55 protein-coding genes (1 of these 55 running past the window's edge) are annotated in these 57671 nt (G+C 49.1%); 42 read left to right on the plus strand and 13 right to left on the minus strand.

The window, feature by feature from the left end; all coding sequences use genetic code 11:
* Positions 1-39: 39 nt before the first annotated feature.
* On the minus strand, positions 40-1176 hold the full coding sequence (gene argE, locus F0316_RS01075; protein ID WP_001130857.1) for an acetylornithine deacetylase: 1137 nt from the start codon (positions 1174-1176) through the stop codon (positions 40-42).
* Positions 1177-1331: 155 nt separating this feature from the next.
* Here argE and argC point away from each other — a divergent pair, with 155 nt between their 5' ends.
* The 4 genes from argC (at position 1332) to argH (ending at position 6031) form a co-directional block, all read left to right on the plus strand.
* Positions 1332-2333 (plus strand): N-acetyl-gamma-glutamyl-phosphate reductase, encoded by a 1002-nt coding sequence (gene argC, locus F0316_RS01080; RefSeq protein WP_000921329.1) that lies wholly within the window; start codon positions 1332-1334, stop codon positions 2331-2333.
* Positions 2334-2342: 9 nt separating this feature from the next.
* Positions 2343-3131 carry an acetylglutamate kinase gene (gene argB / locus F0316_RS01085; RefSeq protein ID WP_001281565.1) on the plus strand — a complete coding sequence of 263 codons (789 nt, stop codon included), beginning with the start codon at positions 2343-2345 and terminating at the stop codon, positions 3129-3131.
* 75 nt (positions 3132-3206) lie between these two features.
* Positions 3207-4421, plus strand: coding sequence for an argininosuccinate synthase (locus F0316_RS01090; RefSeq protein ID WP_000049171.1), 1215 nt, complete (start codon positions 3207-3209; stop codon positions 4419-4421).
* Between the two features lie 233 nt (positions 4422-4654).
* Positions 4655-6031: an argininosuccinate lyase gene (gene argH / locus F0316_RS01095; protein ID WP_149560150.1), complete on the plus strand. Its 1377-nt coding sequence runs from the start codon at positions 4655-4657 to the stop codon at positions 6029-6031.
* Between the two features lie 250 nt (positions 6032-6281).
* Here argH and F0316_RS01100 read toward each other — a convergent pair whose 3' ends face one another.
* The 3 genes from F0316_RS01100 to F0316_RS01110 all read right to left on the minus strand — a co-directional run bounded on the left by F0316_RS01100 (position 6282) and on the right by F0316_RS01110 (position 9025).
* Positions 6282-6536: a DUF3624 domain-containing protein gene (locus F0316_RS01100; protein WP_000742075.1), complete on the minus strand. Its 255-nt coding sequence runs from the start codon at positions 6534-6536 to the stop codon at positions 6282-6284.
* 231 nt (positions 6537-6767) lie between these two features.
* On the minus strand, positions 6768-8222 hold the full coding sequence (locus F0316_RS01105) for a dihydrolipoyl dehydrogenase (protein WP_149560151.1): 1455 nt from the start codon (positions 8220-8222) through the stop codon (positions 6768-6770).
* A gap of 71 nt (positions 8223-8293) precedes the next feature.
* Positions 8294-9025, minus strand: coding sequence for a glutathione peroxidase (locus F0316_RS01110; protein ID WP_000495223.1), 732 nt, complete (start codon positions 9023-9025; stop codon positions 8294-8296).
* 139 nt (positions 9026-9164) lie between these two features.
* On the opposite strand from F0316_RS01110, the gene oxyR reads away from it, so the two are divergent.
* The gene (oxyR, locus tag F0316_RS01115) at positions 9165-10058 is read left to right on the plus strand and encodes a DNA-binding transcriptional regulator OxyR (protein WP_149560152.1); all 894 of its coding nucleotides are present in this window, start codon (positions 9165-9167) and stop codon (positions 10056-10058) included.
* Between the two features lie 74 nt (positions 10059-10132).
* Here oxyR and F0316_RS01120 read toward each other — a convergent pair whose 3' ends face one another.
* Positions 10133-12610, minus strand: coding sequence for a penicillin-binding protein 1A (locus tag F0316_RS01120; protein WP_162808121.1), 2478 nt, complete (start codon positions 12608-12610; stop codon positions 10133-10135).
* 142 nt (positions 12611-12752) lie between these two features.
* Between F0316_RS01120 and pilM the strand changes: the two genes are divergently transcribed.
* The 14 genes from pilM to xds all read left to right on the plus strand — a co-directional run bounded on the left by pilM (position 12753) and on the right by xds (position 27886).
* Positions 12753-13769 carry a type IV pilus assembly protein PilM gene (gene pilM, locus F0316_RS01125; protein ID WP_000520443.1) on the plus strand — a complete coding sequence of 339 codons (1017 nt, stop codon included), beginning with the start codon at positions 12753-12755 and terminating at the stop codon, positions 13767-13769.
* A complete protein-coding gene (locus F0316_RS01130; RefSeq protein WP_000902746.1) occupies positions 13759-14343 on the plus strand; it encodes a PilN domain-containing protein in 585 nt (194 codons plus the stop codon). Before pilM ends, F0316_RS01130 begins: the two co-directional genes overlap by 11 nt.
* Positions 14336-14926, plus strand: a complete 591-nt coding sequence (locus F0316_RS01135) for a type IV pilus inner membrane component PilO (RefSeq protein WP_000157690.1) — start codon at positions 14336-14338, stop codon at positions 14924-14926. The genes F0316_RS01130 and F0316_RS01135 overlap by 8 nt, the downstream gene beginning before the upstream one ends.
* Positions 14916-15434 carry a pilus assembly protein PilP gene (locus F0316_RS01140; protein WP_000792032.1) on the plus strand — a complete coding sequence of 173 codons (519 nt, stop codon included), beginning with the start codon at positions 14916-14918 and terminating at the stop codon, positions 15432-15434. Before F0316_RS01135 ends, F0316_RS01140 begins: the two co-directional genes overlap by 11 nt.
* Positions 15435-15459: 25 nt before the next feature.
* Positions 15460-17175: a type IV pilus secretin PilQ gene (locus F0316_RS01145; protein ID WP_000788423.1), complete on the plus strand. Its 1716-nt coding sequence runs from the start codon at positions 15460-15462 to the stop codon at positions 17173-17175.
* Positions 17176-17361: 186 nt separating this feature from the next.
* On the plus strand, positions 17362-17886 hold the full coding sequence (gene aroK, locus F0316_RS01150; RefSeq protein WP_000818616.1) for a shikimate kinase AroK: 525 nt from the start codon (positions 17362-17364) through the stop codon (positions 17884-17886).
* Positions 17887-17913: 27 nt separating this feature from the next.
* Positions 17914-18999, plus strand: a complete 1086-nt coding sequence (gene aroB, locus F0316_RS01155) for a 3-dehydroquinate synthase (RefSeq protein ID WP_053055863.1) — start codon at positions 17914-17916, stop codon at positions 18997-18999.
* 54 nt (positions 19000-19053) lie between these two features.
* The gene (locus F0316_RS01160) at positions 19054-20529 is read left to right on the plus strand and encodes an AAA family ATPase (protein ID WP_000050190.1); all 1476 of its coding nucleotides are present in this window, start codon (positions 19054-19056) and stop codon (positions 20527-20529) included.
* A 69-nt stretch (positions 20530-20598) separates the two neighbouring features.
* Positions 20599-21432 carry a Dam family site-specific DNA-(adenine-N6)-methyltransferase gene (locus F0316_RS01165; RefSeq protein WP_000744680.1) on the plus strand — a complete coding sequence of 278 codons (834 nt, stop codon included), beginning with the start codon at positions 20599-20601 and terminating at the stop codon, positions 21430-21432.
* Between the two features lie 126 nt (positions 21433-21558).
* Positions 21559-22233, plus strand: a complete 675-nt coding sequence (rpe, locus tag F0316_RS01170; RefSeq protein WP_000651337.1) for a ribulose-phosphate 3-epimerase — start codon at positions 21559-21561, stop codon at positions 22231-22233.
* Positions 22234-22252: 19 nt separating this feature from the next.
* Positions 22253-22933 carry a phosphoglycolate phosphatase gene (locus F0316_RS01175; protein ID WP_000835873.1) on the plus strand — a complete coding sequence of 227 codons (681 nt, stop codon included), beginning with the start codon at positions 22253-22255 and terminating at the stop codon, positions 22931-22933.
* A 127-nt stretch (positions 22934-23060) separates the two neighbouring features.
* Positions 23061-24077, plus strand: coding sequence for a tryptophan--tRNA ligase (trpS, locus tag F0316_RS01180; protein ID WP_000042615.1), 1017 nt, complete (start codon positions 23061-23063; stop codon positions 24075-24077).
* Positions 24078-24251: 174 nt separating this feature from the next.
* Entirely contained in the window at positions 24252-25007 is a 756-nt protein-coding gene (locus tag F0316_RS01185) for a substrate-binding periplasmic protein (protein ID WP_000925517.1), read from the plus strand.
* A gap of 269 nt (positions 25008-25276) precedes the next feature.
* Positions 25277-27886, plus strand: a complete 2610-nt coding sequence (xds, locus tag F0316_RS01190) for a GlyGly-anchored extracellular endonuclease Xds (protein WP_000426008.1) — start codon at positions 25277-25279, stop codon at positions 27884-27886.
* A 73-nt stretch (positions 27887-27959) separates the two neighbouring features.
* On the opposite strand, the gene rimO is transcribed toward xds, so the two are convergent.
* Positions 27960-29372, minus strand: coding sequence for a 30S ribosomal protein S12 methylthiotransferase RimO (gene rimO, locus F0316_RS01195; RefSeq protein WP_000218159.1), 1413 nt, complete (start codon positions 29370-29372; stop codon positions 27960-27962).
* Between the two features lie 253 nt (positions 29373-29625).
* Here rimO and F0316_RS01200 point away from each other — a divergent pair, with 253 nt between their 5' ends.
* From F0316_RS01200 to F0316_RS01220, 5 genes are all read left to right on the plus strand, one after another.
* Entirely contained in the window at positions 29626-30207 is a 582-nt protein-coding gene (locus tag F0316_RS01200) for an aminodeoxychorismate/anthranilate synthase component II (protein WP_000925696.1), read from the plus strand.
* A gap of 397 nt (positions 30208-30604) precedes the next feature.
* On the plus strand, positions 30605-31816 hold the full coding sequence (locus tag F0316_RS01205) for an aspartate aminotransferase family protein (protein WP_000215477.1): 1212 nt from the start codon (positions 30605-30607) through the stop codon (positions 31814-31816).
* 139 nt (positions 31817-31955) lie between these two features.
* Positions 31956-32975: an arginine N-succinyltransferase gene (gene astA / locus F0316_RS01210; protein ID WP_000962042.1), complete on the plus strand. Its 1020-nt coding sequence runs from the start codon at positions 31956-31958 to the stop codon at positions 32973-32975.
* A 9-nt stretch (positions 32976-32984) separates the two neighbouring features.
* Positions 32985-34442, plus strand: coding sequence for a succinylglutamate-semialdehyde dehydrogenase (astD, locus tag F0316_RS01215; protein ID WP_149560153.1), 1458 nt, complete (start codon positions 32985-32987; stop codon positions 34440-34442).
* A 142-nt stretch (positions 34443-34584) separates the two neighbouring features.
* Positions 34585-35376, plus strand: a complete 792-nt coding sequence (locus F0316_RS01220) for a DUF1338 domain-containing protein (protein WP_069213162.1) — start codon at positions 34585-34587, stop codon at positions 35374-35376.
* A gap of 78 nt (positions 35377-35454) precedes the next feature.
* Here F0316_RS01220 and crp read toward each other — a convergent pair whose 3' ends face one another.
* The 6 genes from crp to F0316_RS01250 form a co-directional block, all read right to left on the minus strand.
* The gene (crp, locus tag F0316_RS01225) at positions 35455-36087 is read right to left on the minus strand and encodes a cAMP-activated global transcriptional regulator CRP (RefSeq protein WP_000242749.1); all 633 of its coding nucleotides are present in this window, start codon (positions 36085-36087) and stop codon (positions 35455-35457) included.
* A 242-nt stretch (positions 36088-36329) separates the two neighbouring features.
* Entirely contained in the window at positions 36330-37199 is an 870-nt protein-coding gene (locus F0316_RS01230; protein ID WP_001274667.1) for a phosphoribulokinase, read from the minus strand.
* Positions 37200-37295: 96 nt separating this feature from the next.
* Positions 37296-37505: a YheU family protein gene (locus F0316_RS01235; protein ID WP_000586561.1), complete on the minus strand. Its 210-nt coding sequence runs from the start codon at positions 37503-37505 to the stop codon at positions 37296-37298.
* Positions 37506-37633: 128 nt separating this feature from the next.
* Entirely contained in the window at positions 37634-38623 is a 990-nt protein-coding gene (locus tag F0316_RS01240; RefSeq protein ID WP_000627575.1) for a hydrolase, read from the minus strand.
* Complete coding sequence (locus F0316_RS01245) at positions 38620-39105, minus strand: TIGR02444 family protein (protein WP_001278734.1); 486 nt, start codon at positions 39103-39105, stop codon at positions 38620-38622. Before F0316_RS01245 ends, F0316_RS01240 begins: the two co-directional genes overlap by 4 nt.
* A complete protein-coding gene (locus tag F0316_RS01250; protein ID WP_069213161.1) occupies positions 39106-41022 on the minus strand; it encodes an ABC transporter ATP-binding protein in 1917 nt (638 codons plus the stop codon). It abuts the gene before it with no gap.
* A 122-nt stretch (positions 41023-41144) separates the two neighbouring features.
* Here F0316_RS01250 and kefG point away from each other — a divergent pair, with 122 nt between their 5' ends.
* The 7 genes from kefG to motX all read left to right on the plus strand — a co-directional run bounded on the left by kefG (position 41145) and on the right by motX (position 47837).
* Entirely contained in the window at positions 41145-41735 is a 591-nt protein-coding gene (gene kefG, locus F0316_RS01255) for a glutathione-regulated potassium-efflux system ancillary protein KefG (protein ID WP_001245308.1), read from the plus strand.
* On the plus strand, positions 41716-43518 hold the full coding sequence (kefB, locus tag F0316_RS01260; RefSeq protein WP_000188336.1) for a glutathione-regulated potassium-efflux system protein KefB: 1803 nt from the start codon (positions 41716-41718) through the stop codon (positions 43516-43518). The genes kefG and kefB overlap by 20 nt, the downstream gene beginning before the upstream one ends.
* Before the next feature lie 9 nt (positions 43519-43527).
* Positions 43528-43728, plus strand: coding sequence for a YheV family putative zinc ribbon protein (locus F0316_RS01265; protein WP_000810607.1), 201 nt, complete (start codon positions 43528-43530; stop codon positions 43726-43728).
* A gap of 91 nt (positions 43729-43819) precedes the next feature.
* Positions 43820-44425: a peptidylprolyl isomerase gene (gene slyD, locus F0316_RS01270; protein ID WP_000687664.1), complete on the plus strand. Its 606-nt coding sequence runs from the start codon at positions 43820-43822 to the stop codon at positions 44423-44425.
* Between the two features lie 162 nt (positions 44426-44587).
* Positions 44588-45568 (plus strand): isoaspartyl peptidase/L-asparaginase family protein, encoded by a 981-nt coding sequence (locus tag F0316_RS01275; protein ID WP_032474786.1) that lies wholly within the window; start codon positions 44588-44590, stop codon positions 45566-45568.
* 127 nt (positions 45569-45695) lie between these two features.
* Positions 45696-46994, plus strand: coding sequence for an adenylosuccinate synthase (locus tag F0316_RS01280; protein ID WP_000527934.1), 1299 nt, complete (start codon positions 45696-45698; stop codon positions 46992-46994).
* Between the two features lie 207 nt (positions 46995-47201).
* Positions 47202-47837 carry a flagellar protein MotX gene (gene motX / locus F0316_RS01290; protein WP_001883957.1) on the plus strand — a complete coding sequence of 212 codons (636 nt, stop codon included), beginning with the start codon at positions 47202-47204 and terminating at the stop codon, positions 47835-47837.
* 26 nt (positions 47838-47863) lie between these two features.
* Here motX and F0316_RS01295 read toward each other — a convergent pair whose 3' ends face one another.
* Entirely contained in the window at positions 47864-49693 is a 1830-nt protein-coding gene (locus F0316_RS01295) for a DUF3413 domain-containing protein (RefSeq protein ID WP_000925712.1), read from the minus strand.
* Between the two features lie 182 nt (positions 49694-49875).
* Here F0316_RS01295 and rnr point away from each other — a divergent pair, with 182 nt between their 5' ends.
* The 11 genes from rnr to rplP form a co-directional block, all read left to right on the plus strand.
* A complete protein-coding gene (rnr, locus tag F0316_RS01300) occupies positions 49876-52341 on the plus strand; it encodes a ribonuclease R (RefSeq protein ID WP_001285864.1) in 2466 nt (821 codons plus the stop codon).
* A 7-nt stretch (positions 52342-52348) separates the two neighbouring features.
* The gene (gene rlmB, locus F0316_RS01305) at positions 52349-53092 is read left to right on the plus strand and encodes a 23S rRNA (guanosine(2251)-2'-O)-methyltransferase RlmB (protein WP_000064142.1); all 744 of its coding nucleotides are present in this window, start codon (positions 52349-52351) and stop codon (positions 53090-53092) included.
* A gap of 469 nt (positions 53093-53561) precedes the next feature.
* Complete coding sequence (rpsJ, locus tag F0316_RS01310; protein WP_001181007.1) at positions 53562-53873, plus strand: 30S ribosomal protein S10; 312 nt, start codon at positions 53562-53564, stop codon at positions 53871-53873.
* A gap of 14 nt (positions 53874-53887) precedes the next feature.
* A complete protein-coding gene (gene rplC / locus F0316_RS01315) occupies positions 53888-54517 on the plus strand; it encodes a 50S ribosomal protein L3 (RefSeq protein WP_000579663.1) in 630 nt (209 codons plus the stop codon).
* Between the two features lie 16 nt (positions 54518-54533).
* Positions 54534-55136, plus strand: coding sequence for a 50S ribosomal protein L4 (gene rplD, locus F0316_RS01320; RefSeq protein WP_000422344.1), 603 nt, complete (start codon positions 54534-54536; stop codon positions 55134-55136).
* On the plus strand, positions 55133-55435 hold the full coding sequence (gene rplW, locus F0316_RS01325) for a 50S ribosomal protein L23 (RefSeq protein WP_000617542.1): 303 nt from the start codon (positions 55133-55135) through the stop codon (positions 55433-55435). The genes rplD and rplW overlap by 4 nt, the downstream gene beginning before the upstream one ends.
* Before the next feature lie 16 nt (positions 55436-55451).
* Positions 55452-56276 (plus strand): 50S ribosomal protein L2, encoded by an 825-nt coding sequence (rplB, locus tag F0316_RS01330; protein ID WP_001018908.1) that lies wholly within the window; start codon positions 55452-55454, stop codon positions 56274-56276.
* A gap of 20 nt (positions 56277-56296) precedes the next feature.
* A complete protein-coding gene (gene rpsS, locus F0316_RS01335) occupies positions 56297-56575 on the plus strand; it encodes a 30S ribosomal protein S19 (RefSeq protein ID WP_001138114.1) in 279 nt (92 codons plus the stop codon).
* 10 nt (positions 56576-56585) lie between these two features.
* Positions 56586-56918: a 50S ribosomal protein L22 gene (rplV, locus tag F0316_RS01340; RefSeq protein WP_000387269.1), complete on the plus strand. Its 333-nt coding sequence runs from the start codon at positions 56586-56588 to the stop codon at positions 56916-56918.
* 19 nt (positions 56919-56937) lie between these two features.
* Positions 56938-57639 carry a 30S ribosomal protein S3 gene (rpsC, locus tag F0316_RS01345; protein WP_000529940.1) on the plus strand — a complete coding sequence of 234 codons (702 nt, stop codon included), beginning with the start codon at positions 56938-56940 and terminating at the stop codon, positions 57637-57639.
* Positions 57640-57650: 11 nt separating this feature from the next.
* Positions 57651-57671: the 5' portion of a 50S ribosomal protein L16 gene (gene rplP / locus F0316_RS01350; RefSeq protein ID WP_000941219.1), read on the plus strand. 390 nt of this gene lie beyond the right edge of the window; the window shows 21 of its 411 coding nt (coding positions 1-21); the start codon lies at positions 57651-57653; its stop codon lies beyond the right edge, outside the window.

Genomic DNA, 57671 nt, shown 5'->3' on the forward strand with positions numbered 1-57671 from the left:
TTACAAAAAAGCCCTGAGGTTGAACTCAGGGCGATCAATTTAGAAACAATATTTCTGCATGGCTCGTGATAGCACGCGTACCGTTGGGTCAATAAATTCAAACGCCAAAAACTCATCCGGTTGATGAGCTTGATCGATCGAGCCTGGGCCTAGTACTAAGGTCGGGCAGATTTGCTGCAAGAAGGGCGCTTCGGTGCAGTAGTTTACGGTCTGTGCTTCTTGCTCACAGATTTCGCTAATGCCATGAATAAACGGGTGATCATGAGCGCACTCATAACCGGGGATCGGGTCATGCAGCGGGACGAGTTCAATGCGCCCCGGCCACTTTTGCTGTACCTCACGTAGAGCGTCACGCATCAGGTTATCTAAACCATCTAAGCTAATGCCTGGCAGAGGGCGAACGTCATAATGCAGTTCGCAGCAACCACAAATTCGGTTTGGGCTATCGCCACCATGAATGTGACCAAGGTTCAGCGTTGGAGTCGGAATTTCAAATCCCGGATGGTGATATTCTTTAATTAAGCGATCGCGCAGCTGCATGAGAGCAAACAGCACTTCGTGCATGATCTCAATCGCATTGACCCCCAGCGCTGGATTGGATGAATGGCCAGATTTACCGGTCACGCGAATGGCATTCGCCACATGGCCTTTGTGCGCCCGGATCGGCACCAAGCTGGTGGGTTCACCGATGATGCAGTAATCCGGTTTAAATGGGGCGTTTTCGGTAAAGTGGCGTGCACCGAGCATGGTGGTTTCTTCATCGCACGTTGCGAGTACATACAACGGCTTGGTTTGTTTGCTCCAATCGACATTTTTCACCGCTTCATAAATAAAGGCGAAGAAACCTTTCATATCCGCGGTTCCTAATCCATAGAAGCGATTATTGGCTTGCGTGAGCGCATGCGGGTTGTAATTCCAACGGCCCTCATCAAACGGCACAGTATCACTGTGTCCTGCTAATAATAAGCCGCCTTCACCGCTACCGAGCTTGGCAATCAAGTTCTGCTTATTCGGTGCGACTTGCTCAATTTGAATCGAAAAACCGAGCGCGCTGAGCCAATCGGCTAATTTTGCGATCACCTGCTCATTACCTTCATCCCAGCGCGCATCAGTCGAACTGATTGAAGAGGTTGAAATCAGGCCTTCATAGACCTCAAGGAAACTGGGTAACGGCATTTTATCTTTGCTCCTGCTATTGACAGAGTGTCGGCGAAACTGTAAAACACATATTAAATCACTTTAAGTGAATAAAAAACCAATTAATCGCAATTTTGAAAGATGAATAATCAGCGTTATCCGCTCTCTTTCACCACTTAATACGGATGTTTTTGATGTTAAAAACCACCATCATCGGCGCAAGCGGTTACACCGGAGCAGAACTGGCTCTTATGGTGCACAAACACCCACAACTCACGCTATCAGGTTTATACGTTTCCGCCAACAGTGTGGATGCGGGCAAATCGCTGGCGCAGTTGCATGGTCGAGTGGCAGGGCTGATGGATATGCCAGTGCAAGCCTTGACTGATGTGGATGCTGTTGCGGCCGAGTGTGATGTGGTCTTTCTGGCCACCGCGCATGAAGTGAGTCATGACCTCGCGCCGCAATTTCTCGCTCAAGGCTGTCAGGTCTTTGATCTGTCTGGTGCATTTCGGGTGCAGAGCGAGTCGTTTTATCCAACCTTCTATGGCTTTGCGCATCAGCATTCTGAATGGTTGGAAAAAGCGGTGTATGGTCTTGCTGAGTGGAATGCGGAAGCAATCAAAACCAGCCCAATGATTGCCGTTGCGGGTTGCTACCCCACCGCATCGCAACTGGCGATTAAGCCTCTGTTGGTGGATGGGTTAATCGACACCACCCAATGGCCAGTGATTAACGCGGTGAGTGGTGTCTCTGGTGCGGGACGTAAAGCCACCATGACCAACAGCTTCTGCGAAGTGAGCTTGCAGCCCTACGGTGTGTTTAATCACCGTCATCAACCAGAAATTGCGACTCACCTAGGCTGTGAAGTGATCTTCACTCCGCATCTTGGCAACTTTAAGCGCGGCATTCTGGCCACCATCACCATGAAATTGGCGGATGGTGTCACCGAGCAGCAAGTCGCAGAAGCTTTTAGCAAGGCGTATCAAGATAAGCCGTTGGTGCGTTTCAGCAATGGTTTACCACGGATTCAAGATGTCGAGTTTACCCCATTTTGTGACCTCGGCTGGAAGGTACAAGGACGTCACATCATAGTGGTGTCTGCTATCGACAATTTATTGAAAGGCGCATCGAGTCAAGCGATGCAGTGTTTAAATATTCACTACGGTTTCGATGAATTAACCGCGTTGGTGTAAGGGTTCAACATGTCAGATCTTAAGCTCAGTCCTTTAGTGATTAAGTTAGGCGGTGCGGCGCTCGATTGCGCAGAGACACTTAGCAAACTGTTTGGTGCGATTGCCCAATACCAGAACCAAGCCCAACGACGCATCGTGATCGTGCATGGTGGTGGTTATCTGGTCGATGAGTTGATGGCGAAGCTGCAACTGAAATCGGTCAAGAAAGATGGTTTGCGCGTCACTCCGTATGATCAAATTCCGATCATTGCCGGCGCTCTGGCTGGTACAGCGAACAAGATGCTACAAGGCCAAGCGATCAAAGATGGCATCAATGCCGTGGGTTTGTCACTGGCGGATGGCGGTTTGTGCCATGTCGAGGAGTTAGATCCTGAACTGGGCGCGGTCGGCAAAGCCACGCCGGGCGATTCCACTTTGCTGCAAGCGATTTTGGCAACCGGTGCGATGCCCATCATTAGCTCGATAGGCCTAACTGCGCAGGGGCAGATGATGAACGTCAACGCTGACCAAGCAGCGGTGGCTGTGGCGGGTGCTCTGGATGCGGAATTGGTCCTGCTCTCGGATGTCAGTGGTGTACTGGATGGCAAAGGCCACCTCATTGCCACTTTGGATGTTAAACAAGCGGATGCACTGATTGCCGGCAAAGTGATTACCGACGGCATGATCGTCAAAGTGAAAGCAGCCTTGGAAGCGGCGCAAGATTTAGGACGTCCGATTGAAGTGGCTACCTGGCGTTACCCAGAGAAGCTCGCCAAGTTATTTGGCGGCGAAAGCATCGGCACCCGTTTTCTACCTTAAGATTTTAAGTCACTAATTTGATTAAACCTGAGCACTGACCGCCAAGCGCAGAGCCAGGAATATGGAGATACATCAATGAGTAAAGTACAAGTTAAAAAAGTAGTTGTGGCATATTCTGGCGGTCTGGACACGTCGGTGATCATTCCATGGTTAAAAGAAAATTATGACTGTGAAGTGGTGGCGTTTGTGGCTGACGTTGGTCAAGGTGATGAAGAGCTGAAAGGCGTAGAAGCCAAAGCACTCTCATCGGGTGCCTCTGAATGTTACATCGTTGACCTGAAAGAAGAATTCGTAAAAGAGTACATCTACCCAACGCTGAAAACTGGCGCTTACTATGAAGGTAAATACTTGCTTGGTACTTCCATGGCGCGTCCGGTGATTGCTAAAGCGCAAGTTGAGATCGCGCGTAAAGTGGGAGCGGATGCACTGGCGCACGGTTGTACTGGCAAAGGTAACGACCAAGTGCGTTTTGAAGGGGCTTTTGCGGCACTGGCTCCAGATCTGCATGTGATTGCGCCTTGGCGTGAGTGGGATCTGCGTAGCCGTGAAGCGTGTTTGGATTACCTTGCCGAGCGCAACATTCCTTGTGCGGCGTCATTGACCAAGATCTACTCGCGTGATGCCAACGCATGGCACGTTTCTACCGAAGGTGGCGTTTTGGAAAGCACATGGAATGCGCCAAACGAAGATTGCTGGGTGTGGACCGTCGATCCTGAGCAAGCGCCTAACGAAGCGGAATATGTCACGCTGCAAGTGGCTCATGGCGAAGTGGTCGCTGTTGATGGTGAAGCCATGACCCCTTACAACGCTTTGCTGTACCTCAACCAAAAAGGTGCGAAGCATGGTGTAGGTCGTATCGACATCGTCGAAAACCGTTTGGTGGGTATGAAATCTCGCGGCTGTTACGAAACTCCGGGAGGCACCATCATCATGGAAGCGCTGCGCGCGGTTGAGCAACTGGTGCTGGATAAAACCTCATTCGAATTTCGTGAAGAGCTGGGTATTAAAGCATCACACCTTGTTTATGATGGTCGTTGGTTCACGCCACTACGTCAGGCGGTATTTGCGGCAGCCGATGAGCTAGCGAAAGATGTCAACGGTGAAGTGGTGATTAAACTGTATAAAGGCCAAGCCGTTGCAACGCAAAAACGTTCGGCTAACAGCCTCTACTCAGAAGATTTCGCGACCTTTGGTGCCGATGAAGTGTATGACCACAGCCACGCAGGCGGCTTCATCCGTCTCTATTCGCTGTCAAGCCGCATCCGCGCTCTGAGCCAAAACAAGCAGTAATCAGCGCAGTCATCGGTTTATATAATAAGGATCGCACTGCGATCCTTATCCCCTTCCTAATTGAAGTTGCAGCGGTGTTGGCTACGTTCATTCACCCCAATCACATAGTTTATCTATGCTCATGGGGATTCACTCACTTGCCGCCTACCTGCCACTCCAATGAGTTTGGGGGACATTTTCAGTTATCACATCCTCGACGGCGGTTGCGGTGAGAGGAAAGCAGGAGATTAAGCATGGCATTATGGGGCGGAAGATTTACCCAAGCGGCAGACAGTCGGTTCAAATCATTCAACGATTCCTTACGTTTTGATTATCGATTGGCTGAGCAAGATATTGTTGGATCAATCGCTTGGTCAAAAGCCTTGGTCTCCGTCAATGTCTTGAGCGTGCAGGAGCAACAACAGTTAGAGCAGGCGTTAAATCACCTATTGCAATCGGTTCAGCAAGATCCGGAGCAAATCTTAGCCTCTGATGCAGAAGATATTCACTCTTGGGTCGAGCAGAAGCTGATTGAGCAAGTCGGTGATCTCGGTAAAAAACTGCACACAGGGCGTTCACGTAATGATCAGGTCGCAACCGATCTTAAGCTCTGGTGTCGCGATCAGGGCGTTCATCTGCTCCTTGCTCTGAAAACGCTACAACAACAGTTGGTGGCAGTGGCGGCTGAACATCAAGCGACAGTTTTGCCGGGCTACACTCATTTGCAACGTGCGCAACCGGTGACGTTTGCCCATTGGTGTTTGGCTTATTTGGAGATGTTTGAGCGTGATGAGTCCCGTTTGACTGATGCTCTAGCGCGTTTAAACACCTCACCACTGGGTTCAGGTGCATTAGCGGGAACCGCTTACACGATTGATCGTGAGGTGTTAGCGGCAGATCTTGGTTTTACTCGCGCGACACGTAACTCGCTGGATGCGGTCTCCGATCGCGATCACGTGATGGAGCTGATGTCAGTCGCATCGATCTCTATGCTGCATTTGTCGCGTTTGGCGGAAGATATGATCTTCTACACCACAGGTGAAGCGGGCTTTATTGAATTGGCTGATACGGTGACTTCTGGCTCTTCACTGATGCCACAAAAGAAAAACCCCGATGCACTTGAGTTGATCCGCGGCAAAACCGGACGCGTCTATGGTGCATTGGCGGGGATGATGATGACAGTCAAAGCTCTGCCTCTCGCGTACAACAAAGACATGCAAGAAGATAAAGAAGGGCTGTTTGATGCGCTCGACACTTGGTTTGATTGTTTGCAAATGGCGGGACTTTGCTTTGATGGCATTAAAGTCAATGCGGCGCGTACGTTAGAAGCGGCCAAGCAAGGCTACTCGAACGCGACTGAATTGGCGGATTATCTGGTTGCGAAAGGCATTCCATTTCGCGAGGCGCACCATATTGTCGGGGTAGCGGTAGTCGCAGCTATTGGCAAGGGTGTAGCGTTGGAAGAGCTTTCTTTGGCCGAACTGCAACAGTTTTCGCCTTTGATTGAGCAGGATGTCTATCCGATCCTGACTATTCAGTCTTGTTTAGAGAAACGCTGCGCACTGGGTGGCGTATCACCCAAACAAGTGGCGCATGCTCTTCAGCAAGCTCAAGCGCGCGTGAAGTCTTAACATTTCAGCGAGCTTGTCGATCCTATGAGATAAATGGAAAAAAACAGTGGTGCAACTGTTTGAGTAATAAGAGGAATCATCTCGGAGAAAAAAGATCGTAAAAAAGATCATTTTTTTATGAACCTTTTGCTTAGAGCTCTGTCTATTACTGTACCACTGCTTTTTCTTAGAAGACTCTAAGAAGGCCCTAAATCTGTACTAGGTTTAGGGCTTTTTTCTTTTCTGCGTAGCAGAAAGTTTAATACAGGTTCTAATCCTCTTTTCCTTGTCGTTTACGCCAAGGCAAGATCACGTACTTCATCCATAAATGCAGAAACAGTAAGCCGTTAAAGGCAAACCCCGCAAGGATCAAGCTGATCGACTCGATGCTAGCGGGATCCTCTTTAAAGCCCCAAAACCAAATGATCCACACGACAACGGACAACACCGTGAGTTGATCCATACAGCGTTGACAGCGACCAATTTTTTTCCAAAACCAATGTTCGCTGCACTCTCCACAAGCCATACGCTTCACCTTAAGCCAAAAGATGTGATTGTCAGTCGGTGAACAACACCGAGTTGCTAAAACATCAAGGAGTATAACTCAGCGCAAGTATGATGCCGAAGCCTGAGTGCAGAGTTAAGGGTAGTGAGAAGTGAATGAGCTAAAGCAAATACAATCTAATCCAAAAAGCCTGAGGTTGATCTCAGGCTTTGGCATTTTTACAGAAAGAATCGGTTCTGAGTGCGCGGGAAATTAACAGCCCGGACCACAATCTAAACAGTGTTTGATCATCTCAGGGCCTAAGTGCAGCTTCGCGTTTAAATCACGCAGAGCAGTGCGTACCCCTTCCTCAATCACCGGATGGTAGAAAGGCATATCGAGCATCTGCGAAATGGTCATCTGGTTTTGATGCGCCCAAGCTAGCAAGTGTGCTAAATGCTCAGCATTCGGTCCCATCATCTCCGCACCAAGGAAACGGCCAGTGCCTTGCTCGCCATACACATGCAGCAAGCCTTTGTTGCGCAGCATCACTCGTGAGCGGCCTTGGTTTTCAAACGACACTTCACCCACGGCAAAGCAGCCACAGTTACCCAAACGCTGAGTCAATTGCTTATAGGTTTCTCCAACCATGGCAATTTGTGGGTCAGAAAACACCGCAGAAATTGGCGAGCGGCGTAAACCCGCGCGAATTTCAGGGAAGCGGCCTGCGTTATCGCCGGCAATGCGTCCTTGATCTGCAGCTTCATGCAGCAGCGGGATCTGGTTGCTGGCATCGCCTGCAATAAAGATCGAAGGTACCGAGGTTTGCAACGTGTAGTGATCTGCTTTGGGTACACCACGCTCATCCAGCGCCACATCGGTATTGTCCAGTGCGAGCTTATCAACGTTGGGACGACGACCTGTTGCGGCAAGCACATAATCCACGATGAAGGTTTCTAGCTCACCTTGTTGGTTGATAAATTGGATTTCCACTTTATCGCCAGCAATACGTTTCATGCTTTCGACTTTGACGTCTGCATCAAGATAAAACTCTTGTTGGAAAGCACGATTCGCGTAAGCCATGACGTCAGGATCAGTTAGTGGTCCTACTTGACCGCCTAAGCCAAACACTTTCACTTTCACCCCTAAACGATGCAGGGATTGGCCAAGCTCTAAACCGATCACACCCGGACCAAACACAGCGACGGCTTGTGGTAGGTCATCCCACTCAAAGACGTCATCGTTGACCACAAGGCGATCGCCGAGCTCATTCCATACTGCTGGATAAGCAGGGCGAGAACCCGTCGCAATCACGATACGTTTGGCATGAATACGCGTGTGATCATTCACTTGCAGCGTATGGTTATCAATAAACTTGGCGTAGCCTGCAATCTTGTCTTGTTCAGGAATGGAATCCACCCCTTCCAGCACAAAACCGACAAAGCGATCTCGTTCGCGTTTGACGCGATCCATCACTTCACGTCCATTAATCACAATTTCACCTTGCGGGTAAACCCCAAAGCCGGGCGCTTTTTCAATCTGGTGTACACTTTCTGCCGCGGCGATCAGCAGTTTGGAGGGCATACAACCCACTCGCGCACAGGTGGTGCCGTAAGGGCCGCCTTCAATCATCACCACATTCTGAGTGTAAGCTTTCGCTGCACGATAAGCGCCAAGGCCAGCAGTACCACCGCCGATCACGGCGACATCAACGTGAATCTGTTTCATTATGGATCCTCAATCGGTTTGTTCTCAGTCTGAAAGGGCAGTTTTAGGCTCCCGGATGGGAGCCTAGAAACTTATTGATTTAGGTAGACTTCTAAGTCGTCGCTGCCACCAATGTGTTTACCACCGATAAACACTTGCGGCACCGTGGTACGGCCAGAAACAGCGCGCAGGCTCACTGTGGTGGCGTCTTTACCTAAAATCAGCTCTTCATACTGTAGACCGGCATCAATCAGCGCTTGTTTCGCCTTGGCGCAATAAGGACATCCAGGCTTAGTGAAAATAGTCACTGATTCTTGCACCTTGTATTGAGGGGCAATGTATTTGAGCATGGTATCGGCGTCCGATACTTTGAACGGGTCGCCCGGCTCATTCGGTTCGATAAACATTTTTTCTACCACACCATCTTTAACCAGCATGCTGTAGCGCCATGAGCGTTTACCAAAGCCAAGGTCATTTTTATCCACCAACATGCCCATACCATCGGTAAATTCACCATTACCATCAGGAATGAAGGTGATGTTGTCGGCATTTTGGTCATCTTTCCAAGCATTCATCACGAAAGTATCGTTGACCGATACGCACAGAATGCTGTCGACACCATGCTCTTTAAAGACAGGGAACAGCTCGTTGTAGCGCGGTAGGTGAGTGGATGAACAGGTTGGAGTAAAGGCACCCGGCAAGCTAAACACGATAACGGTTTTGCCTTTGAACAGTTCATCGCTAGTCACATTGACCCAAGCGTCACCTTGGCGAGTAGGAAAAGTAACCTGTGGAATGGTTTGACCTTCTTTAGATGTAAACATTGTGTTCCTCATTTGTGAAATTTAATTTTAAATCAATAGGATGTGTTTCGTTGTTGATGGCTATTGTTAAAGAAAAGCTTTGATAGCTCTAATCGTTTAATGCTATGGTTTTAATAGATGCATTCTATCTGGGGAAGCTATGAACATTCGTGATTTTGAATACTTGGTCGCATTAGCTGACCACAAGCATTTCCGTAAAGCGGCAGAAGCGTGCTTTGTCAGCCAACCCACCTTGAGTGGCCAGATCCGTAAGTTGGAAGATGAAATTGGAACGACTTTGCTTGAGCGCAGCAGTCGTCGAGTTCTGTTTACCGAAGCGGGGCTACAACTGGTTGATCAGGCAAAGAAAATCCTTTCGGAAGTGAAAACGTTTAAAGATATGGCTAACCAGCAAACCGGAGCCATGACTGGGCCGTTGCACATTGGCTTTATTCCGACCTTAGGGCCGTATTTACTGCCGAAGATCATTCCTACTTTGAAAGAACGTTTCCCTGAATTGGAGCTGTATCTGCATGAAGCGCAGACTAACCAGTTAGTGCGTCAGCTCGAAGATGGCAAACTGGATTGCTTGGTGCTCGCTTCGGTGGAAGAGACGGCACCTTTTAAAGAAATTGAGCTGTATAACGAAGTGTTGAGCATTGCAGTGCCTTGCGATCATGCTTGGGCGGCGCGTGACGAAGTGGACATGCTGGAGCTGAAAGGTAAGACCGTATTGGCTTTAGGAGATGGGCATTGCCTGCGCGATCAAGCGTTAGGTTTTTGCTTTGCTGCGGGCGCGAAAGATGATGAACGCTTTAAAGCCACCAGTTTAGAAACGTTGCGCAATATGGTGGCTGCAGGCGCAGGGATCACCTTATTGCCTGAGTTAGCCTTACCTGAAGATAAAACCAAAGATGGGGTTTGTTACCTGCGGGCGGTTAACCCGATTCCATCGCGTCGACTCGTCTTGGCTTATCGCCCAGGCTCGCCTTTACGCCAGCGGTTTGAGCAGTTGGCAGAAGTGATTAAACATCGCTTACAGCAAAGCGAGTAAGACGGCGAATCCAATACAAAAAAGAGGCTGATGATTCAGCCTCTTTTTTATTGGGTTTTCTGTGCCAGAGGTTATTAGAACAGCTCTTCGCCAGAGCTGGTCGAATAGATGGACTCATTGACATGTTCGCTGACGTATTCCGTCGGCTCAGTGCCGGCTTCGAAATACTCAAACATCGAGCTCGAATCTAACTTATTGGTCAGTAACCCCGTATCGCGGTCAATGCGGACACGAACGATATTGTTCGGTACCACTTTCTGTTGAACGGGCACATCTTGTAGCGCGAGAGACATAAACTCAACCCAAGCCGGCAAGGCGGTTTTACCACCCGATTCGGCACCGGAAACATCATCTTCAATGTTTCGATTCGGCGCTGTTCTCCCTAGGTTACGGCTATGATCATCAAAGCCCACCCAAGCCACACCAACGATGCCTGGGGCATAACCGTTGTACCATGCATCTTTTGAGTCGTTGGTGGTACCGGTTTTACCGCCGATGTCGCGGCGTTTCAGTGCCTGTGCACGCCAACCGGTACCGTTCCAACCGGTATCTGAGCTCCACTCACCGCCACCCCAAATATTGCTGTACAGCATTTCACGCGTTAAGAAAGCGTTTTGCTCGGAAATCACTTTTGGGGCATAAGGGCTTGCTGCGTCTTGTTCGGCAAACTCATCAAGCTCCGATGAGCATTCACGGTGGCAGACGACTTTCGGCTCTGCGCTAAACTCAATGTTGCCAAATGGATTTTCGACGCGGCTGATGTAGAAAGGTTCAACGAAGTAACCATTGTTAGCAAAAACCGAGAAGCCTTGTGCCATTTGTACAGGAGTCAAGCTGCCTGCACCGAGCGCAATCGTCTCAGAACGCGGTAACTGATCTAATTTGAAACCAAAGCGAGTCAGGTATTCGCGTGTTTCATCCAAACCCACTTCACGCAAAACGCGCACGGCCATAACGTTTTTCGATTGGGCTAAACCAATTCTTAGTCGTGTTGGGCCAGTGTAGGTTGGTGGTGAGTTCTTCGGACGCCATGCCGTGCCTTGACTCTCATCCCATTGGTTAATCGGCGCATCATTAATCAGTGTGGCTAAAGTGAGCCCTTTATTCAGCGCTGCAGAGTAGATAAATGGTTTGATACTTGAACCTACTTGACGTACTGACTGGGTAGCTCGGTTAAATTTGTTGTGCACAAAGTTAAAACCACCAACCAACGCAGTGACCGCGCCGTTTTCTGGATTCATCGCGACAAATGCGGTGTTGGCATTCGGAACTTGAGTTAGCTTCCAAGCGGTAATCGCGCCATCTTGGGTGCGTGGACGAACCCAAATTTGCTGTCCTGCGGCTAAAAATTCATTGGCACTTTTCGGAAGTGGGCCTTGGCGATCGTCGTTGATAAAACGGCGCGCCCAATTCATGTCTTCCCAAGCGATGGTTTGCACACCATAGCTTTTTACCCATACTTGAGCCGATTTTTCTTCAACGCTGAGAACCGCGGCAGGGAACATATCGCCATAAGTGGGCTCATTGCTCAGGTATTCAGACAGCTGAGTGCTGCTCCAAGCCGGTTGATTGGCTTGCCATAACTCTTTTTCTGCACCGCGATAACCGTGACGCTCATCGTAAGCCAACAGGTTATTGATCGCGGCTTGGTTAGCGGCTCTTTGCAACTTAGAGTCGACCGTTGTGTAGACATTCATGCCTGACGTGTAAGCGGCTTCTTCACCGTAGCGTTCAACCATCCATGCGCGAGCAATTTCAGCCACATACGGTGCGTTTAACTCAATCTCTGCACCATGGAATTTGGACAGCACAGGTTCGGCACGCGCAGCATCGTATTCCGCTTTAGTGATGTATTTTTCATCCAGCATACGCTGCAGCACCACATTACGACGGTTGGTCGCACGCTCGACGGAATAGATAGGGTTCATGGTTGAAGGAGCTTTTGGCAGGCCTGCAATCAGCGCAATTTCACCTAAGGTTAGATCTTTCACCTCTTTACCGAAATACGCTTGCGCAGCCGCGCCGACGCCATAAGAACGGTAGCCGAGGTAAATTTTGTTGAGATACAGCTCTAAGATCTCTTGCTTGCTTAACAGTTGCTCAATATGGATCGCAATGAAGATCTCTTTGACTTTACGCATCACCTTCTTCTCATTAGAGAGGAAAAAGTTACGCGCAAGTTGCTGAGTAATGGTACTGGCACCTTGCGAAGCACTGCCCGAGGCGAGTACAGCAAAGGCGGCACGCGTGATACCAATCGGGTCAAAACCGTAGTGCTCGTAGTAGCGAGAGTCTTCGGTCGCAATCACCGCTTCGATCAACTCTTTAGGCATCTCTTCCAGCTTGAGCGGGATGCGGCGTTTTTCACCAAATTGGGCGATCAGTTTGCCGTCTTGACTGAAGACTTGCATCGGAGTTTGTAATTGGACATCACGTAGAGTGGCTACATCTGGCAGATCTGATTTCACATAGAAATAGAAACCAAAGATTGTAGTGACTCCAAGAATAATGCAAATCAATGAAAATACTAATAAACGCTTTATGAACTTCACCGGAGAATCCCTGTTTAGTTGAGGCTGCACTAATGCAAACCCTTGTACTCTAGGCTAAAACCTTAGCTCGCAAAATATCATCTGCCTATTTATTGAGAAAATAGGTCTATCGAGCTGAACCTCTTTACTGGAGCTTAGCCTCATGGGTAAATCATTAGTTACGGGTATTGATATCGGCCACCACAGCATTAAAGCTGCGGTGCTCAAACCTATGGGCGACACTTATGCGCTTGTGGGGTATGAGGAGTTGCTCGTTACCGCTGATATTTTCACCGATAATCACACGCTCGATTATCAGAAAATTGTAAAGAAACTAAAAGAACTAAAAAAGGGTTTGCCTCTATTTAGTCATAAAGTCGCGATAGCAATCCCGGATAGCGCCGTGATTAGCAAAGTATTACAAATAGATAGCGATCTTGAGCAGCGCGAGCTGGAATTTGCTGTCTATCAAGCCTTCTCGCATCAATCTCCATTCCCCGTTGAAGAGCTGAGCCTCGATTTCGTCAAAGTGACGGAAAAAAGCCTCGCCCGCAGCAGCACGACGACCTTCCAAGTGTATGCCACCAAAAAAGACGTGGTCGACAGTCGTTTGCATGCCGTTAAAAAAGCGGGTTTTGAACCTGTGTTGATGGATGTGCAAGTACATAGTTTGTTGCATTTATGGCAACTCGCTAGCCGTGCGTATCGACGTCCAGACTGGATGTTGGTGGATATTGGCTACACCCAAAGTTCATTGTGCCTCGATTTTCCGGAAAAAATGCCCTTTTACAAAGACGTGCCATTAGGAACTCGTCAATTGGAATCAGAACCCAGTGCTGTGAACTCATTGAATCATCCACTGTTACACGATCCCACACAGCGGTTTATTCAAGAATTGGTCGACAAAATTGCGCGGCAAATCCAGCTTTTTACTTCAGTGCACGGGACTCAAAGTCTTGGCGGTTTATGGCTATCGGGTGGCGGTGCCACGCTTTCTGGTTTAGAGGACGCGCTTTATCAACGCTTGTCACTGCCTTGCGAAGTGCTCAATCCGTTTTCACTGTTCAAAAACAATGTGGCAAAACGCAAACACCCACTGGTTGATGGCCAGCGTTTTAGTACCGCCGCCGGTCTTGCATTGCGAGGCTTAGCTTGGTTGGAGAGTGAGCATGTTGCATAAGGTCAACTTACTGCCGTGGCGTGATGCACGGCGTGAAGCACATAAGCGGCGCTTTTTGGGGTTAGTGACACTCGGTGTTTTGCTGGCGGTGTTGATGCAATTTGCCGCCGGTGAATACTTGGGCGGACAAATGGCTTTGCAGCAAGAGCGGATTGGTTATTTGCAACAACATATCTTCTCGCTGGATCAGCAGATCGCTAAGTTGAAGATCGCTGAAGAAGAACATAAGGCGTTATTGACTCGTTTGACTGTGGTGGAGCAACTACAGCAAAAGCGCAATAAAACGACTGAGTTTATGAACCAAATGCCCAACCTGATCCCTGAAGGCGTCTATGTCGACAAGATCAAGATGAATGGCCATCAGATAGAAATAACCGGGATTAGCGATTCCACCGCTCGCTTGGCAACCATGCTCGATAACTTGGAGAAGTCGGACAAATTAACCGATGTTGAAATGCATGAAATCGTTTCAGGGAATAAGCGATTTGGTAAGCAATTTCAGAGCTTTAAAGTCTCCTTCCAAATTTTAACCCCAGCCTCTAACCCGCAAGAGGGAGGTGCACACAATGGCTAGTTTGCAAGAGCTAGAACTGGATGAAATTAGTGAATGGCCGCTGCTGCCTCAGTTGGTGGTGATTCTGCTTATCATGCTACTGATCCAAGGTGCTGGTTATTGGTTCTATCTCATGCCTAAACAAGATGAGATTGCGCTGTTAAAGCAGGAAGAGGAAACCGTCAAGGCCACACTGCGCATCAAAGCCAATAAAGTGGCGGTATTGCCGCAGATTCAAGCTCAGTTGGATGAGCTCAAAGAGCGTTACGATTTTTTACTGCGCCAGCTACCGGTGCAAAAAGAGTTAGCCAGCATGCTGGCGTCAGTCAACCAGCTTGGGCTCGATAGTTCGCTTACCTTTACGCGGATTGATTGGGGGGAGCGTGAAAGCCAAGAGTTTCTTTACCGCTTACCGCTCAATATCGAACTGACGGGGAGCTATCACGATATTGGCGATTTTTCGCAAGCGATTGCCAAGTTACCGCGCATCATCAACTTCGACGATGTGGACTGGCAGCGGGTCAGCCAAGAGAGTAGCACGCTGCACTTTCGAGTCAGAGCCTACACCTACCAATTTAAGCAGGAGGTGGATGATGAAAAATAAGCCACTTGGATTATGGCTGATGAGTTTGCTGGTGTTGGTCGGGTGTAAGGCGAACCAAGATGATTTGACCTCATACGTCGCGCAAGTTGAGCGTGAAGCGCGCAAAGAAGTGACTAAGCTCAAACCCATTTTAGAGTTTGAAGCCACGCCCTATCAGCAGCACAAGGGGCGTGAGCCGTTTGTCTTACCGAAAGAAGCGTTAGTGCAAAACCAACCGCTGGCCAAAGCCGACTGTTGGCAACCCGTGCCACGTGCGAAAAATGGGCCGTTGGAGCGTTATCCATTGCACCAATTGCGCTTAAAAGGGGTGATGAGCAGCGGGGGCAGTATCTCTGCCTTAGTGCAAACGCCGGCAGGGAGTGTGGTCAAGGTTAAGGCAGGTCAATATGTCGGAATCAATAATGGCAAAGTCACCCGAGTCGACGACAACTATTTGTTAATTAATGAAACTTTGCCTGATGGCTTAGGGTGTTGGAATCAGCGTAACGTCAAGCTGGCTTTAAAATAATCGGTTGAAGTATAGAGATATAACGATGAAAAATGGATTGAAAACTTATGTCGCACAGACTTGGCTGACCTTGTGGGTTGGTTTTGCACTTTGTGCTTCTTCCATGGTGTTTAGTGCTGAATCCGCTACCGCCAACCAGTTGGAAAACATCGACTTTCGGGTCAACAAAGAGAAGGCGGCGGTCTTAATTGTCGAATTGGCTTCGCCATCGGCTGTCGTGGATGTGCAAAAAGTCCAAGAAGGGTTGAGCATTGAACTCCTGAAAACCGATGTGGCGGATGACAAGCTGTATCTGCTTGATGTGAAAGATTTTTCGACCCCTGTTGAGAGCGTGGAAGTATTCCGTAAAGAGCCAAGCACACAACTGGTTGTGACTGTCGATGGGGAGTTTCAGCATGATTATACCTTGAAAGGAAAATACCTTGAGGTCGTGATCAGTAAACTCAAAGCTGATGAAAAGCCTAAGCCCAAGAGTGTCTTGGAAAAAGAAGGCAAGCTGATTTCAATTAACTTCCAAGATATTCCGGTGCGTAACGTACTGCAGCTGATTGCCGATTATAACGGTTTCAACTTAGTGGTTTCCGATTCGGTGGTGGGTAACCTGACTTTACGCTTGGATGGCGTGCCTTGGCAGCAAGTGTTGGACATTATTCTGCAAGTCAAAGGGCTCGATAAGCGGGTCGATGGCAATGTGATTTTGATTGCGCCGAAAGAGGAACTCGACTTGCGCGAGAAACAAGCGCTCGAAAAAGCCCGTTTAGCAGAAGAGTTGGGCGATTTAAAATCAGAAATCATCAAGATTAACTTTGCCAAAGCGTCTGACATTGCGGCGATGATCGGCGGTGAAGGCAACGTCAACATGTTGTCTGAACGAGGTTCGATCAGCATCGACGAACGAACTAACTCGCTATTGATCCGAGAGCTGCCCGATAACATTGCCGTGATCCGCGAGATCATTGAATCGCTGGATATTCCGGTCAAACAAGTTCAAATCGAAGCGCGGATTGTCACCGTCAAAGAAGGTAACTTGGAGGAGCTGGGGGTACGCTGGGGCGTAATGTCGACCAATGGTAGCCACTCGGTCGGAGGAAGCATAGAGAGTAACTTATGGCAAAAAGGGTTATTGGCGGATGATGAATTTCCGGTGGATGAATTCTTAAATGTGAATTTGGCTTCCACCTCTGCCAATGCGTCTTCGATTGCTTTCCAAGTCGCTAAATTGGGCTCGGGTACGTTGTTGGATTTGGAGCTTTCAGCATTACAAAATGAATCGAAGGCCGAAATCATCTCTAGCCCTCGCTTGATTACCACCAATAAACAGCCTGCCTATATTGAGCAAGGTACTGAGATCCCTTATCTGGAATCGTCTTCCAGTGGTGCCTCTACGGTCGCGTTTAAAAAAGCGGTATTGAGCTTGAAGGTGACACCACAAATCACCCCAGATAACCGCTTGGTGCTGGACTTGAGCGTGACCCAAGACCGACGCGGTGAAACGGTGAAAACCGGCACTGGCGAAGCGGTTTCTATTGATACTCAGCGCATTGGCACTCAAGTGTTGGTGAATAACGGAGAAACTGTGGTGTTGGGTGGCATTTTCCAACACAGCATCAATAATTCGGTAGATAAGGTGCCACTGCTGGGGGATTTGCCTGTTTTGGGCGCGTTATTCAGACGAACCTATGAGCAAATGGGCAAAAGTGAACTGCTGATTTTTGTCACGCCGAAAGTGGTCATTCAATAACTTAGCGTGTGCGTAACAAGCGAACAAAAATTAAAGTTGCAATAGTGGCACCATATCTAGATAATTTCGGGTCTTATCACGAAATATCGGTGAGGAATAGGTGCCACAAGCATTCCTATGGTTGGCGTATGTCCAGCAACTCTTGTGGCGATGTCATTGAATTAACGTTGTAAATTACTGCTGAACATGGCTGAGAAACGCAATATTTTCCTTGTTGGCCCTATGGGCGCTGGCAAAAGCACAATTGGTAGACACCTAGCTCAACAACTGCACATGGAGTTTATCGACTCTGATACGGTTATCGAAGAACGTACCGGAGCGGATATCGCATGGGTGTTTGATGTTGAAGGTGAAGAAGGCTTCCGCAAGCGCGAAGAAGCCGTTATTAATGATCTAACCGAGCAACAGGGTATCGTACTGGCGACGGGTGGTGGCTCAGTAATTAGTAAAGAGAACCGCAACCGACTGTCTGCTCGCGGTATCGTTGTATACCTCGAAACTACTATCGAAAAACAATTAGCACGTACCAATCGCGATAAAAAGCGCCCACTGCTGCAAACGGATTGCCCGCGTGAAGTGCTAGAGCAATTGGCTGAAGATCGTAATCCTCTGTACGAAGAGATTGCGGACATCACGGTACGCACTGACGATCAAAGTGCAAAAGTGGTAGCCAATCAGATCGTAAAAATGCTAGAAGAACACATAATGTAATGTTTCTTCGAAGTGGAGTGCAAAACCATGGAGCGGATTACGGTCAACTTAGGTGAACGTAGCTACCCAATCTCAATCGGTGCCGGATTGTTTGCCAATCCGGCTCTTCTTTCCCTCTCTGCTAAGCAGAAAGTGGTGATTGTCACCAACCACACTGTCGCTCCGTTGTATGCGCCTGCGATCATTTCATTACTTGATCACATCGGTTGCCAGCATGCTTTGCTGGAACTGCCCGATGGCGAACAGTACAAAACTCTCGAAACCTTCAACACTGTGATGAGCTTTTTGCTTGAGCATAACTACAGCCGTGATGTGGTTGTCATTGCTTTAGGTGGGGGAGTGATTGGTGATCTGGTCGGTTTCGCGGCGGCTTGTTATCAGCGTGGCGTTGATTTCATTCAAATACCGACCACACTGCTGTCGCAGGTGGATTCTTCGGTCGGTGGGAAAACCGCGGTCAATCATCCGCTCGGTAAAAACATGATTGGTGCTTTTTATCAGCCCAAAGCGGTAGTGATTGATACGGACTGTTTGACCACGCTGCCCGCACGTGAATTTGCCGCTGGTATGGCGGAAGTCATCAAGTATGGCATCATTTATGACTCAGCCTTCTTCGACTGGCTAGAAGCACAGATGGAGGCTTTGTACGCATTGGACGAACAAGCGCTCACTTACGCAATTGCGCGCTGCTGCCAAATCAAAGCCGAGGTAGTCGCGCAAGATGAGAAAGAGTCGGGCATTCGTGCGTTACTCAATCTTGGTCACACCTTCGGCCATGCAATTGAAGCACAGATGGGCTATGGGAATTGGCTGCACGGTGAAGCCGTATCTGCGGGTACAGTAATGGCGGCGAAAACGGCTCAATTACAAGGCCTTATCGATGCATCTCAATTTGAACGTATCCTAGCTATACTGAAAAAAGCGCACTTGCCTGTGCGAACCCCAGAGAACATGACCTTTGCCGATTTCATGCAGCACATGATGCGCGATAAAAAAGTGTTGGCAGGGGAACTGCGTTTGGTGTTACCGACCAGTATCGGCACGTCAGCGGTCGTAAAAGGGGTACCTGAAGCCGTGATAGCACAAGCGATAGAGTATTGTCGCACGGTGTAATCGAGAGACTTGCAGAACATTTTGATATCAGACAATTGTCATTAGGATGGCCCAATGAGCTTGGCACATGAACTGGATTTAGAATCGCAAACTGAGTTACTGGAACGGCTGCAACTGCTGACCCGTTTTGGTTCTAACTTGGTGAATGTTTGTGGTCGCCAAGGGGCGGGGAAATCGTGGCTCGCGCAACGATTTTTAGACAGTTGGGCGCAAGATAAAAACCAATCTTTGCTCATGTGCCACCCTAACCAAAGTGACGAGCAGCGTCGCGTGACGATGTTGTCACAGCTGTTTTCTGAGCCACTTTACAATCCCAAAGACGCCTTAGCAGAAAGCTTCGCGCGTCTATTTGAAGATCAAAATTGCGATATCGTGATTGTGGTCGATGATGCCCACTTACTCTCTGAGTCTTTGGTTTCCGAATTGTGGATGTTGGTACTCGAAGCACAAACCAATCCACGCTGGAACGTCAATGTGGTGCTGTTTGCTCAAGACAATGGTCTGGATGCGTTATTAACGCGTTTAAGTTATGGGCAAGAACATAAGCCTGTCGATTTAGAAATTGAGATGCTCTCCGAAGATGAAGCAGATCGTTTATTCGAAAATCGCGTCATGCGCTATGTTGATCCACAAGTTGAGCGTAAAGTGCGTAATGCTTATAAGAAGATCAATCCGTTACCGGGGGAAATTATGGCGTTGGCGGAAACGAAAAATGAAAAACGGGTGGTGATCCGCTCGATTGTTGGCTCTCCGTTTAATATTGCCTTGGTCGTATTACTTCTCTTGTTGTTGCTGGGCGGAGGTTATTGGTGGCTGCTGTCTAAGCCTGTTCCACAAGAGAGTAGCCTGCTTGAAGGCGAGATCGCTGAACAAACCGCGATTCCAACCCTCAACTCCGAAGCAAACCCTCTAGCTCAAGACGGTACCTCAAGCGCAAATGGCGATGGCATGTCTGATGCTGAAGGCGATGACTTTGGTGCCGACGATGATACCTCTGCTCTGCCACCGGATGTGGTGGATACCACAGCCAGTGTCGGCATTGCCGATGACGGTAAGCGCGTCGTGATTAACTCTGATGTGGTGGATGCCCTGCTGCAAGGCAAAGCAGACACCGCTGATACTTCGGCGATCAACAACTTAGTAGAGTCAACTCAAGCGGCGACTGAGCTGAAAACGCAAACGTTAGAGCAAACACAAGTGCAGAATGCTCAGCCTAAATCGGTGAGTTTCTCTTTTGCGCGTGATGAGCTGAAAGCCATGTCACCACGCAGCTACACATTGCAGTTGGCGGCGATGAATTCTCTGCAAGATGTGCAAGGCTTTATTGATGAGCACAAGCTACAAGGGAAAGTCTACGTTTACCCAACACTGCGTAACGATGTCGAGTGGTTTATTGTCACTATGGGCAACTATCCCACCATCCAAATGGCGCGTGATGCCTCAGAAAAACTCTCTGCTTCGCTACAGGCGTTAGGTCCTTGGGCTAAATCACTTAGCCAAGTTCAGCGAGAAATCGAGCGTAAGAAATAAACCTGAGCTTCGCTGAAAAATATGTTACATTCCGCAGCCTTATTTTGTGGCCAACGATTAGAGCAGTAGATGAAAAAGCAGCGCGCCTTTCTGAAATGGGCTGGGGGTAAATATAGCCTAGTCGAGGATATTCAACGCCATCTACCAGAAGCTCGTGAGCTGGTTGAGCCTTTCGTTGGCGCAGGCTCGGTCTTCCTGAATACGGATTTTGAACGCTATCTGCTGGCGGACATCAATCCGGATCTGATCAATTTCTACAATCTGCTCAAAACCGAACCTCAAGCATACATTCACGAAGCTAAGCGTTGGTTTGTGCCCGAAAATAACCGCAAAGAAGTCTACCTCGATATTCGTAAGCAGTTTAACCAGAGTGACGATGCGATGTTTCGCTCGTTGGCGTTTTTGTATATGAACCGCTTTGGGTTTAACGGCCTATGTCGCTATAACAAAAAAGGGGGCTTTAATGTGCCGTTTGGCTCGTATAAAAAGCCTTATTTCCCTGAGCAAGAGTTAGAGTTTTTTGCTGAAAAAGCGCAGCGTGCCACCTTTATTTGCGCGTCGTATGGCGAAACCTTCGCTCGCGCGCAAAGCGATAGCGTGATTTATTGCGATCCGCCTTACGCACCGCTGTCGACTACGGCCAATTTTACCTCTTATGCGGGCAATGGTTTTACCTTAGACGATCAAGCGGCGTTAGCCGATATCGCCGAGAAAACCGCCAAAGAGCGTGGAATTTCGGTGCTGATTTCCAATCACGATACCACCCATACTCGCCGTTTGTATCGCGGGGCGCAGCTCAATGTGGTCAAAGCTAACCGTACCATCAGTCGTAATGGTGCCGGACGCAATAAAGTGGATGAGCTTTTAGCACTCTTCACGCCTCATCTTTCATCGCAAGCGTGATCTTGTGGGCTGAATGGTGGATTTCCTCTCCCTGCCTCAAGCCACGCGCTAGGATCTCGTCACCAGCTTAGGTAGAATGGCGGCCACATTGTGTTCAGCTTGCATTCAATTCCTAACGAGGTCGGTATGAAAGATTTTCTCATTGCACCATCCATTCTCTCCGCTGATTTTGCCCGTCTGGGCGAAGATGTTGCCAAAGTGCTCGCCGCAGGAGCGGATGTGGTGCATTTCGATGTGATGGACAATCACTACGTACCGAACCTGACGTTTGGCGCACCGATTTGTAAAGCCCTGCGCGATTACGGCATTACGGCACCGATTGATGTGCATTTGATGGTGAAACCGGTGGATCGCATCATTCCGGACTTTGCCAAAGCTGGCGCCTCCATGATCACTTTCCACGTTGAAGCCTCAGAGCACGTTGACCGTACTTTACAGCTCATCAAAGAGTGCGGCTGTCAGGCGGGCGTGGTACTGAACCCTGCGACACCTCTGCACCATCTCGATTACATCATGGATAAAGTCGATTTGATTTTGCTGATGTCGGTGAACCCAGGCTTTGGCGGACAATCTTTCATTCCACATACTTTAGATAAACTGCGCGCGGTGCGTGAACGTATCAAGCAAAGTGGGCGTCCAATTCGTTTGGAAATTGATGGTGGCGTGAAAGTGGAGAATATCCGAGAAATCGCGGAAGCGGGTGCCGATATGTTTGTGGCAGGCTCGGCGATTTTTGGTCAGCCTGATTACCAAGCGGTGATTGAGCAGATGCGTGCTGAACTGGCGAAAGCCAAAATTTAATCTGATTTAGGATCGTGTTTTGAAATCCATAAAATTAATTGCTTTTGATTTGGATGGTACGCTGCTCGACAGCGTGCCGGATTTAGCGGTAGCGGCGGATCAAGCGGCGCGTGCGGTCGGCTATCCGGCGGTGAGCGAAGCGCAGGTGCGTGATTATGTCGGTAATGGTGCGGATGTGTTGATTGCGCGCGCACTCAGCCAGAGCTTAACGATCAATCCTGAATTAAGCCCAGAGCTACGTGCTCAAGCGCGTCACCTGTTTGATGAGTTTTATGAACAAACGGGGCACAAGCTGAGCCACCTGTACCCTAATGTTAAAACCACGCTTTTAGAGCTGCACCAAGCGGGCTTTATTCTGGCGCTCGTGACCAATAAGCCTTCTAAATTTGTGCCAGATGTTCTAGAGCAACACGGCATCGCGCACTTTTTTAGTGATGTGATTGGCGGCGATACCTTCCCGAATAAAAAGCCGGATCCGATGGCGCTGAATTGGTTATTAGAGAAGCATCAGTTAAGTGCTGAGCAAATGTTGATGGTCGGGGATTCGAAAAACGACATTCTGGCGGCAAAAAATGCTGGGTGTTATTCCTTCGGTTTAACCTACGGTTATAACCATGGCGAACCGATTGCCAATGCGGAGCCAGACTTCGTCTCCGATGACATTGGCACGCTGCTTGAAGTGGTGCTCGTTTCGGCGTAAAAGTTGCCGTTCGCACTAGTAAAATACTCGTTAATGAGTACACTGCTTGAACCGCGCCGATTCCGTGCGCGGTTTTTGTCCCTTTGTTTTGTGTAATTTCAATTTCAGTCACAAGGAAATCAAACCCATGAGCAAACCCATTGTATTGAGTGGTGTTCAACCGTCAGGTGAACTAAGTATCGGTAACTACTTGGGTGCTCTACGTCAATGGCAACAGATGCAAGATGATTATGACTGCCAGTACTGTGTTGTGGATTTGCATGCAATTACGGTTCGCCAAGATCCGCAAGCACTGCATGAAGCGACATTAGATGCTTTGGCTATTTGTCTCGCCGTTGGCGTTGATCCGAAAAAGAGCACGCTATTTGTTCAGTCACACGTACCTGAGCATGCTCAACTCGGTTGGGTTTTGAACTGCTACACCCAGATGGGTGAGCTGAGCCGCATGACTCAATTCAAAGACAAATCAGCACGTTACGCCAACGATGTGAATGCTGGTCTGTTTGGTTATCCGGTACTGATGGCGGCAGATATTCTGCTGTATGGCGCGCACCAAGTGCCAGTGGGCAGCGATCAGAAACAACATCTGGAATTGGCACGCGATATCGCGACCCGTTTCAACAATATCTACAGCCCAGAACAGCCGATTTTTACCATTCCTGAGCCTTACATCCCAACCGTGAATGCGCGGGTAATGAGTCTGCAAGATGCGACTAAGAAAATGTCCAAATCAGACGATAACCGCAAAAACGTGATCACCTTGTTGGAAGATCCGAAATCGATCATCAAGAAGATCAATAAGGCGCAGACCGATGCGGAAACCCCACCGCGTATCGCTTACGATGTTGAAAACAAAGCAGGCATCGCGAACCTGATGGGACTCTATTCTGCCGCGACAGGTAAAACCTTCGCTGAAATCGAAGCTCAGTACGCAGGCGTTGAAATGTACGGCCCATTTAAGAAAGATGTGGGTGAGGCTGTGGTGGCCATGCTTGAACCCGTGCAAGCAGAATACCAACGCATCCGTAACGATCGCGAATACCTGAACAGTGTAATGCGTGATGGCGCAGAAAAAGCCTCGGCAAAAGCGCTGCAAACGCTGAAAAAAGTCTATGCGGCGGTTGGTTTTGTGGCGCGTCCTTAAGCCAAAGCGAGCACAATCAAGTCACAGTGAATAAAGCTAGGGGTTCCTAGCTTTATTTTTTGCACGCGAGATAGGTTTGCACAGAGCGAAAGTGTGTGAGGAATTCTCCCATCTGCGTTTCACACGGCTACAATTAAAACACCGAAATTTAAAAGAGTGTTAGCCATGAGATTCATGTTGCTGTTGATGCTAGTCGGGATGGCGCATGGAGCGCTAGCCAACCCCTTACGTGTCTGCGTTGGGGACGTTAATGTCTGGCCACCGTTTACCTATTGGCAAGGCAGCTCTGCACAAGAAAAGGCAGAATCATTGACGGGATCAGCCACGACCTTGGTGCTCGAAGCACTGAAAAAACAAGAGATCGAATACCAACTGCATTTCATGCCATGGGCTCGGGTTCAACAAGAATTGGCGCAAGCGACAGGTCGCTGTGACCTAACTTGGGATGCTAGCTATCGAGCCGAAAGGGCGGAATACAGCTATTTCTCGGTACCGCTCTATACGATCCAGTTAGGTTATTTCACCTTGCCGGAAAACAGTAAGGATTTGAATCTGGCTACCGATAGCGATGTGCTATGCGGGATCAATGGTTTTAACTACCAAAATTTCGCATTACCACGAGAGCCATCACTGACACTCAATTCTGTCCAGCAAGCCTTAAATATGCTGCAAAAAGAGCGTTGTGATTGGTTCGTGAGTGAAATTGAGCCAATTTATGGCGGGATAATGTTAGGGCTCTATCAGTTAGATAGACCGATTCAGCATCACTTTTTAGGCAAAACCAAGGAGTACCATGTGCAGGTTCGGCGTAGCCTACCAAACGCAATGCCACTCTTAAACAGCCTCAATGAGTACATTTTACAAGCCCAATCCAGCGGACATGCGCAAGCGGTTTTTGATCGCTTCTTGTCGATAACGCAAACCGAATAAATCGACGCCGTGGACGTTATGGCTTCTTTCTCCTCCCAGAGCGGCTCATTCGCCGCTCTGACTATTTACCCCGCATGTTGAAAGTTTGCGATGCATTCAAGTATTTGCTCTATTGATGAGATTAATATCTCGATATCAATGCTGAATGTTTTTGTGTTGCATGAAAAACAGTAACACTCATCGCGTAAAGTCGTTTTTCTTTAACACAATACTGGTTCAATACACCCTGTTTTGTCTGTTAACCGCAAATAGGGAGGAGAAGGTACATCATGGAAATGAGATCAACCCCGAATTTAACGCGCTCAACGTTAGCTTTAGCGATTAGCTTTGGCTTAGTGGCGCCAAGCTACGCTGACCTATTGATTTCCCAATACGTTGAAGGCAGCAGCTTCAATAAAGCGATTGAAATTGCCAACACGTCCGATCAAACAGTGAGCCTGAATGGCTACCAACTGGCGATGTCGACCAACGGCAGCGGCACTTGGGATAAAACTTTACCGCTCGATGGCCAAGTGATTGCGGCGCGCGATGTGCTGGTGATTGCCCACGGTAGCGCCAACAGTGCGATACTGGCGACCGCCGACCTAACCAACAACACAGTGGTTAACTTTAATGGCAATGATCCGATTGCGCTGCTCAATAGCGATGGTTCGGTGCATGACGTGGTCGGCAGTATGGGCGGCGCAGATTTTGCGAAAGACAACACGCTCGCCAGAACAACACTCACCCCAAGCGCTACTTACCAAGCTTCCGATTGGGCGACCCAAGGCAAAGACAATATTGATGGGCTTGGCGCACTGGATGTCACCACGCCACCGAGTGCCTTCAATTGTACGCTAGATGGTGCTGAACCAAGCTTTACCACCATCCAACAAATCCAAGGTGAAGGCAGCACTTCTCCCTATATCCAAGGCTATCCCTACATCACCAATGAGGATTTCTTTGTCAAAGGTGTGGTGAGTGCAGTAACGACAGGACTGACTAAAGGCTTCTATCTACAAGCGCTGGAAGATGACTTCAACCCGAATACCTCTGAAGGGCTGTTTGTGTTTACCAACCAAAGTAGTTCGGACTTAGCACCGGGCGATGTGGTGTGCGTGAAAGGCAAAGTGCAGGAGTATTACAACCTGACGCAGCTCAAAGCGGAAAACAATCAGTGGGTGAAACAAGGCCAGCAAGCTGCGCCACAAGCGCAAGCCATCGAGATCTTGCCTTCCGATGAACACTTTGCTCAGACGCTAGAGCGTTACGAAGGCATGCTAGTGAAAACCACACCTGAGCTGGATATGCGTGTGACTCGCACCTTTGGTTATGACTATGCTTCGCGCCGTAACAATATGGTGCTGGCACAAGGTCGCATCAATATGCAGCCAAACCAGCAGCATCCTGCCGGTTCAGAGCAAGCTTCACAGCAGAAGCTGGATAACGCACAGCGCCGCTTGTTTGTGGAATCGGATGCCAAAGCACCAGATGGGCAAATTCCATATTACCCGACATTTGGCCGCACCGATGTCGATCAAGATGGTTCAACCGAAGACTATATCCGAATTGATGATACGGTTTCAGGCCTCGAAGGGGTTGTGAGCTACAGCTATAACGAATATCGCCTGATTGTGACCAACACCATCTCGGCAGAAAATCTGGTGCATAATGCGCCGCGTCAAGCCAAGCCAGATCTGGATGAAGGCGATCTGCGCATTGCCACGTTCAACGTACTTAACTACTTCAACTCGCCGTTTGGTGGTGATGCTAACCAACATGGGGATAACCGTGGCGCCAACAATCTGGCTGAATTTGAAGTGCAGCAAGCCAAGATTGTGAATGCGATTGTTCGTTTGGATGCCGATATCGTGGGTTTGATGGAAATTGAGAACAACGGCTTTGGTGAAGGTTCGGCGATTGCGCAATTGGTGAATCAGATCAATAGCCAAATCGCGGATAAGAAAAAACACTACCGCTTTGTGGCGATTGACTCGAATGGTGATGGCAAAACCGATGCTGCCGATTCACTGGGTACTGATGTGATCACCACAGGTGTTATCTATCGCGATAAAGTGGTGAAGCTGGCGCAAAATCGTGTCATCCCAATGCCAAGTCAGCAAGCACCAGAGGTGGTAGATGCCAACGGTAAAGTGATTGAAGATGGTAAAAACTATCAGCGTGATACGCTTGCCCCAACCTTTAAAGTCAAAGGTGGCAACGAAAAAATCACTGTCGCGGTGAATCACTTCAAATCGAAAGGATCAGCGTGTTGGGAAGATGCCGCGCCCGTTGAGCAAGGCGGACAAGCTGGCAAAGATCTCGATTACCAAGGCGCATGTGAAAACTTCCGCGTCGCCGCCGCGGTAGCGTTGGGTGATGCGCTGGCGAAAATCGATGGGCACAAAGTGATTCTCGGTGATATGAACTCGTACGGCATGGAAGATCCTATGCTGGTGCTGACTGACTACACACCAGAGAAATACGGCAAAACCATTCGCGCAGCACGCAATACTTACATTGCCGGTGTGGAGCAGTTTGGAGATTCAGGCGCAGAGATCAAACACAGCTACGGTTATCTCAACGCAGTTGCAATGAAACATCCAGACAGTTGGAGCTACTCATTTAATGATGAAGTCGGCGCGTTGGATCATCTGTTAGTCAGTCCAAGCCTCAAACACAAAGTCGTGGATGCGACCGATTGGCACATTAACGGTGCAGAATCGACCTTGTTTGACTACAACGATGAGTTCAAAGGCAACCTGCCGAAATACAAGGATCAATTCCGCGCCTCAGATCATGACCCAGCGGTACTGGAGCTTAACATCTACGGTGGTTCATTAGGTTTAGGCGCACTGCTTGGCCTATTGGGGCTTGGTGTTTGGCGTCGCCGTCGCTAGAAAGTGGCATTTTTGATAAACCAAAGGCTAGCGTGTGCTAGCCTTTTTAGTTTCTTACGTTGGTGGTGTGAACTTACTGCGCGTCGTGCAGTACGCTGCCCCATAGGTCATATTCATCGGCGTGTTCGATGACAACGTTAACCAGCTCACCCGGTTTCAGGTTGGTTTCACCGTTGAGGTAAACCAAGCCATCAATTTCCGGTGCATCGGCGTAAGTACGGCCGATCGCGCCTTCTTCATCGACTTCATCAATCAGCACTTGCATGGTGCTGCCGATGCGTTTTTGCAGTTTGGCAGCACTGATCTCTTGCTGCACGAGCATAAAGCGCTCGAAACGATCTTGTTTCACGTCTTCTGGGATCTGTTCTTCAATCTCGTTCGCTGCAGCGCCTTCAACAGGTGAGTACTTAAAGCAGCCCACGCGATCGAGTTGTGCTTCTTTCAGCCAATCGAGCAGGATTTGGAAATCCTCTTCAGTTTCGCCCGGGAAACCCACGATAAAGGTGGAGCGGATCACCAGTTCTGGGCAGATTTCACGCCATTTTTTGATGCGCTCTAAAGTGCGCTCCGCTTGTCCCGGACGCTTCATCATTTTCAGAACACGTGGGCTGGCGTGTTGGAATGGAATATCCAAGTAAGGCAGCACTTTTCCTTCTGCCATCAATGGGATGATTTCATCCACATGTGGGTAAGGGTAAACGTAGTGCAGACGAACCCAAATTCCCATTTTGCCAAGCTCTTCACTGAGCGCTTTGATGTTATGGCGCACTGGTGAGCCGTTAGCAAAACCTAGGCTGTGTTTGGTATCCACACCGTAAGCACTGGTGTCTTGGCTGATTACGAGCAGCTCTTTCACGCCAGCATTTTTCAGGCGTTCCGCTTCACCAATAATTTCACCCACTGGGCGGCTTACCAAATCACCACGCATTGAAGGGATGATGCAGAAAGTACAGCGGTGGTTACAACCTTCAGAAATTTTCAGGTAAGCGTAATGCTTTGGTGTCAGTTTCACCCCGTGATCCGGCACTAAGCTGGTAAACGGGTTATGGGCTGGCTTTGGCGCGTATTGGTGTACGTGCTCCAATACGTTTTGGTAAGCGTGTGGGCCTGTAATACCGAGCACATTGGGGTGCACTTGGCGAATTTCATCTTCACGCGCGCCGAGGCAGCCCGTCACAATCACTTTGCCGTTCTCTTTCAGCGCTTCGCCAATGGTATCCAGAGACTCTTGCACCGCACTGTCGATAAAACCACAGGTGTTAACGATCACCACATCGGAGTCGTGGTAGCTGTTGACGATCTCATACCCCTCAGTGCGTAGTTGGGTCAGAATGCGTTCTGAATCCACTAAGTTTTTTGGGCAACCTAAGGAAACAAAACCAATTTTATTGCCTGTGGTTTGGCTATTTTGGCTTTGCTCGGCGATGGTTTTTTTCGCCGTTTCCAGTGTCGTGGTTTGATTTGGCGTAAAAGTCTGAACTGTCATTGCTCTGTGTGCTACCTGATAATTATCGAATCACCGTCCTTATCGCTTCTGTGCAGAGCGTGGCTAGGGGACGGGTATAAAAGTCGGCGAATTATAACTGAGCTTAGGAAATTGAATAGGGGAGAGAAAGGAAAATTGCGCAAAAAATGCGCGCAAACGTCTGCTCAAGTCGGTTAACTTTGCTTAATGCTTGCCTTTAGAGTGGAGTGCTGCACAATAACGCGCACTTTATTTCCATCCCAAGGTCGTATGCATGCTACTGATGATCGATAACTACGATTCGTTTACTTACAACCTGTACCAATACTTTTGTGAGTTAGGGGCGCAGGTCAAAGTGGTACGTAATGATGAGATCGATCTGGATGGCATCCGCACGCTGGCACCAACACATTTGGTGATTTCTCCGGGACCATGCACGCCTAATGAAGCGGGGATCTCACTCGCGGCGATTGAAGCATTTGCAGGACAACTGCCCATCCTTGGTGTTTGTTTAGGGCATCAAGCCATTGCGCAAGCGTTTGGTGGGCAAGTGGTACGCGCTCGTCAGGTCATGCATGGCAAAACCTCACCCATTCGTCATACGGGACAAGGCTTATTTAGTGGATTGAATAACCCGCTAACGGTGACGCGTTACCATTCCTTGGTGGTGAAAAATGACACTCTGCCCGAGTGCTTTGAGTTAACCGCATGGACTGAGCTTAGTGATGGCAGCATTGACGAAATCATGGGTTTTCAACATAAAACCCTAGCCCTTGAAGCGGTGCAGTTTCACCCTGAGTCGATAAAGACAGAACAAGGCCACCAATTGTTGGCGAATTTTTTAAACCGCACCTAATCCCAAGAACGATGCGTACCCAGTGCCGATCGTACTGACTGCGATCACTTTTTTCGCTTTTTATCAAAGATTTATCCGCAAGCTGTCATTTTTCAAGCTTATTCATAGAGGATTGTGCTACCCGCGCCATGCCTTGATTTTGCTGCCTCTTTGCTTCATTTCCTATCGCCCCATAAAAATAACTTCATAAATAATCTTTTTTATTGCATAAATAGTCGCTCGTGGTGTGGGGTTTATCTCACTTGCCTGTGCATACGAGATCTTTCACCATTGAAATGGTTAAATAAATGTAAATACAATGCTGCAAATGCTTTAAGGAAATACATAATCTAACACAGAGCCATTTTGTGGAAGAATCGCTTATCTCTGAGCATGCGGTATCGAGAGGGAATGGGTAATGACGGTGGAAATGAGTGTAGATCGGAGTTCTTTTGATGAGGTGATGGTGCCTTGTTACAACCCGATGGAGTTTATCCCAGTAAAAGGTTTTGGTTCACGGATTTGGGATCAGCAGGGTCATGAGTACATTGACTTCGCTGGCGGGATTGCGGTGAGTTGTCTAGGGCATTGCCACCCAGTGATGGTGCAAGCCTTGACCACCCAAGCCAATAAGCTGTGGCATTTAAGTAACGTAATGACCAATGAGCCAGCGTTGCGCTTGGCGAAAAAACTGACTCAAGTGAGTTTTGCCGAAAAGGTCTTTTTTGCCAACTCCGGCGCGGAAGCCAACGAAGCGGCACTCAAACTGGCGCGTCGTTACGCGGCCGATGTGTATGGTCCTGAGAAATCCGAGATTATTGCCTTTAACCAAGGTTTCCACGGTCGTACTTTCTTTACCGTATCGGTCGGTGGTCAAGCGACCTATTCGGATGGTTTTGGCCCTAAACCGGGTGATATTGTTCATTTGCCTTATAACGATTTGGCTGCACTGCAAGCGCAGATCTCCGATCGCACTTGTGCTGTGATGATGGAGCCGCTGCAAGGTGAGGGTGGGATCATTTCACCCAGTGCCGAATTTGTGCAAGCGGTGCGCGAGTTGTGTGACAAACACAATGCACTACTGATTTTCGATGAAGTGCAGACGGGTAACGGCCGCACTGGCGATTTCTATGCCTACCAAGGGATTGGTGTGACGCCAGATATTCTGGCGACCGCAAAATCTCTCGGTGGCGGTTTCCCAATCGGTGCCATGCTGACCACGGCGAAAATTGCTGAGCACATGAAAGTGGGCGTACACGGTTCGACTTATGGCGGCAACCCATTAGCGTGTGCCGTAGCGGAAGCGGTAGTGGGTTTCGTCGCACAACCAGAAATACTGGCTGGTGTGAAACAGCGTGAGCAGTGGATGCGCGCTGAGCTAGAGAAAATCAATCAGAAATATCACTTGTTTAAAGAGATCCGCGGTAAAGGTTTGCTACTTGGCGCGGCACTCAACGATGAATGGCAAGGCCGCGCGCGTGACATTCTGGTCGCTGCGGGTAAGCAAGGCTTGATGGTGTTGGTGGCCGGGGCGAGCGTGGTTCGCTTTACGCCATCTCTTATCATCAGCCAACAAGAAATCGAAGAAGGTATGGCTCGCTTAGACAAAGCGATCGCCACACTGATGTGATAGCGAAGGGTTTGCATCGCAAGCCCTGATTGACGAACCACGGAGGTTCGACGCTATCGCAGACTGCAGGATGACGTGAGGGGCGAAAGGTTATCGCCCCGTATCCAATGCAGAGATTACGCATCGGGAGGGAGTAAAGATGCTAGTTGTTCGTCCGATTAGCATGGCCGACTATGAGGCGCTACATACCTGCGCTGTCGAGTCCGGCCATGGCTTCACATCATTACCAGTAGATCAAGAGCTACTGACTAATCGTATTACCCACTCAGAATACAGCTTCAGCAAACCGAACGTCACAATGCCTGGTGATGAAGGCTATTTGATGGTGGGTGTGGATACTGAAACTGGGCAAGTGGCCGGAACCACGGGCATTGAAGCTTCGATTGGCTGGGATGTGCCGTTTTATTCTTACCACATCAGCACCATAGTTCACTCGTCGCCTAAATTGGGAGTCAACAATGTAGTGAAGTTGCTGACGTTTGGTAACAACTACACCGGATGCAGTGAAATCTGCACTCTGTTTTTGCGCCCACAGTATCGCCAAGGCTTAAATGGTCGTTTGATGTCGAAATGCCGTTTTTTGATGATGGCGGAACACTCACACCGTTTTTCCAAAACCATTTTTGCTGAGATGCGCGGCGTTTCCGATGCCGATGGCAATTCACCATTTTGGAAGTGGCTACAAGAGCACTTTTTCTCGATTGATTTCACTTTGGCCGATTATCTGACCGGAATTGGCAAAAAAGGCTTTATCGCTGACTTGATGCCCAAACTGCCAATTTACGTCAATTTGCTGAGCAAAGAAGCGCAAGCAGTGATTGGTCAGGTGCATGAAAACACGCGACCCGCCTTGGTATTGCTTGAGAAAGAGGGCTTCACCTGTCGCAATTACGTCGACATTTTTGATGCGGGCCCAACCGTGGAATGTGAGCTGAACAACATCGAATCGGTGCGCCACTCAGTACGCGCTATTGTTGAAGTGGCAGAACATTCGAGCTCGCAGAATTTCATTATGTGTAACACCTCGTTTGAGAACTTCCGGGCAACGGCGGCCAAAGCCGCATACAGCCAAGAAGATAACGCGGTGATCATCTCCCCCAAAGTCGCCGCGGCATTAGAAGTGAGCACGGGGGATTATTTACGGATTTTGGCGCAGTAGGGGATAGCCATGACACATTGGATAGCCGGTGAATGGGTTGCGGGGACCGGTGAAAAACTACAATCACATACGCCTTATAGCCATGAGCTTTTATGGCAAGGCTACAGCGCTAGTGGCGAGCAAGTCGACGCGGCAGTGAATGCGGCTCGCCGCGCTTTTCTCGACTGGAAAAAACGTCCATTTGCTGAGCGTGAACAGAAGGTGTTGGCCTTTGCGGAATTGGTGAAAGCCAACAGCGAACAGATTGCGCAAGTGATTGCTAAAGAGACGGGCAAGCCTTTGTGGGAAACGCGCACGGAAGCGGCTTCAATTGCCGGAAAAATCGCGATTTCGATTCGTGCTTATCATGAGCGTACCGGTGAAACCGTGCGTGAAGCGGCGGGTAATCAGCTGGTATTGCGCCATCGACCGTTGGGTGTGATGGCGGTGTTTGGTCCGTATAACTTCCCCGGCCATTTACCGAATGGGCATATAGTGCCTGCGCTGCTGGCGGGCAATACCGTGGTGTTTAAGCCTTCTGAGCAAACCCCGTGGACTGGCGAAGTCTTGATGCAGTTATGGCAACAGGCTGGCTTGCCTGCTGGTGTCATCAATCTGGTTCAAGGCTCAAAAGAGACGGGGATTGCGCTAGCGCAATCACGCGGGATTGATGGTTTGCTGTTTACGGGGAGTGCCAATACTGGACATCTGCTGCATCGCCAATTTGCAGGTCAGCCGGACAAAATGCTGGCGCTGGAAATGGGCGGCAATAACCCTATGGTGATTTCAGAGCACTATGGCGATCTGGATGCCACGGTTTATACCATTATTCAATCGGCGTTTATCAGCAGTGGTCAACGCTGCACCTGTGCGCGTCGCTTGTATGTGCCACTCGGGACGAAAGGCGATGCACTGCTCGATAAACTGGTTTCCGTAACGGCCAAGCTGCGTATTGATCAGCCCTTTGCTGAGCCCGCACCCTTTATGGGACCGTTAGTTTCTGAAGCAGCAGCACAAGTGATCCTCAAGGCGCAAGCAGATCTACAAGCGCTAGGCGGAAAAAGTCTACTTGAAGCTCGCGCCTTGCATGCGGCGTTTATCACTCCGGCCATCATCGATGTGACGGCGATTGAGCGCTTACCGGATGATGAGTATTTCGGGCCTTTGCTGCAAGTAGTGCGTTACCAGACTTTGGCGCAAGCGGTAGAGCTTGCCAATGATACCCGCTTTGGCTTATCCGCCGGACTCGTCTCGACGGATGATGGCGAGTGGGATTATTTTGTCGAACATATTCGTGCGGGCATCGTCAATCGTAACCGCCAATTAACCGGAGCCAGTGGTGATGCGCCATTTGGTGGCCCAGGAGCATCGGGCAACTTACGCCCCAGTGCCTTCTATGCCGCCGACTATTGCGCTTATCCGATGGCTTCAATGGAGGGGGAGACAACATTGCTTCCTGCCACCTTGAGCCCGGGTGTTGAACTCTAATCATAATTTATTTTGTGCCTGCGCAGCCAAGTAGGCACTTTTTCCGTCACAGGTTGAAAGCTTTATCGTGTTAGCGCTGGGTAAATTACACGGCGTCTAACCTTAGTCCGTTTGCGTTTCATAGGATCAACAAGGAGGCGTTATGACGCCAACAGCTTTATTCCAATCGCTCTGGAATGATTATATTGAGCGCCTCTGCCCATCGGCAGACAGAGTGCATCAACTCCTACAAGAAGATGAGCCGCTGATTAATGACCATATTGCGCTGCGCACATTTAATTTGGCGCCACTGGGCTTAGAGACGCTGGCTAAACCGTTTCTGGCACTCGGCTACCAAGCGTGTGGTGAGTATGAGTTCAAAAGTAAAAAACTCTTTGCTAAGCATTTTGAACATCCCGATCCTTTGCAGCCTAAGGTTTTCATTAGTGAGCTGAAAGTGGAAGAGTGTTCACCTGAGCTGCAAGCGATTGTTGAAAAGCTGGTGGCGCAAGTTCAGCCACAAGCATTAGCCAGTGAGGCTTTTTTGTATGGCGGTCGCTTATGGAGCTTAAGCCATGCCGACTATCTTACTTTGGCGAAAGAGAGTGAGTATGCTGCTTGGCTTGCGGCGCATGGTTATGGTGCAAACCACTTTACAGTCAGCGTGAATCAGCTCAATGCGCTGCATGAAGTGAAACAGGTCAATGACCATCTGCGCCAACATGGCTTTAGCATCAATGAATCGGGTGGGGAAGTAAAAGGCTCACCAGAAGTCTTGCTAGAACAGTCTTCAACCATGGCTGATAAAGTGTTAGTGCGTTTTAACGAAGGCGCGGAGATGATCCCCGGTGGCTTTTATGAGTTTGCCAAACGCTACCCTATGGCCGATGGTCAGCTCTATCCCGGATTTGTCGAAGCTTCGGCGGATAAGATCTTTGAAAGCACGAACCGTTAAATCTAGCGCATCACACAAATAAAAATAGCCACCGCAGGGTGGCTATTTTTTATAACACGAGACGGGTTATCGGGGCACTTAGCGAGTGCCGTAAACCACGATGGTTTTACCGTGGGCAGAGATCAGGTTCTGTTCTTCCAGCATCTTCAGGATGCGGCCAACGGTTTCGCGAGAACAGCCAACAATTTGACCGATCTCTTGGCGAGTGATCTTGATTTGCATACCATCAGGGTGAGTCATCGCATCGGGCTGACGTGCAAGGTTCAGCAGAGTCTGTGCGATACGGCCAGTTACGTCTAGGAACGCAAGGTCGCCAACTTTCTGGCTGGTCACTTGCAGACGACGAGCCATTTGACCTGAAAGGCGCATCAAAATGTCTGGGTTAACTTGGATTAACTGACGGAATTTCTTAAATGAGATTTCAGCCACTTCACACGGTGTTTTGGCACGAACCCAAGCGGTACGCTCTTGACCTTCTTCAAACAGGCCGAGTTCACCGATGAAATCACCTTGGTTCAGGTAAGAGAGAATCATCTCTTTACCTTCTTCATCTTTGATCAGTACCGCAACTGAACCTTTTACGATGTAGTACAGCGTTTCCGCCTTCTCACCCGCGTGGATCAGCGTGCTTTTTGATGGGTACTTATGAATGTGACAATGTGAAAGAAACCACTCTAGTGTTGGATCGGTTTGAGGTTTACCTAGAACCATAATAATCTCACTTCCTCTGCAGGGTACGCTTGCCGCTATCCATATTTTAGCGAAGCCTCAATTGGGCTTACTAGAATAAGAGGTGTTACCCAAGGCTGCAAGCTATCTTGTGTTTCGGTTAAGAATAGTATCCTTTTTCGAAATCGATTTCTTGATTTTAATCGTGTCAGTAGTCCGATTTGCTACGCAAAACTGTGCACATGATCACGGTATGAAAAGTAAGCATTCATCACTGGTCGGATCTAGCCAATTTTTCCCGTTTCGATCAGTTGTTGCAGCAGCGGGCGCACAATCAAATCCATCGCAAAACTCATTTTACCGCCGGGGACGACAATGGTGTTGTGGCGTGACATAAACGAGCCATCAATCATCGCCAGCAAGTACGGGAAATCGACGTTTTTGATGCCACGAAAACGGATCACCACAAAACTCTCATCCAGCGTTGGAATGCCTTTGGCATTGAGTGGGTTCGAAGTATCGACCGTAGGCACACGTTGAAAGTTGATGTGGGTGCGCGAAAATTGCGGGGTGATGAATTTAAGGTAGTCGTCCATTGAGCGAACAATCGAATCCATCACCGCTTCGCGTGAATGGCCGCGATCGCGCGTGTCGCGCACGTATTTTTGGATCCACTCAAGGTTAACGATGGGTACCATGCCAATCAAAAAATCGACGTGTTGCGCGACATTAACATCGCCATCAACGACCCCGCCGTGCAAGCCTTCATAAAACAGCACATCGGAGTTTTCAGGCAGCGACTGCCAAGGGGTAAATGTACCGGGCATCTGGTTATACGGCACCGCTTCATCAAAGGTGTGCAAGTAGCGGCGTACTTGGCCGGTGCCTACTTTTCCATATTGGCGGAAGAATTCTTCCAGTGTAGGGAAATCGTTGGCTTGCGGGCCAAAGTAGCTGATATGGCGGCCTTGTTCACGCGCTTTGCGGATTTCCACATCCATTTCTGGGCGAGTAAAACGGTGGAAACTGTCTCCTTCCACCCAAGCGGGTTTGATGTTCATCATATTGAACATCTTGCGAAAGGCTTCTGAGGTGGTAGTGGTACCGGCGCCGGAAGAACCGGTCACCGCAATAATCGGATGTTTGGCTGACATGACAAACCTTGTCCTTTAAGTCCTTGATTTTGGTGCTAACTTAGACACCTTCCGAAAAATGACTATAGCACGGAAAATGCTGTCGTCACGGCATGGCTAAAACGGATGGCATTTAATATCCACGGTTTCATGCAATTCTGAATAGACGATCACAGCTTGTCCAGATTGTAATTGAGTACGTACCTGAGCAATTTTCTCTTCTAGCGAGACTTCAATATCGCCATAGTCGGTGCCTTCACGCAGCACAAATTCACGGATCAAATTGTCGAGTGTGTCTGGCGCAATCTCTTGCCATGGAATGATCATAAATACCTCTATATTTTATGATGGCGCTTTTTTATGACGGTTCTTTTGTACGACTGAAAGAAACGACGAGTTGCCGCCACGCTCAGTCGTTTGAATGTCGCTTTCATCTGTTGAGAAGGAATCGTGGATTAGCTGGGCTGTAGAAAATCATCTCGCAGCGGTGCGTAATACTCGGGTAGAGCTTGCTCTAACCAAAAATACGGTTTAAGCCATGAACCGCTCAGGAAACCCACATGGCCGCCATGCTCGAAGAGACGATAGCGGATATTGTCAGGCAGCGGAAAATTGGGGATCACCGCTTCAGTCATAAAAGGATCGTCTTTGGCGTGGATGATCTGAGTCGGGACGCGGATCTGAGTCAGCTGTTTAATCCCAGAGCACTGCTGGTAATAATCGGCTGCATCATGAAAACCGTGCAGCGGTGCGGTGATCACATCATCAAACTCGGCGAGTTTAGCGATCGCGCGGATCCGCTCAGGGCTCAGTGGCAAAGCGTTTTCCAGCAGTGGGTATTTCGCGATGGCATTTTTCTTCAATGAAGAGAGCAGATAGGCTCGATACACTTTGGAAAAGCCCTGTTCGATACGTTGTGAGCAGGCGGCTAAATCGAGTGGCGCAGAAATCAAGGTGGCGGCCGTGACGATAGGATCATCCCGATACTGCGCAAGATAGTTGGCGAGCATGTTACCGCCGAGTGAAACACCGACGGCAACGATCGGACGCTCTGGTAATTGTTTACGCAGATACTCCAGCACAAAACGCGCATCGCCCGTTTCGCCAGAGTGGTAAGCGCGTGCTAAGTGGTTGGGTTTACCACTGCAACCGCGAAAATGCATCATCACCGAGAGCCAGCCTTGCCGCGCAAAGGCGTGCATCAAGCCGTTCGCGTAAGGGCTTTTGAAGCTGCCTTCTAAGCCGTGGAACAACACAAACAGCGGCTTACGCTGCGCGTGTGGTGTGCGCCAATCTTCGCTCCAAGCCAGATCGAGAAAATCACCATCAGGCGTGAATAGCGTTTGCCATTCGGCACTAAACAGCGGCTGTTTTCGCAGCAAGCGAGGCAGCAGAGTTTGTAAGTGGGGATTTTTCAACCCCTTAGCAGCAATAAACGTGATCATGATGTTGGATTATCGGATTCTCGGTACGGAGCTGAAAAAAGCTCGGCTAAGTATTCTGCGCCAAGCATTTTACAGTATTGCAGAGTGAGCGATAGATCTTGCGCAGGATGAAGTGTCATTCGATTGAGACAATGCACCAAATCCGCTTGTTGCTGCTTTTCTAATTGCAGCTCAAACTGCAGAGCCTCGCGATAGAGCGTGTCTGGCAAATGGCTTTTCAAGCGCCGCCGCAAATCACGAAAATCGTGCAGCAGAGTTTCCGAATGACTCAAACATTCCAGCACCGTCGGCCAGTCAGTTTCCGCAAAAGTGAGCTGCTGTTCATCTAGCCATTTGAGTAACAGCAGCAGATTGACATTGCCGTGATGGCTATTTTGCAATCGTAAGCACGCCTCTTTTACCTCGCGGACACTGTAATACTGCAAACTGAATTGCCAGAGTCTTTCCAGTGTTAATCTTGGTTTGGCGTGCTCATCACTCATTTATCCGTTGAACTCCCGTTCCATCTCTTCCAAGGTTTCTTGCTCGGCCATCCATTCTAGCTCGACTTGCTCAAGCTCGGATTTGGCGGCGGCTTGTTTAGCCAACACCTCAGTCAGTGTCGCTTTATTCTGTGCTTCGTACAGTGAGGTGTCCGACAATTGTGCCTCCATCTCACTGACAACGTGGTTCAACTTATCGAGTTTCTCTTCTAACTGTGTCAGCTTTTTGCGAATTGGCGCAGTGAGCTTACGAAAATCGGCTTCACGGCGCTTTTGCTCTTTTTTCGCCGCGGCACTGTTCGCGCTATTCGCAGTATTGGTCGGTTGGGTTTCTTTACGCTCGGCTTTTTGCTGATCGGTAAGCCATTTGTAGTAGTCATTCAGGTCACCATCAAACGGACCAACTTGGTGATCATGCACTAAATAGAGATCATCGGTGGTGGCACGCAGCAAGTAGCGATCATGGCTGACAATGACCATGGCGCCTTCATAGCTTTGTAGCGCAAGGGTTAGCGCCTGACGCATATCCAAATCCAAATGGTTGGTGGGTTCGTCAAGCAGTAGTAAGTTGGGCTTTTGCCACACAATCAGCGCCAGCACTAAACGGGCTTTTTCACCACCCGAGAAGGGCGCGACTTTTTCGAGTGCTTTCTCACCATGGAAACCAAAGCTGCCTAAGTAGTTACGCAGTTCGAGCTCATTTTTGTCTGGCGCGATTTGCATCATGTGTTGCAGCGGCGTCTCTTCTGGATGCAGTGTTTCCAATTGATGCTGCGCAAAGTAGCCAATTTTCACCCCTTGCGAGTAAGTGCAGTCACCCGCTTGCGGTTTGAGCTCACCCGAGAGCAGTTTAATCAAGGTGGATTTACCCGCACCATTACGACCAAGCAAGCCGATGCGGCTGCCTGGCACCAGATTGAGGCGGATCTTCTCGAGGATGAGGTTATCGCCGTAGCCCGCTGCGACCTGATCCATCATCAGGATTGGGTTCGGCAGCGCGGCAGGTTCACGAAATTCAAAGCTGAACGGGTTATCAAACTGGGCGGGCAGCACTTTTTCCATCCGCTCCAGCGCTTTAATCCGGCTTTGGGCTTGGCGAGCTTTCGACGCTTTATAGCGGAAGCGATCAATATAGCTTTGCATGTGCGCCATCTGCTTTTGTTGCTTTTGATAGATGGCTTGTTGCTGAAGCATTTTCTGCGCGCGCTGAGTTTCAAACGACGAGTAGTTGCCCGTGTATTCATTCAGCGTCTGATTTTCAATATGCACAATTCGATTGACGATCGGGTCGAGGAAATCGCGGTCATGGGAAATCAGGATCAGCGTGCCGGGGTAGCTTTGCAGCCAACGCTCCAGCCACATCACCGCATCCAAATCCAAGTGGTTGGTCGGTTCGTCGAGCAGCAGTAAATCTGAGCGGCAAATCAGCGCTTGCGCGAGGTTTAAACGCATCCGCCAACCACCGGAAAATTGAGTTAGGTTCCAACTCATTTGTTCTTGAGTAAAGCCTAAGCCGTCAAGCAGTTCTGAGGCGCGAGCGCGAATGCTGTAACCACCGACCATCTCGATTTTGCCATGCAAATCGGCCACTTTGGTGCCGTTGTCGGCCGCTTCTGCGTCCATCAATTGGCGCTCAAGTTCGCGATATTCGCGATCGCCATCGATGACGTATTCCAATGCTGTGCGATCCAGCGCCGGGGTTTCCTGTGCTACCCAAGCCAGCTCCCAGTGCGCTGGTTTACTGAAGGAGCCCGCATCAATGGTGAGTTCATCTTTCAGCAGTGCAAAGAGAGTGGATTTGCCGCAGCCGTTTTTGCCCACTAAGCCGACTTTATCGCCGGGATGAATGGTGGCTGAAGCTTGCTCAAGGAGTGGTTTGCCGCCACGCAGTAGCTGAATCTCAGAAAAGGTAATCATAAAAAATCGTTTATCGCCCGTTGAATTTTCGCTCGGAATAGTAGGTGGAATAAGGATAAATGTCGATCATTATACAAATTGGGTTATGATGCTGAGTAACGGATTAGTAACAAATCAGCGGAGTGCGCAACTTGGTCAACCGAGAGCAAATGAAAGCCAAAGTGTTGGTGGTGTATGCGCACCCCGATCCACAACACTCCGTTGCCAATCAGGTGATGATGGAAAAGATTGCCGATTTAGAGCATGTTTCGATTATCGACCTCTACGCCACTTACCCCAATTTCTTTATTGATGTGCATGCTGAGCAGCAGCGCTTGCGGGAACATGATGTGCTGGTTTTGCAACATCCCCTCTATATGTATTCCTGCCCTGCTCTTTTGAAAGAGTGGATTGATCGCGTGTTGAGCAAAGGTTTCGCCTTCGGTAAACAGAGTGAGCTGAAAGGGAAACTTTGGCGCAGTGTGATTACCACTGGCGGCAACCACACCGCCTACGATCAACGTGGTTATAACCGTTATCCGCTGAATGAAATCCTGCAGCCGTTCGAGCTCAGTGCGGCTTTGTGTCAGATGCACTGGATTGAGCCTTTGGTGCTGTATTGGTCACGCAACATCAGTGATCAAGAGCGTGCGCAACATGCAGAGCGTTATCGGCAATGGCTACAAGAGATCGCCCACTGGCAAGGAGAGCCGTATGACGCCACTGACCAGTGATTTTCTCAGTAGCAGTGTCGTCTTTCTGAGCGCTGCGGTGATTGCCGTCCCCCTTGCGCAGCGCGCGGGATTAGGCTCTGTGCTTGGCTATTTGCTGGCGGGGATTGCGATTGGTCCATGGGGACTGGGCTTGATCCGCGATGTGCAAGCCATTATGCATTTTGCTGAGTTTGGCGTCGTGCTACTGCTGTTTCTGATTGGTTTAGAGCTCAACCCGAAAAAACTGTGGAATCTACGCGGCCCCATTTTAGGGCTAGGCGGCGCGCAAGTGGTGGTGACCACTGCGGTGCTTTCCAGTGTCGCGTATTTACTGGGTGTCAGTTGGCAAAGTGCGTTAGTCATCGGTATGGCGCTGGCGCTTTCATCGACCGCGATCGCTCTGCGCGTGATTGAAGAGCACGGCTTAACGCGTACTGAGGCGGGACAATCGGGATTTGCGGTGCTGCTGTTTCAAGATATTGCGGTGATCCCCATGTTGGCACTGCTGCCAATCCTCGCTGGAAACAGCAGTGGCGATTGGCTGAATGCCCTGTGGATGACGGGAGGAATTGCTGCTTTGTTACTGGGCGGACATTTTCTGCTTAACCCGCTGTTTCGATACATCGCATTAAGTGGCGTGCGCGAACTGTTTACTGTCGCGGCTTTGCTCTTGGTGGTTGGCATCGCGTTGCTGATGCAGAAGGTTGGTCTTTCGATGGCGCTAGGTACTTTTTTAGCTGGGGTGATCCTCGCAGAAAGCGAGTTTCGTCATGAGCTAGAAATCGCTATCGATCCTTTTAAAGGCTTATTGCTTGGTCTGTTTTTTATTTCGGTGGGTATGGCAGTGGACGTGGGTTTGTTACTCGTCAAGCCTCTGCAGATTATGCTGGCCGTGTTGGGCTTAGTGATTGTCAAAGGTCTAGTGCTCTATCTGCTGGCACGCCTGTCGGGTACGGTTGCCAAAGCGCGCAGCAAAATGGCGGCGATTTTAAGCCAAGGGGGGGAATTCGCCTTCGTGATTTTTACCGCCGCCAGTGCGGAGGGCTTGCTGACGGCCTCGCAAGTCTCCTTCCTTCTGGTGGTGGTGAGCCTTTCTATGGTGACCACGCCGTTATTACTCTCTGCCCAAAAATACTGGTTTGCCCGCCAGCTCAATATTGAAGAAAACCCACTGACGCCGGATGTCGAAAATAAAGAGCCGCGAGTGATCATTGTCGGTTTTGGCCGCTTTGGTCAGATAGTGGGGCGTCTGCTGTACGCCAACAAAATCAAAGTCACTATTTTGGAAAGTGACGCCAGCCAAGTGCGTTTACTGCGTAAATACGGCTACAAAGTCTTTTATGGGGATGCCACCAATCTGGAACTATTACGCGCCGCGGGGGTTGAGCAAGCAGAGGCCTTGGTGGTTTGTACCGATGACCCTGAGCAAGTGATCACCATAGTGGAGCTGTGTCAGCAGCATTTTCCGAATCTGAAATTGTTGGCGCGAGCACGCAGTCGGGTCGAAGCTTATCAACTGATGAGTCTCGGTGTACAAAATTACACCCGAGAAACCTTCTTGAGCGCACTCGACTTGGGGCGCAAAGCCTTGGTTCAACTTGGCATGCATCCTTATCAAGCGAAACGTGCCGAAGAGCATTTTCATCGTCTCGATAAAACCATGCTCAAAGAATTGCTACCGCAACATAATGAAGATAAACAACTCGAACTGCGCGCCAAAGAAGCGCGTACCGAACTTGAAGAAATATTTAGCCGTGAGATGGACAGTGACCAGCTCTCACGCCGATATTGGGAAAAGGAGTAGTACAATCTCGTGAAACAGAAAAAACGTTTTATCGCTGGCGCAAACTGCCCACAGTGCAAGACCGCCGATACGTTACAATGGTGGGTAGAGAACAGCATTGAGCTGGTTGAGTGCGTCGAATGTGGGTTCCATGAACAGCGTAAACCCAAATCCGTCGAGCAGAGTGAGCATGCGAATGAGCAGATGATCGGGATTTTTAAGCCGGAGTAATTGAGTTTCTGCGTGTGATCTTCATAATATCGGCAACATTCTTCTCTTGGACTGCATTTGGCAGTCAAGAGACAACCTCCCTGGAGCAGTTATGAAAATTGAAAAAAACACGGTAGCAAGTCTTGCTTACCAATTGACTATCGAAGATGGCGTGGTGGTGGATCAGTCTACTGTTGATGCGCCGCTGGATTACCTGCACGGTCACAATAACCTGATTACAGGTCTTGAGCGTGAATTGGAAGGCAAAGTGGCTGGTGATAAATTCACCGTTACTATCGCACCAGAAGATGCATACGGCGAACACAACGAAGATCTGGTACAGCGTGTTCCTGCAGACGTGTTCCAAGGAGTGGATGAGCTGGAAGTCGGTATGCGTTTCCTCGCCGATACAGACCAAGGTCCAATCCCAGTTGAAATCACTGAAGTGGATGGCGATGAAGTCGTAGTTGATGGTAACCACATGCTGGCTGGCCAGTCACTGACTTTCACCGTAGAAGTGGTTGCCGTGCGCGCAGCGACGGAAGATGAGATTGCTCACGGTCATATCCACCAAGCGGGTGGCTGTGGTCATGACCACGATCACGACCATGATCATGAAGGCGGTTGCTGCGGTGGCGAAGGCCACGGTCACGATCACCATGGTCACGGTAAGAAAGAAGGCGGCTGCTGTGGCGGCGGCGGTTGTGGTTCTCACTAATAATGAGCCCATCTCGCTAAGTAGTACGTTATTTTCGTAGTACGACAAATTTGAAAGCGCTAACCGCGATCCGGTTAGCGCTTTTTTATTGCGAACTTTGGCACTATACGCCCATTCTAAACGCCGAAATAAAACGGTTAACCTTATTGGAGAACACAAGTCATGACACAGCCTTTTGCGATTGCCATCCATGGCGGTGCCGGCACGATTTTGCGTGAGCAGATGAGTGATGCATTGCGTATGGACATCCTCGCGACATTAGAGCAAGCCGTGCGAGCCGGGCATCAGCTACTGGTTGAAGGAGCCGATGCCTTAGATGCGGTGGTGGCAGCGGTGACAGTATTGGAAGACTCGCCACTGTTTAATGCCGGCAAAGGCTCAGTACTGACGCACAATGAAATGGTGGAGATGGATGCCTCGGTGATGCATGGCGCAGCCCGAGAGGCTGGCGCGATTGCTGGTGTGCGCCATATTCGCAACCCGATTCAACTCGCGCGCGATGTGCTGCGTCATAGTGATCATGTGTTTTTGATTGGTGATGGTGCGGAGCAATTTGCTTTCCTGCAAGGGCATGTTTATACCGAGCAAGACTATTTTTTCACTGAGCGCCGTTATGAACAGCTGCAAAACATGAAGCAGCAAGATCGCTTTGCACTTTCAGAAGCTTCCTATCAATCCGAGTCTGCTGAACAAGAGCCGCCAAGTGAATATCCCGATGATAAGAAATTTGGCACGGTAGGCGCGGTGGCGCTGGATCAACAGGGCAATTTGGCGGCGGCGACCAGTACGGGTGGGATCACCAATAAGCGTTTTGGTCGCGTGGGCGACTCGCCAATCATCGGCGCTGGAACGCTAGCTGAAAATGGCAATGTCGCCATTTCATGCACCGGAATGGGCGAGTACTTCATCCGTTATGCGGTTGCAGGCGATATTGCAGCACGCATGCGTTATCTCAAAGAAGATGTCCATACCGCCTGTGAAACCGTGGTGCAAGGTGAACTGAAAAGCGTAGGTGGTGAAGGGGGATTAATTGCGATTGATGCGCAGGGTGAACTTCACTTTGCCATGAACAGTTCTGGCATGTATCGCGCGGGGATTGATCGCCATGGTCAATTCAGTGTGAAAATTTACGCTGACGAATAACCTTTTCTTAATAACTGAATGGATTTTCAAAGCCGTTTTATATGAATTTTTCATGCTTAAAAAATGACTGCAAGGATTCAAATTCGGTGCTAGAATCCTTTTTTAACTAGCAATCAGACTTGGAAAGATGGGTAATAACGTTGTCGTTCTTGGCACCCAATGGGGTGACGAAGGTAAAGGTAAAATCGTAGACCTTTTAACTGAAGATGCAAAATACGTGGTTCGCTACCAAGGCGGACACAACGCAGGTCACACACTAGTAATCGACGGTCAAAAAACCGTTCTCCACTTAATTCCATCCGGTATTCTTCGCAATAACGTGAAATGCATCATCGGTAACGGTGTAGTACTTTCACCAGAAGCATTGATCAAAGAAATGTCTGGTCTCGAAGAGCGTGGTGTTCCTGTTCGCGAGCGTCTTTTCATTTCTGAAGCTTGTCCTCTGATCCTGCCATACCACGTTGCTCTTGACCAAGCGCGCGAAGCCGCTCGTGGCAAGAAAGCAATCGGTACTACTGGTCGTGGTATTGGTCCTGCATACGAAGATAAAGTAGCTCGTCGTGGTCTGCGTGTTGGCGACCTATTCGATATGGCTTCTTTTGCTGAGAAACTGCAAGAAGTGATGGCATTCCATAACTTCCAACTTGAGCACTTCTACAAAGTAGAACCAGTAAGCTACGAAGCGGTACTGGAGCAGGCGAAGGGTTATGCAGAACTCCTGACTTCTATGGTTATCGACGTAACCAACGAACTGGATGCAGCGCGTAAGCGTGGCGACAAAATCATGTTCGAAGGCGCGCAAGGTACACTACTGGATATCGATCACGGTACTTACCCATACGTAACGTCTTCAAACACCACTGCTGGTGGTGTTGCTGCGGGCTCTGGTTTTGGTCCTCGTCACCTAGGTTACATCCTTGGTATCGCGAAAGCGTACTGCACTCGTGTTGGTGCTGGTCCGTTCCCAACTGAACTGTTTGACGAAGTGGGCGATCACTTAGGCACTAAAGGCCATGAGTTTGGTGCAACTACAGGTCGTAAGCGTCGTTGTGGTTGGTTTGATGCAGTGGCAATGCGCCGCGCGATCCAAATCAACTCAGTCACCGGCTTCTGCCTGACCAAACTGGACGTTCTAGATGGTCTGAAAGAGATCAAGATCTGTACGGGTTACCAAATGCCTGACGGTTCTATTGCTGAAGTTTCACCTATGGCCGCTGACGCATTTGAAAACGTGACGCCAATTTTCGAAACTATGCCTGGTTGGTCTGAAACGACTTTCGGTGCAAAAACTCTGGCTGAACTGCCACAGACAGCGCTGGATTACATCAAGCGCATCGAAGAGCTGACTGGCGTTCCGGTAGACATCATTTCTACTGGCCCAGACCGCAACGAAACCATCATCAAAGTTCACCCATTCAGCGCGTGATCTTGAGATAAAAAACAGTAAGCCGACTCACCGAGTCGGCTTTTTTTTGCCATACTGTTGGTGGTATTTTGTGCGCCTGTGGCAAAAAGTTGCCGCAAAACGGTAAACGGGGCTAAAGCGATTGCATTCAATGCCGATATAGAAAGCAATCCGGGTCAACGTGCAATGCGGCGCGTGGTGACTGCCGGTGTTTATAAGAGTGCGGGTATGAAGCTACGAACGGTAGCCGCTTCCTTATTGCTTGCATGGCACTCCTCTTACAATCCTGCTTATGCAGCGGATTTAGGAGAGCCAGTGCCTATCTATTCGGAAGCTGAGCTAATCAAACTGATTGAAGAAAATAAGCATCTTGAGCGCGTAAAAGCGGATAATTGCCAGATCGTGGAAGATATTGTCGCACGTGCGACACGTATCAGTCTGCCCTCTTATGAGTTTCTGTATGGCGATATGCTGGCTTGGGGCGTGTGTGTTGATCAGGATGTTGAGCTGGGTCTCTACTATATGGAGAATGCGGCGCATCAAGGTTTGCCTGCTGCTCTGGAGCAGCTTGGGCGCTACTACTCACGCGGCACCTTAGTTCAACAAGACAAAGAACGCGCGATCCCCTATCTGCGTGAAGCGGCGGCAATGGGCAATCTTAATGCGCGTATTCAGCTCGCTGAACTGTTACTGCGTGATTACGGCAGTCCGCTCGATTATGAAGATGCCTACCGCTGGTTATATAACTCGGTCACTGCCGATCAGCGTACTCACAATCGTATCGCTCTGCTGCGTCAAGGTTTAGAGCGTAGGATGCCGGAAAATATCATCGCGCGAGCCAAACGCCGAGAAACGTTCTGGTAAAGCCGCTTTACCAGAACTGGTTCCCTTTAGCGCAAGAATTGCCGCATCTCTTCAAGCGCTTGCATGATCTGCTGAGTCGAAATTTGACGCTCTTTCTCTGGGGCAAGTTCTGAATTGAGAGTCTCGACTCGCCCGGTGGGGTAGCTCACCAACATCTCTTTATCACTCACTAACGCATAGTTAAAGTAACTACCGATAATCGTCCATTCCCGTTGTGGGCTCTCTTGCCAAAGCGGGTAGCCTAACGCAAATTCATTGAGTGGATTTTGTACCCCTAACACTTCTTGCATCAACATAGGCGCAATATCGAGGTGGGTGGTTTTGTGCGTTAATACGCTTCCTTCTTTGTCAGGAATGTAGATGTAAAGTGGCACATGGATCTGCGCCATGCTGTAGTTACTGCCATGTCCCCAATAATTTTGTCGATTGTCATTAAACTCTTCACCATGATCGGATGTGATGATCACTATGGTATTGCGCAGCTCATCGCGGGCTTGCAACTGCTCAAGAACTTTGCCAATCAAACTATCAGCGTAATAGAGGGCATTGCGATAGCGGTTATGGTACGGCTCGGGATCAAAATCGTTGTTGAGTTTGATGTGATCGACTCGCTCCCAATAAGGGGTGAAAGGCGGTGTCATCGAGGTTGGGAAATCAGCCGCATGCGCTGAATCGTAAAACAGAAAACCGAAGTAGGGCTTGCTACGATCCCGTTGCTCTAAAAAGTGCAAAAAATCCTCAGTAATACGTTCATCACGCTGTGGTGAGTTTTCTCCAGGCGTGACTGTACGTAGCTGGGCAATTTTGCTGAATATCGTTCGGTCAAACGGTGGGCTATTTAGTGGTGCCGAGCCGTAAATAGCAAACTGATAGTTCAAATCTGCGAGAGTTTGCATCAGCAGTGGGCGAGTTTGGCTGGTTTGAAACTCCTCCCAATAGGTAGCGGGTAAGCCGTAAAAGAGACTGAATAAGCCAGCTTGGGTTGAATTTCCACCACTTAAGTGATGAGTAAAGCGCGTGGCTTGTTGACCAAAGTGAGCAATGTTGGGCGTCACATCGCGATTGGCATCATCAAAACGCCAAGCATCAATCCCAATCAATAAAATGTTTGGGCGCTCTGCAGGCGGTTCAATGTGCAGAGGTCGCAGCGGATAGTTGAGAGTACTGCTGGTTGGTGCATGAAAATCCACCTGCTGACGGCGGGCGGATTGCGCATCAACAACACCGAGCTGGTCGAAAAAGCGTTTTGCGGTCAACGGATAATAGAGCGGCCAGTGATAGCTGTAGCTTGGGATCTCACTGTCATAAGTGGCATCTTTCCAAGCGTGGATAAACTGGCTACTCAGCAATGAAAGTAACCAAACCGCCGATACCCAGCGAACTCCACGTGAATGTTGAATGCGTTGCGCCAGTTTCATGATGAGCCATTGGGCAAAGCCGACCACGAAGACAATAAAGCCTGCCATCGCAAGGGTATACCACGACACGCTGATCACTTGCTGTCCACCATGCAACAGCAAATCCCACACAAAGCCACTCAGATGGAATCGGTACTGTTGATACACTTCAATATCGACCATCAACAAAATGCTCACGGCCCAAGAGGCTACAAACACAACACCGTGCAGTAGGCGACTCGGGAGCCAAACCAGAGCGAGTGAAACCAGCGTGATGGCAAAGGCAAATAACCCAAACCAGCCAAACTGGGTGGCCGAAAGATAAGCGTACGCTACCCTATTACTGCTGCTGACCTCCATCCATTGCAAATAGGGGAGGCCCAATACAGCTAATAAAACAGCATTCAAAATAAAGTGACTAAAAAGCCACTCTATATTCTTTTTTATCATCAATAACATGTGGAATCCCCGTAGCAAATGGGATTGGTTGGACAGCAAAATTGCTGCAAATAATAACTTAAAAGTTGACCTATGTCACATTACCTAGAATGATGAAAGAGTTCTGTGCGTTGTCATTAGTTGTTCGTAGTGACAAAGCAGTAGGATATAACTAACACCTTCCTAGATAAGCAGGTCTGCCTATGTCTGATACCACACATCTTGATCCTTTCGCTGATCGCGAAGCCGACAATTATGACAATCCAATTCCGAGTCGTGAGTACATTCTCGAATTTTTAACCCAAGCCAATGTTCCCATGAATCGCAACGATCTGTTCGAAGCCCTCAAACTAGAAGGCGAAGAGCAATATGAAGGGTTGCGTCGTCGCCTGCGGGCAATGGAACGAGATGGCCAACTGGTGTTCACGCGCCGTCAATGCTATGCCTTGCCAGAAAAACTGGAAATGGTGAAAGGCTATGTGATTGGCCACAAAGACGGCCACGGCTGGGTTCGTCCAGAAGGAAGCTTAAACAAAGAAGGCGATATTTTATTGCCCCACCACCAGATGCGTACGCTGATCCATGGTGATTTTGTCTTAGTGCAGCCGAGCGGTACTGATAAACGAGGCCGTAAAGAAGGGCGCTTAGTACGCATTCTCGAAGAGCGCAATGGCCAAATTGTCGGGCGTTTCTTCTTTGAATACGGCTATTCGTACGTGGTGCCGGATGACTCACGCATTCACCATGACATTCTGATCCCCAATGATCTCCGTGCTGGCGCTCGCATGGGCAACGTGGTCGTGATTGAAATTACCGACCGTGGCACGCGTAACCGCGGCATGATGGGTAAAGTCGTTGAAGTGTTGGGTGAAAACATGGCCCCGGGTATGGAAACGCAAATTGCGATTCGTACTCACCAAATTCCCCATGAATGGCCCGCAGAAGTTGAGCAGCAAGTAGCGGGATTGACCGAGGAAGTGCCTGAAGAAGCCAAGCAAGGTCGTGTCGATCTACGTGCTTTGCCATTAGTCACGATCGATGGCGAAGATGCTCGAGATTTCGATGATGCTGTCTATTGTGAAGCGAAAAAAGGCGGTGGCTGGCGTTTATGGGTCGCGATTGCCGACGTGAGCTATTACGTACGCCCCGATACCGCGCTGGATAAAGAAGCGATCAACCGCGGAAACTCGGTCTATTTCCCATCGCAAGTTGTCCCAATGTTGCCGGAAGTGCTGTCGAACGGTCTCTGTTCACTCAACCCACAAGTGGATCGCTTGTGCATGGTGTGTGAAATGACCGTATCGGAAACGGGTAAGCTCTCGGGCTACAAGCATTACGAAGCGGTAATGAACTCGCACGCTCGCCTGACTTACACCAAAGTGCATGAAATCCTCGAAGGGGATGAAGAACTGCGCGAGCGTTATAAAGCGCTGGTTCCTCATCTTGAAGAGTTGCACAAAATGTATCAGGTGCTGAAAAGTGCACGCGATGAGCGTGGCGCGATTGAGTTTGAAACCGTTGAAACCAAATTCATCTTCAATGCTCAGCGCAAGATTGAAAGCATTGAGCCTGTTGTACGTAACGATGCACATAAGCTAATTGAAGAGTGTATGATCCTCGCCAACATCGCCTCTGCCTCTTTGGTAGAAAAAGCCAAAGAAGCGGCGTTGTACCGTGTCCATGAGCCACCTGGTGAAGAGCGTCTCACTGGCTTCCGTGATTTCCTCGGTGAGTTAGGGCTTGATCTCTCCGGTGGTCTTGAGCCATCACCCACCGACTACGCCAATTTAATGAAGCAAATTGGTGAACGTCCAGATAAAGAGCTGATCCAAACCATGTTGCTGCGCTCGATGAAGCAAGCGGTGTATAACGCGGATAACGCGGGTCACTTTGGCTTGGCGTTGAAACGTTACGCACACTTTACGTCTCCAATCCGCCGTTATCCGGATTTGCTGCTGCATCGTGCGATCAAGTATCTGATCGCGAAGCAAGAAGGGCGCAACCAAGACCGCTGGACTCCAACTGGTGGCTATCACTACTCCTTCGATGACATGGACTTCTACGGTGAGCAGTGCTCCATGACTGAGCGCCGCGCTGATGATGCGACGCGCGAAGTGTCTGACTGGCTCAAATGCGAGTACATGCAAGATCATGTGGGTGAAGAATTAGAAGGCGTCGTCGCGAACGTCACCAGTTTCGGCTTCTTTGTCCGTCTCACTGAGCTGCACATTGACGGCCTGGTACACATTTCGACTCTGGCTAACGACTACTACCACTATGACCCAATTGGTCAGCGTCTGGTGGGGGAAAGTTTTGGTGCCATCTATCGTCTTGGTGATGCGGTAAAAGTAAAAGTGTTGGCGGTAAACCTTGATGATCGCCAAATTGACTTTGAATTGGTCGAAACTAGTCGTAAGCTACGCGGCCAAGGCAAAACCGCCAAGAAACGTGCTGATGAAGCCCGAGCCAAAGCGCAAGGTAAAAAAGAAGCGGCCACCAAAGGTGCCCGTGGCAAATCACCAACGAAATCAGAGTTGAAACCACAGGTAGAAGCGACGCGCCGTCCAGACAGTGAAGGCCGCAGCAAACCGAAAAAGACCAAAGCGCCGAAAAAACGCAAAGACCAAGCTCGTAAGAAAAGCGGCAAAGTACGAGATAAAACCAAATAGGTAACACATGAGTAATGAATTGATTTATGGCATCCACGCCGTGAACGCGGTACTACAACGCGATCCCGCGCGTTTTGTCGAAGCGTATGTGCTTAAAGGTCGTCAGGACGATCGCCTGCTGCCGGTACTCAACGAATTGATGCGTCTTGGCGTCTCAATTCAAGAGATGAGCCGCAAAGCGCTGGATGACAAAGCGGAAGGCGCCAATCATCAAGGATTGATTGCCCGTGTTAAACCTGCTCGTCAACTCAATGAAAATGACCTTGACGATATCCTCGCTCAGCATGAGCAACCCCTGTTGTTAGTACTGGATGGGGTAACTGATCCGCACAACCTCGGGGCTTGCCTGCGTAATGCCGATGCGGCCGGTGTGGCGGCAGTCATTGTTCCGAAAGACAAATCAGCACCACTGACCGCGACCGTCAGTAAAGTGGCGTGTGGCGCGGCGGAAACGGTACCGCTCGTGCGCGTTACTAACTTGGCGCGTACCATGCGCGCACTGCAAGAAAAAGGTGTCTGGTTTGTAGGGACTGCAGGCGAAGCGACTCACGACATCTATCAAAGCAAACTGACCGGGCCGCTGGCGATTGTAATGGGCGCAGAAGGGGATGGTATGCGTCGTTTAACGCGTGAAACCTGTGATGATTTGATTAAAATCCCGATGGCAGGCAGCGTATCAAGTCTAAACGTGTCTGTAGCTTGTGGTGTCTGTTTATTTGAAGCAGTGCGCCAGCGTATGGCGAATCGGTAAGCTCAATCATTCCATCATAGTAAACGGGCACTTGAGAGTGCCCGTTTTGTTGTCATCCCTAAACCACGGCATTTAGAGGTCGTGATTGTTTGGCGCATGCATAAACACACCAGTGACGTTATCGTTAACAGAGATTTAATTCCGTTTATTTTTCAAACATACCTTGCAACTGAAACTGTGATCGGTATAATGCCCGGCACTGGTTTAGCCAGTTGTGAACCAATGAGCAGTGAGGAGCTGTCCCATCTTATTGATAGGTCAGGTAATGTATACTCAGCTTATGTTCGCAGTTAATAAAAATTTAGCTTTCTACTATCTTGCGATAGTTCAGGTTAATCACCTATTAGCTGACAATGCGTCCTAATCTTGGATGCTACGGTTTCACATAAATCAATCGGCATTCTCTCGTCTTATCGAGTTTGAGTGGCGATATTGTTTGTGTAATTTTTTAATATTGGAGCTCTGTCTCATGCAGAACCAACGTATCCGTATCCGCCTGAAAGCTTTCGATTACAAACTGATCGATGCTTCTACAGCGGAAATCGTTGAAACAGCTAAGCGCACTGGCGCACAGGTTCGTGGTCCAATCCCACTGCCAACTCGTAAAGAGCGTTTCACTGTTCTTATCTCTCCACACGTTAACAAAGATGCTCGTGATCAGTACGAAATCCGTACTCACAAACGTCTAATCGACATCGTTGAACCAACAGACAAAACTGTTGATGCTCTGATGCGTCTAGACCTTGCTGCGGGCGTTGACGTACAAATTAGCCTAGGTTAAGGGAGATTAGAAGAATGATTGGTCTAATCGGTCGTAAAGTGGGCATGACCCGCGTATTTACTGAAGACGGCGTTTCTATCCCAGTAACTGTTGTTGAAGTTGAAGCAAACCGCGTTTCTCAAGTGAAAACTCTTGAAACTGATGGCTACGCTGCAATCCAAGTCACTACTGGTTCTAAGAAAGCTAACCGTGTTACTAAGCCAGAAGCTGGTCACTTCGCGAAAGCGGGTGTAGAAGCTGGTCGCGGTCTTTGGGAATTCCGTTTGGAAAACGGTGAAGAGTTTGCAGTAGGTTCTGAACTGACTGTTGAACTGTTCAACGAAGTAAAAAAAGTAGACGTTACTGGTACATCTAAGGGTAAAGGTTTCCAAGGTGCTGTTAAGCGCTGGAACTTCCGCACTCAAGATATGACTCACGGTAACTCATTGTCTCACCGTGCTCCTGGTTCAATTGGCCAATGTCAAACTCCAGGTCGCGTGTTCAAAGGCAAAAAAATGGCAGGTCACATGGGTGCTGAGCGTGTAACGACTCAAAACCTAGAGATCGTACGTGTTGACGCTGAGCGCAATCTGCTTCTGATTAAAGGTGCAGTCCCAGGCGCAACTGGCGGTAACGTGATCGTCAAACCAGCTGTTAAAGCGTAACGTCTAGGAGTAAGTAATGGAATTGATGGTTAAAGGTGCTAACGCACTAACTGTTTCCGAAACTACTTTCGGACGTGAGTTCAACGAAGCTCTTGTACACCAAGTAGTTGTTGCTTATGCAGCAGGTGCTCGTCAAGGTACTCGTGCTCAAAAGACACGTTCAGAAGTTTCTGGCGGTGGCGCTAAGCCATGGCGTCAAAAAGGTACTGGCCGTGCACGTGCTGGTACAATCCGTAGCCCAATCTGGCGTACAGGTGGTGTTACTTTTGCTGCGAAACCACAAGATCACAGCCAAAAAGTAAACAAGAAAATGTATCGTGGTGCTATGAAGAGCATTCTGTCTGAGCTAGTTCGTCAAGAGCGTTTGATCGTTGTTGAAAACTTCTCAGTTGAAGCTCCAAAGACCAAAGCTCTGGTAGCTAAGCTAAAAGAACTTGAGCTGAACGATGTTCTCATCGTTACTGGCGAAGTAGACGAAAATCTGTTCTTAGCTGCGCGTAACCTGTACAAAGTTGACGTGCGTGACGTAACTGGTATCGACCCAGTAAGCCTGATCGCATTTGACAAGGTTCTAATGACTGCTGCTGCAGTTAAGCAAGTTGAGGAGATGCTGGCATGATCCGTGAAGAGCGTCTACTAAAAGTTCTACGTGCTCCGCACATCTCTGAAAAAGCAACTATGTCTGCTGAGAAATCGAACACTATCGTTTTCAAAGTAGCAAAAGATGCCACTAAGAAAGAGATCAAAGCAGCTGTAGAAAAGCTATTTGAAGTTGAAGTTAAGTCTGTAAATACCCTGATCATCAAGGGTAAGACCAAGCGTCAAGGTCTGCGCCAAGGCCGTCGTTCAGACGTGAAAAAAGCGTACGTGACTTTGAATGAAGGTCAAGATCTTGACTTCGTTGGCGGCGCGGAATAACAGGAGTAGTTGAAAAATGGCTATTGTTAAATGTAAGCCGACTTCGGCTGGTCGTCGTCACGTTGTTAAAGTTGTTAACGCTGACCTGCACAAGGGTAAGCCATACGCACCTCTTCTAGAGAAAAACTCTAAGAACGGTGGTCGTAACAACAACGGTCGTATCACAGTACGTCACATCGGTGGTGGCCACAAGCAACACTACCGTTTGGTTGACTTCAAACGTACTAAAGACGGTATCCCAGCGAAAGTTGAGCGTCTAGAATACGATCCAAACCGTAGCGCAAACATCGCTCTAGTTCTGTACGCAGACGGTGAGCGTCGTTACATCATTGCACCGAAAGGTCTGCAAGCGGGTGACGTTATCCAATCTGGCCCAGATGCGCCGATCAAAGCGGGTAACGCAATGCCAATGCGCAACATCCCAGTTGGTTCAACAATCCACAACGTTGAATTGACTCCAGGAAAAGGCGCTCAGCTGGCTCGTTCTGCTGGTGCTTACGCGCAACTTGTTGCTCGTGATGGTGCATACGTGACTCTACGTCTACGTTCTGGCGAAATGCGTAAAGTACTGTCTGAAGGCCGTGCAACTATCGGTGAAGTAGGCAACGCTGAGCACATGCTGCGTGAACTAGGTAAAGCTGGTGCAGCACGCTGGCGCGGTGTTCGTCCAACCGTTCGCGGTGTGGTAATGAACCCGGTTGACCACCCACACGGTGGTGGTGAAGGCCGTACTTCTGGTGGTCGTCACCCAGTATCTCCTTGGGGCGTTCCAACCAAAGGCTACAAGACACGTAGTAACAAACGCACTGACAAGTACATCGTACGTCGTCGTAATAAGTAATCTATTTAAGAGGATAAGCCATGCCACGTTCTCTCAAGAAAGGTCCATTTATTGACCTACACTTGCTGAAGAAGGTAGAGAAAGCGGTGGAAAGCGGAGACAAAAAGCCTATTAAGACTTGGTCCCGTCGTTCAATGATCATTCCAACAATGATCGGTTTGACCATCGCTGTCCATAATGGTCGTCAACACGTTCCAGTTTTCGTAACTGACGAGATGATCGGTCACAAATTGGGCGAATTTGCACCTACTCGTACTTACCGCGGTCACGCTGCGGATAAGAAAGCTAAGAAGAAATAAGGGGTAAATAATGGAAGCTATCGCTAAACATAACTTTGCTCGTATTTCTCCTCAGAAAGCTCGCTTAGTTGCAGACCAAATCCGCGGTAAATCTGTGGATCAAGCGCTAGAACTTCTGACTTTCAGCAACAAAAAAGCGGCTGAACTGGTTAAGAAAGTTCTGGAATCTGCAATCGCGAACGCAGAGCACAACGAAGGTGCAGACATCGACGATCTACGTGTCGCTAAAATCTTCGTAGATGAGGGCCCAGTCATGAAGCGTATTATGCCTCGTGCTAAAGGCCGTGCGGATCGTATCTTGAAGCGTTCAAGCCACATTACTGTGGTTGTCGCAGATCGCTAAGAGACTAGGAGAGTAAGCAATGGGTCAGAAAGTACATCCAAATGGTATTCGTCTAGGCATCGTTAAGCCTTGGAATGCTACATGGTTTGCTAACACCAAAGATTTCGCTGACAACCTAGACGGCGACTTCAAGGTACGTCAATACCTGTCTAAGGAATTGGCAAACGCGTCTCTGTCACGCATCGTTATCGAACGTCCTGCGAAAAGCATCCGTGTGACTATTCACACTGCTCGTCCAGGTGTTGTTATCGGTAAGAAAGGCGAAGACGTTGAAAAACTGCGTGCAGCAGTAGCAAAAATTGCTGGCGTACCAGCGCAAATCAACATCGCTGAAGTACGTAAGCCTGAGCTGGATGGTCAGCTTGTGGCTGATAGCATCGCGTCTCAACTAGAGCGTCGCGTAATGTTCCGTCGTGCTATGAAGCGCGCAGTACAAAACGCAATGCGCCTAGGCGCTAAAGGTATCAAAGTGGAAGTAAGCGGTCGTTTAGGCGGCGCTGAAATCGCTCGTTCAGAGTGGTATCGTGAAGGTCGCGTACCTCTACACACTCTGCGTGCTGACATTGATTACGCAACTTCTTCGGCTCACACCACCTACGGTGTAATCGGCGTTAAAGTCTGGATCTTCAAAGGTGAGATCCTAGGCGGTATGCCAGCAGCAACTGAAGCTGCAGAGCCAAAGGCTGACAAGCCGAAGAAGCAGCGTAAAGGCCGTAAGTAAGGAGTCGACAGATGCTACAACCTAAACGTACT

Source organism: Vibrio cholerae (assembly GCF_008369605.1).
Taxonomy (GTDB): domain Bacteria; phylum Pseudomonadota; class Gammaproteobacteria; order Enterobacterales; family Vibrionaceae; genus Vibrio; species Vibrio cholerae.

Bases quoted from the DNA above. Each gene is read 5' to 3' on its own strand.
- kefB (WP_000188336.1), top strand. From the start codon at position 41,716: ATGACGCCACTGACCAGTGATTTTCTCAGTAGCAGTGTCGTCTTTCTG.
- trpS (WP_000042615.1), top strand. From the start codon at position 23,061: ATGAGCAAACCCATTGTATTGAGTGGTGTTCAACCGTCAGGTGAACTA.
- F0316_RS01230 (WP_001274667.1), bottom strand. From the start codon at position 37,199: ATGTCAGCCAAACATCCGATTATTGCGGTGACCGGTTCTTCCGGCGCC.
- argB (WP_001281565.1), top strand. From the start codon at position 2,343: ATGTCAGATCTTAAGCTCAGTCCTTTAGTGATTAAGTTAGGCGGTGCG.
- F0316_RS01105 (WP_149560151.1), bottom strand. From the start codon at position 8,222: ATGAAACAGATTCACGTTGATGTCGCCGTGATCGGCGGTGGTACTGCT.
- rplC (WP_000579663.1), top strand. From the start codon at position 53,888: ATGATTGGTCTAATCGGTCGTAAAGTGGGCATGACCCGCGTATTTACT.
- rpsC (WP_000529940.1), top strand. From the start codon at position 56,938: ATGGGTCAGAAAGTACATCCAAATGGTATTCGTCTAGGCATCGTTAAG.
- F0316_RS01220 (WP_069213162.1), top strand. From the start codon at position 34,585: ATGACGCCAACAGCTTTATTCCAATCGCTCTGGAATGATTATATTGAG.
- argC (WP_000921329.1), top strand. From the start codon at position 1,332: ATGTTAAAAACCACCATCATCGGCGCAAGCGGTTACACCGGAGCAGAA.
- rnr (WP_001285864.1), top strand. From the start codon at position 49,876: ATGTCTGATACCACACATCTTGATCCTTTCGCTGATCGCGAAGCCGAC.
- rplW (WP_000617542.1), top strand. From the start codon at position 55,133: ATGATCCGTGAAGAGCGTCTACTAAAAGTTCTACGTGCTCCGCACATC.
- rplD (WP_000422344.1), top strand. From the start codon at position 54,534: ATGGAATTGATGGTTAAAGGTGCTAACGCACTAACTGTTTCCGAAACT.
- rpsJ (WP_001181007.1), top strand. From the start codon at position 53,562: ATGCAGAACCAACGTATCCGTATCCGCCTGAAAGCTTTCGATTACAAA.
- rpsS (WP_001138114.1), top strand. From the start codon at position 56,297: ATGCCACGTTCTCTCAAGAAAGGTCCATTTATTGACCTACACTTGCTG.
- argH (WP_149560150.1), top strand. From the start codon at position 4,655: ATGGCATTATGGGGCGGAAGATTTACCCAAGCGGCAGACAGTCGGTTC.
- F0316_RS01165 (WP_000744680.1), top strand. From the start codon at position 20,599: ATGAAAAAGCAGCGCGCCTTTCTGAAATGGGCTGGGGGTAAATATAGC.
- F0316_RS01280 (WP_000527934.1), top strand. From the start codon at position 45,696: ATGGGTAATAACGTTGTCGTTCTTGGCACCCAATGGGGTGACGAAGGT.
- rplV (WP_000387269.1), top strand. From the start codon at position 56,586: ATGGAAGCTATCGCTAAACATAACTTTGCTCGTATTTCTCCTCAGAAA.
- F0316_RS01250 (WP_069213161.1), bottom strand. From the start codon at position 41,022: ATGATTACCTTTTCTGAGATTCAGCTACTGCGTGGCGGCAAACCACTC.
- aroK (WP_000818616.1), top strand. From the start codon at position 17,362: ATGGCTGAGAAACGCAATATTTTCCTTGTTGGCCCTATGGGCGCTGGC.
- F0316_RS01090 (WP_000049171.1), top strand. From the start codon at position 3,207: ATGAGTAAAGTACAAGTTAAAAAAGTAGTTGTGGCATATTCTGGCGGT.
- astD (WP_149560153.1), top strand. From the start codon at position 32,985: ATGACACATTGGATAGCCGGTGAATGGGTTGCGGGGACCGGTGAAAAA.
- motX (WP_001883957.1), top strand. From the start codon at position 47,202: ATGAAGCTACGAACGGTAGCCGCTTCCTTATTGCTTGCATGGCACTCC.
- F0316_RS01145 (WP_000788423.1), top strand. From the start codon at position 15,460: ATGAAAAATGGATTGAAAACTTATGTCGCACAGACTTGGCTGACCTTG.
- F0316_RS01100 (WP_000742075.1), bottom strand. From the start codon at position 6,536: ATGGCTTGTGGAGAGTGCAGCGAACATTGGTTTTGGAAAAAAATTGGT.
- aroB (WP_053055863.1), top strand. From the start codon at position 17,914: ATGGAGCGGATTACGGTCAACTTAGGTGAACGTAGCTACCCAATCTCA.
- slyD (WP_000687664.1), top strand. From the start codon at position 43,820: ATGAAAATTGAAAAAAACACGGTAGCAAGTCTTGCTTACCAATTGACT.
- F0316_RS01185 (WP_000925517.1), top strand. From the start codon at position 24,252: ATGTTGCTGTTGATGCTAGTCGGGATGGCGCATGGAGCGCTAGCCAAC.
- oxyR (WP_149560152.1), top strand. From the start codon at position 9,165: ATGAACATTCGTGATTTTGAATACTTGGTCGCATTAGCTGACCACAAG.
- xds (WP_000426008.1), top strand. From the start codon at position 25,277: ATGGAAATGAGATCAACCCCGAATTTAACGCGCTCAACGTTAGCTTTA.
- rimO (WP_000218159.1), bottom strand. From the start codon at position 29,372: ATGACAGTTCAGACTTTTACGCCAAATCAAACCACGACACTGGAAACG.
- F0316_RS01295 (WP_000925712.1), bottom strand. From the start codon at position 49,693: ATGTTATTGATGATAAAAAAGAATATAGAGTGGCTTTTTAGTCACTTT.
- F0316_RS01160 (WP_000050190.1), top strand. From the start codon at position 19,054: ATGAGCTTGGCACATGAACTGGATTTAGAATCGCAAACTGAGTTACTG.
- rpe (WP_000651337.1), top strand. From the start codon at position 21,559: ATGAAAGATTTTCTCATTGCACCATCCATTCTCTCCGCTGATTTTGCC.
- rlmB (WP_000064142.1), top strand. From the start codon at position 52,349: ATGAGTAATGAATTGATTTATGGCATCCACGCCGTGAACGCGGTACTA.
- crp (WP_000242749.1), bottom strand. From the start codon at position 36,087: ATGGTTCTAGGTAAACCTCAAACCGATCCAACACTAGAGTGGTTTCTT.
- F0316_RS01245 (WP_001278734.1), bottom strand. From the start codon at position 39,105: ATGAGTGATGAGCACGCCAAACCAAGATTAACACTGGAAAGACTCTGG.
- F0316_RS01130 (WP_000902746.1), top strand. From the start codon at position 13,759: ATGTTGCATAAGGTCAACTTACTGCCGTGGCGTGATGCACGGCGTGAA.
- argE (WP_001130857.1), bottom strand. From the start codon at position 1,176: ATGCCGTTACCCAGTTTCCTTGAGGTCTATGAAGGCCTGATTTCAACC.
- pilM (WP_000520443.1), top strand. From the start codon at position 12,753: ATGGGTAAATCATTAGTTACGGGTATTGATATCGGCCACCACAGCATT.
- F0316_RS01110 (WP_000495223.1), bottom strand. From the start codon at position 9,025: ATGTTTACATCTAAAGAAGGTCAAACCATTCCACAGGTTACTTTTCCT.
- F0316_RS01135 (WP_000157690.1), top strand. From the start codon at position 14,336: ATGGCTAGTTTGCAAGAGCTAGAACTGGATGAAATTAGTGAATGGCCG.
- F0316_RS01140 (WP_000792032.1), top strand. From the start codon at position 14,916: ATGAAAAATAAGCCACTTGGATTATGGCTGATGAGTTTGCTGGTGTTG.
- F0316_RS01200 (WP_000925696.1), top strand. From the start codon at position 29,626: ATGCTACTGATGATCGATAACTACGATTCGTTTACTTACAACCTGTAC.
- astA (WP_000962042.1), top strand. From the start codon at position 31,956: ATGCTAGTTGTTCGTCCGATTAGCATGGCCGACTATGAGGCGCTACAT.
- F0316_RS01275 (WP_032474786.1), top strand. From the start codon at position 44,588: ATGACACAGCCTTTTGCGATTGCCATCCATGGCGGTGCCGGCACGATT.
- F0316_RS01235 (WP_000586561.1), bottom strand. From the start codon at position 37,505: ATGATCATTCCATGGCAAGAGATTGCGCCAGACACACTCGACAATTTG.
- rplB (WP_001018908.1), top strand. From the start codon at position 55,452: ATGGCTATTGTTAAATGTAAGCCGACTTCGGCTGGTCGTCGTCACGTT.
- F0316_RS01240 (WP_000627575.1), bottom strand. From the start codon at position 38,623: ATGATCACGTTTATTGCTGCTAAGGGGTTGAAAAATCCCCACTTACAA.
- F0316_RS01205 (WP_000215477.1), top strand. From the start codon at position 30,605: ATGACGGTGGAAATGAGTGTAGATCGGAGTTCTTTTGATGAGGTGATG.